Source organism: Desulfovibrio sp., from assembly GCA_016208105.1.
Taxonomy (GTDB): Bacteria; Desulfobacterota; Desulfovibrionia; order Desulfovibrionales; family Desulfovibrionaceae; genus Fundidesulfovibrio.
In genome coordinates, this window is record JACQYS010000008.1 from 1 (window position 1) to 56,540 (window position 56,540).

General features: G+C 61.4%; 52 protein-coding genes and 1 tRNA gene (1 of these 53 running past the window's edge). 26 read left to right on the forward strand and 27 right to left on the reverse strand.

What is annotated here, in order from left to right:
- Positions 1-345: 345 nt before the first annotated feature.
- The 8 genes from HY795_02935 to HY795_02970 form a co-directional block, all read right to left on the reverse strand.
- Positions 346-1,005, reverse strand: coding sequence for a histidinol phosphate phosphatase domain-containing protein (locus HY795_02935; protein MBI4804168.1), 660 nt, complete (start codon positions 1,003-1,005; stop codon positions 346-348).
- Between the two features lie 4 nt (positions 1,006-1,009).
- Positions 1,010-1,492: a bifunctional nuclease family protein gene (locus HY795_02940; protein MBI4804169.1), complete on the reverse strand. Its 483-nt coding sequence runs from the start codon at positions 1,490-1,492 to the stop codon at positions 1,010-1,012.
- The gene (gene miaB, locus HY795_02945; GenBank protein ID MBI4804170.1) at positions 1,489-2,820 is read right to left on the reverse strand and encodes a tRNA (N6-isopentenyl adenosine(37)-C2)-methylthiotransferase MiaB; all 1,332 of its coding nucleotides are present in this window, start codon (positions 2,818-2,820) and stop codon (positions 1,489-1,491) included. Before miaB ends, HY795_02940 begins: the two co-directional genes overlap by 4 nt.
- 105 nt (positions 2,821-2,925) lie before the next feature.
- Positions 2,926-3,537 carry an adenylyl-sulfate kinase gene (locus tag HY795_02950; protein MBI4804171.1) on the reverse strand — a complete coding sequence of 204 codons (612 nt, stop codon included), beginning with the start codon at positions 3,535-3,537 and terminating at the stop codon, positions 2,926-2,928.
- A gap of 150 nt (positions 3,538-3,687) precedes the next feature.
- The gene (locus HY795_02955) at positions 3,688-4,815 is read right to left on the reverse strand and encodes a phosphotransferase (GenBank protein ID MBI4804172.1); all 1,128 of its coding nucleotides are present in this window, start codon (positions 4,813-4,815) and stop codon (positions 3,688-3,690) included.
- Between the two features lie 159 nt (positions 4,816-4,974).
- Positions 4,975-5,910, reverse strand: a complete 936-nt coding sequence (locus HY795_02960) for a carbohydrate kinase family protein (protein MBI4804173.1) — start codon at positions 5,908-5,910, stop codon at positions 4,975-4,977.
- 9 nt (positions 5,911-5,919) lie between these two features.
- The gene (locus tag HY795_02965) at positions 5,920-6,243 is read right to left on the reverse strand and encodes a divalent-cation tolerance protein CutA (protein MBI4804174.1); all 324 of its coding nucleotides are present in this window, start codon (positions 6,241-6,243) and stop codon (positions 5,920-5,922) included.
- Between the two features lies 1 nt (position 6,244).
- Positions 6,245-6,532: a hypothetical protein gene (locus HY795_02970; GenBank protein ID MBI4804175.1), complete on the reverse strand. Its 288-nt coding sequence runs from the start codon at positions 6,530-6,532 to the stop codon at positions 6,245-6,247.
- Positions 6,533-6,641: 109 nt separating this feature from the next.
- Here HY795_02970 and HY795_02975 point away from each other — a divergent pair, with 109 nt between their 5' ends.
- The 9 genes from HY795_02975 to proC all read left to right on the forward strand — a co-directional run bounded on the left by HY795_02975 (position 6,642) and on the right by proC (position 14,986).
- Positions 6,642-7,292: an endonuclease III domain-containing protein gene (locus tag HY795_02975; protein ID MBI4804176.1), complete on the forward strand. Its 651-nt coding sequence runs from the start codon at positions 6,642-6,644 to the stop codon at positions 7,290-7,292.
- A complete protein-coding gene (locus HY795_02980; GenBank protein MBI4804177.1) occupies positions 7,265-8,305 on the forward strand; it encodes a peptidoglycan DD-metalloendopeptidase family protein in 1,041 nt (346 codons plus the stop codon). Before HY795_02975 ends, HY795_02980 begins: the two co-directional genes overlap by 28 nt.
- Before the next feature lie 71 nt (positions 8,306-8,376).
- The gene (locus HY795_02985) at positions 8,377-9,657 is read left to right on the forward strand and encodes a S41 family peptidase (protein ID MBI4804178.1); all 1,281 of its coding nucleotides are present in this window, start codon (positions 8,377-8,379) and stop codon (positions 9,655-9,657) included.
- Position 9,658: 1 nt separating this feature from the next.
- The gene (locus HY795_02990) at positions 9,659-10,633 is read left to right on the forward strand and encodes a divergent polysaccharide deacetylase family protein (GenBank protein ID MBI4804179.1); all 975 of its coding nucleotides are present in this window, start codon (positions 9,659-9,661) and stop codon (positions 10,631-10,633) included.
- Between the two features lie 72 nt (positions 10,634-10,705).
- Positions 10,706-11,653, forward strand: coding sequence for an ABC transporter substrate-binding protein (locus HY795_02995; protein ID MBI4804180.1), 948 nt, complete (start codon positions 10,706-10,708; stop codon positions 11,651-11,653).
- A 275-nt stretch (positions 11,654-11,928) separates the two neighbouring features.
- Positions 11,929-12,825 carry an ABC transporter permease gene (locus HY795_03000; GenBank protein MBI4804181.1) on the forward strand — a complete coding sequence of 299 codons (897 nt, stop codon included), beginning with the start codon at positions 11,929-11,931 and terminating at the stop codon, positions 12,823-12,825.
- A complete protein-coding gene (locus HY795_03005; protein MBI4804182.1) occupies positions 12,825-13,619 on the forward strand; it encodes an ABC transporter ATP-binding protein in 795 nt (264 codons plus the stop codon). The genes HY795_03000 and HY795_03005 overlap by 1 nt, the downstream gene beginning before the upstream one ends.
- A gap of 143 nt (positions 13,620-13,762) precedes the next feature.
- Positions 13,763-14,179: a nucleoside-diphosphate kinase gene (ndk, locus tag HY795_03010; GenBank protein MBI4804183.1), complete on the forward strand. Its 417-nt coding sequence runs from the start codon at positions 13,763-13,765 to the stop codon at positions 14,177-14,179.
- 6 nt (positions 14,180-14,185) lie between these two features.
- Positions 14,186-14,986 carry a pyrroline-5-carboxylate reductase gene (gene proC / locus HY795_03015; GenBank protein ID MBI4804184.1) on the forward strand — a complete coding sequence of 267 codons (801 nt, stop codon included), beginning with the start codon at positions 14,186-14,188 and terminating at the stop codon, positions 14,984-14,986.
- Between the two features lie 183 nt (positions 14,987-15,169).
- Here the strand turns inward: proC and HY795_03020 are convergent, their stop codons facing one another.
- From HY795_03020 to HY795_03045, 6 genes are all read right to left on the reverse strand, one after another.
- Complete coding sequence (locus HY795_03020; protein MBI4804185.1) at positions 15,170-15,376, reverse strand: cold shock domain-containing protein; 207 nt, start codon at positions 15,374-15,376, stop codon at positions 15,170-15,172.
- Between the two features lie 82 nt (positions 15,377-15,458).
- Positions 15,459-16,538 (reverse strand): cobalamin biosynthesis protein, encoded by a 1,080-nt coding sequence (locus HY795_03025; GenBank protein ID MBI4804186.1) that lies wholly within the window; start codon positions 16,536-16,538, stop codon positions 15,459-15,461.
- A gap of 148 nt (positions 16,539-16,686) precedes the next feature.
- Positions 16,687-18,069 (reverse strand): Ni/Fe hydrogenase subunit alpha, encoded by a 1,383-nt coding sequence (locus HY795_03030; protein ID MBI4804187.1) that lies wholly within the window; start codon positions 18,067-18,069, stop codon positions 16,687-16,689.
- A gap of 123 nt (positions 18,070-18,192) precedes the next feature.
- Positions 18,193-18,936, reverse strand: a complete 744-nt coding sequence (locus HY795_03035; GenBank protein MBI4804188.1) for an NADH:ubiquinone oxidoreductase — start codon at positions 18,934-18,936, stop codon at positions 18,193-18,195.
- Between the two features lie 8 nt (positions 18,937-18,944).
- Positions 18,945-19,784, reverse strand: a complete 840-nt coding sequence (locus HY795_03040; GenBank protein ID MBI4804189.1) for an FAD/NAD(P)-binding protein — start codon at positions 19,782-19,784, stop codon at positions 18,945-18,947.
- Positions 19,774-20,820: a 4Fe-4S dicluster domain-containing protein gene (locus HY795_03045; protein MBI4804190.1), complete on the reverse strand. Its 1,047-nt coding sequence runs from the start codon at positions 20,818-20,820 to the stop codon at positions 19,774-19,776. The genes HY795_03040 and HY795_03045 overlap by 11 nt, the downstream gene beginning before the upstream one ends.
- A 213-nt stretch (positions 20,821-21,033) precedes the next feature.
- Here HY795_03045 and HY795_03050 point away from each other — a divergent pair, with 213 nt between their 5' ends.
- Positions 21,034-21,777, forward strand: coding sequence for a TVP38/TMEM64 family protein (locus tag HY795_03050; GenBank protein ID MBI4804191.1), 744 nt, complete (start codon positions 21,034-21,036; stop codon positions 21,775-21,777).
- Positions 21,778-21,839: 62 nt separating this feature from the next.
- On the opposite strand, the gene HY795_03055 is transcribed toward HY795_03050, so the two are convergent.
- The 3 genes from HY795_03055 to HY795_03065 form a co-directional block, all read right to left on the reverse strand.
- A complete protein-coding gene (locus tag HY795_03055; GenBank protein MBI4804192.1) occupies positions 21,840-23,411 on the reverse strand; it encodes a methyl-accepting chemotaxis protein in 1,572 nt (523 codons plus the stop codon).
- Between the two features lie 147 nt (positions 23,412-23,558).
- Positions 23,559-24,035: a tRNA (cytidine(34)-2'-O)-methyltransferase gene (locus HY795_03060; GenBank protein ID MBI4804193.1), complete on the reverse strand. Its 477-nt coding sequence runs from the start codon at positions 24,033-24,035 to the stop codon at positions 23,559-23,561.
- 39 nt (positions 24,036-24,074) lie between these two features.
- A tRNA-Val gene (locus tag HY795_03065) sits at positions 24,075-24,150 on the reverse strand.
- 125 nt (positions 24,151-24,275) lie between these two features.
- Here HY795_03065 and rfbB point away from each other — a divergent pair.
- Together rfbB and rfbD are read left to right on the forward strand one after the other, a co-directional pair.
- On the forward strand, positions 24,276-25,298 hold the full coding sequence (gene rfbB, locus HY795_03070; GenBank protein ID MBI4804194.1) for a dTDP-glucose 4,6-dehydratase: 1,023 nt from the start codon (positions 24,276-24,278) through the stop codon (positions 25,296-25,298).
- Positions 25,277-26,167, forward strand: a complete 891-nt coding sequence (rfbD, locus tag HY795_03075; protein MBI4804195.1) for a dTDP-4-dehydrorhamnose reductase — start codon at positions 25,277-25,279, stop codon at positions 26,165-26,167. The genes rfbB and rfbD overlap by 22 nt, the downstream gene beginning before the upstream one ends.
- Positions 26,168-26,301: 134 nt before the next feature.
- Here rfbD and HY795_03080 read toward each other — a convergent pair whose 3' ends face one another.
- From HY795_03080 to HY795_03090, 3 genes are all read right to left on the reverse strand, one after another.
- Positions 26,302-27,687 carry an esterase-like activity of phytase family protein gene (locus tag HY795_03080; GenBank protein ID MBI4804196.1) on the reverse strand — a complete coding sequence of 462 codons (1,386 nt, stop codon included), beginning with the start codon at positions 27,685-27,687 and terminating at the stop codon, positions 26,302-26,304.
- A 198-nt stretch (positions 27,688-27,885) separates the two neighbouring features.
- A complete protein-coding gene (locus tag HY795_03085; protein ID MBI4804197.1) occupies positions 27,886-29,286 on the reverse strand; it encodes a sigma-54-dependent Fis family transcriptional regulator in 1,401 nt (466 codons plus the stop codon).
- On the reverse strand, positions 29,273-31,711 hold the full coding sequence (locus tag HY795_03090) for a DUF3365 domain-containing protein (GenBank protein MBI4804198.1): 2,439 nt from the start codon (positions 31,709-31,711) through the stop codon (positions 29,273-29,275). Before HY795_03090 ends, HY795_03085 begins: the two co-directional genes overlap by 14 nt.
- Before the next feature lie 194 nt (positions 31,712-31,905).
- Between HY795_03090 and HY795_03095 the strand changes: the two genes are divergently transcribed.
- The 5 genes from HY795_03095 (at position 31,906) to dnaK (ending at position 37,747) form a co-directional block, all read left to right on the forward strand.
- Positions 31,906-32,343: a dual specificity protein phosphatase family protein gene (locus tag HY795_03095; protein ID MBI4804199.1), complete on the forward strand. Its 438-nt coding sequence runs from the start codon at positions 31,906-31,908 to the stop codon at positions 32,341-32,343.
- A gap of 386 nt (positions 32,344-32,729) precedes the next feature.
- Positions 32,730-33,932, forward strand: a complete 1,203-nt coding sequence (locus HY795_03100) for a histidine kinase (protein MBI4804200.1) — start codon at positions 32,730-32,732, stop codon at positions 33,930-33,932.
- A 113-nt stretch (positions 33,933-34,045) separates the two neighbouring features.
- A complete protein-coding gene (gene hrcA, locus HY795_03105; GenBank protein MBI4804201.1) occupies positions 34,046-35,086 on the forward strand; it encodes a heat-inducible transcription repressor HrcA in 1,041 nt (346 codons plus the stop codon).
- 57 nt (positions 35,087-35,143) lie between these two features.
- The gene (locus HY795_03110) at positions 35,144-35,662 is read left to right on the forward strand and encodes a nucleotide exchange factor GrpE (GenBank protein ID MBI4804202.1); all 519 of its coding nucleotides are present in this window, start codon (positions 35,144-35,146) and stop codon (positions 35,660-35,662) included.
- A gap of 165 nt (positions 35,663-35,827) precedes the next feature.
- Positions 35,828-37,747, forward strand: coding sequence for a molecular chaperone DnaK (gene dnaK / locus HY795_03115; GenBank protein MBI4804203.1), 1,920 nt, complete (start codon positions 35,828-35,830; stop codon positions 37,745-37,747).
- A gap of 94 nt (positions 37,748-37,841) precedes the next feature.
- Here the strand turns inward: dnaK and HY795_03120 are convergent, their stop codons facing one another.
- Positions 37,842-38,465 carry a hypothetical protein gene (locus HY795_03120; GenBank protein MBI4804204.1) on the reverse strand — a complete coding sequence of 208 codons (624 nt, stop codon included), beginning with the start codon at positions 38,463-38,465 and terminating at the stop codon, positions 37,842-37,844.
- Between the two features lie 13 nt (positions 38,466-38,478).
- Positions 38,479-39,000: a C_GCAxxG_C_C family protein gene (locus tag HY795_03125; protein MBI4804205.1), complete on the reverse strand. Its 522-nt coding sequence runs from the start codon at positions 38,998-39,000 to the stop codon at positions 38,479-38,481.
- Positions 39,001-39,156: 156 nt separating this feature from the next.
- Between HY795_03125 and HY795_03130 the strand changes: the two genes are divergently transcribed.
- The 9 genes from HY795_03130 to HY795_03170 all read left to right on the forward strand — a co-directional run bounded on the left by HY795_03130 (position 39,157) and on the right by HY795_03170 (position 51,429).
- Positions 39,157-41,178: a penicillin-binding protein activator gene (locus HY795_03130; protein MBI4804206.1), complete on the forward strand. Its 2,022-nt coding sequence runs from the start codon at positions 39,157-39,159 to the stop codon at positions 41,176-41,178.
- On the forward strand, positions 41,175-42,326 hold the full coding sequence (locus HY795_03135) for an acyltransferase (GenBank protein ID MBI4804207.1): 1,152 nt from the start codon (positions 41,175-41,177) through the stop codon (positions 42,324-42,326). Before HY795_03130 ends, HY795_03135 begins: the two co-directional genes overlap by 4 nt.
- A 1-nt stretch (position 42,327) precedes the next feature.
- Positions 42,328-43,158: a hypothetical protein gene (locus tag HY795_03140; protein ID MBI4804208.1), complete on the forward strand. Its 831-nt coding sequence runs from the start codon at positions 42,328-42,330 to the stop codon at positions 43,156-43,158.
- Entirely contained in the window at positions 43,155-43,445 is a 291-nt protein-coding gene (gatC, locus tag HY795_03145) for an Asp-tRNA(Asn)/Glu-tRNA(Gln) amidotransferase subunit GatC (GenBank protein ID MBI4804209.1), read from the forward strand. The genes HY795_03140 and gatC overlap by 4 nt, the downstream gene beginning before the upstream one ends.
- 10 nt (positions 43,446-43,455) lie before the next feature.
- Positions 43,456-44,922, forward strand: a complete 1,467-nt coding sequence (gene gatA / locus HY795_03150; GenBank protein MBI4804210.1) for an Asp-tRNA(Asn)/Glu-tRNA(Gln) amidotransferase subunit GatA — start codon at positions 43,456-43,458, stop codon at positions 44,920-44,922.
- A gap of 184 nt (positions 44,923-45,106) precedes the next feature.
- Positions 45,107-47,011: an HD domain-containing protein gene (locus tag HY795_03155; GenBank protein ID MBI4804211.1), complete on the forward strand. Its 1,905-nt coding sequence runs from the start codon at positions 45,107-45,109 to the stop codon at positions 47,009-47,011.
- A 122-nt stretch (positions 47,012-47,133) separates the two neighbouring features.
- The gene (locus tag HY795_03160) at positions 47,134-48,375 is read left to right on the forward strand and encodes a nucleoside:proton symporter (GenBank protein MBI4804212.1); all 1,242 of its coding nucleotides are present in this window, start codon (positions 47,134-47,136) and stop codon (positions 48,373-48,375) included.
- 61 nt (positions 48,376-48,436) lie between these two features.
- Entirely contained in the window at positions 48,437-50,116 is a 1,680-nt protein-coding gene (locus tag HY795_03165) for a hydantoinase/oxoprolinase family protein (GenBank protein ID MBI4804213.1), read from the forward strand.
- Positions 50,110-51,429 (forward strand): histone deacetylase, encoded by a 1,320-nt coding sequence (locus tag HY795_03170; GenBank protein MBI4804214.1) that lies wholly within the window; start codon positions 50,110-50,112, stop codon positions 51,427-51,429. Before HY795_03165 ends, HY795_03170 begins: the two co-directional genes overlap by 7 nt.
- 185 nt (positions 51,430-51,614) lie before the next feature.
- Here HY795_03170 and HY795_03175 read toward each other — a convergent pair whose 3' ends face one another.
- The 5 genes from HY795_03175 to HY795_03195 all read right to left on the reverse strand — a co-directional run.
- Entirely contained in the window at positions 51,615-52,280 is a 666-nt protein-coding gene (locus HY795_03175; GenBank protein MBI4804215.1) for a tetratricopeptide repeat protein, read from the reverse strand.
- 68 nt (positions 52,281-52,348) lie between these two features.
- Positions 52,349-53,206, reverse strand: coding sequence for a hypothetical protein (locus tag HY795_03180; protein ID MBI4804216.1), 858 nt, complete (start codon positions 53,204-53,206; stop codon positions 52,349-52,351).
- Positions 53,207-53,228: 22 nt separating this feature from the next.
- Positions 53,229-54,095: a DUF459 domain-containing protein gene (locus tag HY795_03185; protein MBI4804217.1), complete on the reverse strand. Its 867-nt coding sequence runs from the start codon at positions 54,093-54,095 to the stop codon at positions 53,229-53,231.
- A 47-nt stretch (positions 54,096-54,142) separates the two neighbouring features.
- On the reverse strand, positions 54,143-55,198 hold the full coding sequence (locus tag HY795_03190) for a DUF459 domain-containing protein (protein MBI4804218.1): 1,056 nt from the start codon (positions 55,196-55,198) through the stop codon (positions 54,143-54,145).
- A 17-nt stretch (positions 55,199-55,215) separates the two neighbouring features.
- Positions 55,216-56,540: the 3' portion of an MBOAT family protein gene (locus HY795_03195; protein ID MBI4804219.1), read on the reverse strand. 64 nt of this gene lie beyond the right edge of the window; 1,325 of the gene's 1,389 nt are visible here — the last part of the coding sequence; its start codon lies off the right edge, out of view; its stop codon occupies positions 55,216-55,218.

Consider the following 56,540-nt stretch of genomic DNA (forward strand, 5'->3'; position numbering starts at 1 on the left):
AGCATCTTCAAAAATACCTCGATGAATTCTGCTACCGATTCAACCGCCGTTTCTGGCCTGGGCAGGGCTTCGACCGCCTCTTGAGGGCCTGCTCCAGTGCCACCCCTGTCACCTATGCGGAGTTAAGGGGATAGCCACGAATAAAAAAGCAAGAGGTGATCGGAGAGCGATTGGAGTTCATCACACTTCAGCTGTGATCGAAGGGGAAGGGAAGCTAATCCTTGAGCAAAAGGCAGGTGACCAGCAGCAGGACCCCAAGGAAGGAGGAGAAGAGCGTTTTCACGGACACGCTTACATGGGCGGCGTCAAACCGATTCGAGATATGGACCGCCCCTTCGGGTCAGCCTATTTTTTCTTCAAAAAAAACTTCTGGAAAATTTCTTCCGCATTCTTCTCGGCTTTCTGGATCTCTTGGGAAGTGAGGCCGGCTCCCAACGCAGCCATACGCCGCATGTCCTGCGACACCAGGTCGCCAGGCGCATGGGCGTCGTTGTCTATCACCAGCTTGGCCTTGAACTTCCGGGCCAGGGCAGCCACATGCCCGTTGGTCAGGCTGTGGCCCTTGCGGGTGGTTATCTCAAGATGCACACCTTTTTCGGCGGCCAGCTTGACCTCCTCCTCGGTAATCAGCCCCGGGTGGGCCAGCACGTCCGCCCCACCCTCGATGGCCGCCAGGTTGGTGCCCCTGGCCACAGGCTCCACGATGGTCTCCCCGTGCACAACAACCACCATGGCCCCGGACCGGCGAGCCTCCACGATGAGCCCCGGGATGAGCGGCGGCGGGCAGTGGGTCAGCTCCACTCCCACGGCCAAATTGCAGTCCAGGTAGGGGCCGGTCTCGTCCGCGAAGCGGCGGAGGTTCTCGATGATGTGGTACATGTTGGAAGGGTCGGCGTGGTCGGTGATGGCCAGCCCCTTGTACCCGGCAATGGCCGCGCGCCGGACCAATTCCGCGGGAATCAGTTCTCCGTCCGAGAACGTGGTGTGGGTGTGCAGGTCTATCATGGCTCTACATCTTGTATTTGGTGTCTTCGGGGTTGTAGCTCTCCAGAATGTCCGCCCACTTGTCCTCGCCCTCGGCGTTACCGGGCTTGGGCTTAGCTTCGGACAGGGCCTCGATCACCTTGGGATCAACCAATATGGACGCCTTGGCGCGCAGGGCCAAGGCCACCGCGTCCGACGGGCGCGAATCGATCGCCAAGTTTTTCCCAACCCCTTCCACCGCTATCTCAGCGAAGAAGGTTCCGTCGCGCAGCTCCGTGATGGACACGGTGCGCACCTCGCCGCCCATCCGCCGGATGGTGGAGAGGAGCAGGTCGTGGGTCATGGGCCGTGGCAGTTTCACGTCGTTTAAGGTGAGCGATATGGCCATGGCCTCCATGGCCCCGATCCATATGGGCAGGGTGGTCTTGTCCTCAAGGTCCTTGAGGATGAGCACCGGGGCCTGGGTGTCCTCGTCCAGGGCAAGGCCGAACACTTTCATCTCGATCATGGTTGCGCCTCCCCCCACAGTGAGTGCTTCTTGGCCTGAGTGATCAACACGGGAACAATTTTTCCGAAAAGGTCGGGCTCGCGCGGAGCCGAAAAGTTCACTGCCCGCCCGGCCTCGTCGCGGCCACGCCAGGCCGAAATCTCCGAATCACGCTTCTTTCCGGGCCCTTCCACCAACACCATGGCCACGGTCCCGGTCAGGTCATTCAGCATGTCCTGCTGCTGGGCATTTTGCAAGGTCTGAAGCTCTCCCAGCCGCCAGGATTTTATGTCGTCCGGCACCTTGGGTTCCATCTTGACCGAGGCCACGCCTGGGCGGTCGCAATAGATAAACGAGAAGGAACCCTCGAACTTTGCCGCACGGATGAGATCCATGGTGGCCCGGAAGTCCTCTTCCGTCTCACCCGGAAATCCGACGATAAAATCCGTGGAAAGGGAAATATCGGGCCTGGCCCGGCGCAGGGCCTCCACCTTGGCCATGTACTGTGCGCTGGTGTATTTTCTTCCCATGCGATTAAGCACAGCGTCCGAGCCGGACTGCACGGGCAGATGCAGGCTCGGGCACAGGTTGGGGAGCTCGCCGAAGGCGGCGATGACCTCCTCTGCCAGGTCCTTCGGGTGCGAGGTTGTGAAGCGCAGACGCTCCACCCCGGGGATGGACGCCACCTGGCGCAGAAGCTGCGGGAAAGTAACGCCGTCCCCGCCGGAATCCAGACCGTAGCTGTTCACGTTCTGGCCCAAAAGAGTGATGTCCTTGACCCCGGACGCGGCCAGCGACGCGCATTCGTCCAGGACGGCCGAGCTGGCCCGGGACTTCTGCCGGCCCCGCACATAGGGCACGATGCAGTAGGTGCAGAAGTTGTCGCACCCCTGCATGATGTTCACAAAGGCCAGCGGGGAGGACGCGGCTCCAGGGAGAGCCGGGTCGCGCTCCACGTAGTCTTCCGTGAAATCCAACAGCGAGAGCCTGAGTTTGGGATGACCAGCCAGCCTGGCAAGAGCCTGGGGGGCCTGGGATATGCCGTCCGTGCCGAAGACCAGGCGCACGAAGGGGAACCGGTTCCAGAGCTTCGTTCCCATCTGCTGGGCCACGCACCCGCCCACGGCGCAGAACATGTCCGGGTCGCGGTCGAGGTGCGCCGAGAGCCTGCCCAGAAGGCTGTAGACCTTCTGCTCGGGTTTTTCGCGCACGGAGCAGGTGTTGACGATGTAGACCTGGGCCTCGTCTTCGGGAGTTTCCTCCCAGCCCATGCGGGTCAGGCTGCGGCCCAGCCAGCCGGAATCGGCGGCGTTCATCTGGCAGCCGAACGTGAGGACATGAAACTTCATTTTGGCATGATAATGCATGGACGGGGCGCGGTCAAAGGGGGCTCGCTGAAGTACCTTGGGAAGGCGTGGGTGAGGCCGTGGGAAAACGTCCGACCCGTTGTTTCCCTATGCGTTCAGAGACGGACCCAGCCAGACAGCGAACCGTTCCAGAACCTTGTCGCGCATGGCGTCCGTACTCAAGGAGGAGGCGTCGAGCACCAGTTCTGCGCCCGGGTCCTCCTCGAAGGGCACGTCCACACCGATCACTAAGCCCAGTCCCTCGAACTTCTGGCCCGTGGCCTTGCGCTTCATGGCCTTGGCGTACAACCCGGCCATGACCGCACCTTCGGGGCGTGCGGTCTCGCGCTTCATGGCCGTGGCCACAGGGCAGCGCAGGTGAACCTCGGCGAAACGGGGAATCAGCTCCCTGGCCGTGCGGCGCATGGCCACCTCCGGGCCGGAGCCGTCCATGAGCACCACCATGCCCTGCTCGACCAACACGGCCGCCTCTTCGGCGAACAGCCGGTAGGCTTCGGCGCGCTCCCTGGCAGTGTAGAGGGGCCTCGGCGTGTAGTGCTTGCGCCTTGAATCCATTTGCAGGAGCGTCACATCCAGGCCACGCGTCTTCAGTTCCTCAAGCACTGCCCTGGCCAGGGTTGATTTGCCCGAGCCTGGAAGCCCCGTGAACCACAGAGCTGCTCCGAGACGCGCTTCCCGCGGGTCATCCTCCTCGGCCATTGCAGCGTTGCCCATGCCCATCATGCCAGAACCGTCCTAACGCTCATGAGAGCGAAGCCATACAGGATTCCAAAGGAACGACGTTCCTTTGGCGGGTGCAGGGCAGCGTCCTGCCGGGTCCGGGCGGAGCCCGGTTCCTTCACCCACCCTCTACTCCAAATACTTATTAATCCCCCGCCAGTCGAAGCGCTCGTCCTCCAGCACCCTTTCCAGAAAGCGCAAAAGCCCGGCCCGCACCGGCTCGGGGTGGTGCGGGTACCACTGGGGAGAGGCGATCACCAGCCCACGGAACACGTAGAAGGGCGCGATGACCTCTAAAATTTCCTCATCGCCAGTGCGCGAGAGATACTCTTCCCAGAAAGCGATGTAGAGCCTCTCGAAATCTCCTGAAAGCCTTGGCTTGTCCGTCTGGCCGTAGAGCGCGAACAGCACGAAATTGAGGCTCATGGTGGACACGTCGTCCGCCGGTTCGCCGAACTCGCCCCGGCTGCGGTCCAGCACGGAGAAATCCCATTTGCCATCATCATCTTTTCGCACCAGGGTGTTCCATGGGTGGAAGTCGCCATGAACCACGCTCAAGCGGTGCGTGTACTTGCGCAGCTTCCAGCGCCAGTCGACAACGCGCTTTTCCAGAGCCTGAAAGCGCTCCGGCAAAAACTTGTCGTAGGGGTAAGGATAGGCGTCCACCAGGCCGAAGATGCACTCCGAGGCACCTATCAGGTTGCGGATTCTGCGCAGGTACAGGTCCGGGTCGTCGGCCTTCTGCGCGTGGATCTCGGCCAGCCAGCCCGCAAAATCCCGGACCAGGGCGATGTCGTCCTGCGTGGCGCCTTCTTTGCCTATGCGCTCGAGATCCTTGTAGTAGTCGTCCCCGTCCACCAGCTCGTTTAAGATGAAGAACTCCTTGGGCTCCAGAACCCCTGTCATCTTGTCGCGCACGTCGAAATAGCCAAGGCCCATGGGCTTGGCATGTTTGGGCATACGCCCTGCGGTCTCGTGCTGGAACATGAGGATGGCGGCCCGGTCCCAGTAGAACTGGTGGCCGTACTTGTCGCCGCGCATGATGGACAGAACGGCGGACCGCAGGCGCCCGTTCACGGAGAACTCGATGCGCAGCGGCTTGCCGTAGCCGAATTCCTTCATGCCCTGCAGGCCGTTCTGGCCGATTTCGCCAAGCCAGGAGAGCTTTGCCGAATCCCCGAACACCTGGCGCAGGTAGGCCTGGATCTTTTCGGAGCTTACCGAAAGCGGGGTTTTCTCTTCCGTGCCTGTGCGCATGGAGTCCTCCCTGGTGGCTGGGGCGATCTTAATAAGCCTGTCTTAGACCGGTTTCCCGGGGCTGCAACCTCGCAAGAAGGCGGCGCACTTCCCTGCTGCGCCTCCCCGCGTCCTGAAGCAGCGGCAACGCGAGAGGGGGCGCTGCCGCCCCCTGCCCGGCTATGAGAGCGGCCCGAAGTTCTCCTCGTAGCGCGCCCGGAACTCTTTCTCGGTGAAGGTGTGTTCCTGGGTCCCGTGCTGCTCCACGCAATAGGCCGCGGCAACGGCTCCCATCCTGGCGGCCACGGGCAGCGGTTTGCCCAGGGCCAGCCCCCGCAACAGACCCGCCCGGAATGAGTCACCCGCGCCGGTGGGGTCTTTCACGCCTGTAATCCTGGCCGCCGGGACAGCGGTCTCGGCGCCCTTCTCATTGATCACGCAGCCTTCCTCGCCCAGGGTGGTGATGAGCGTGCCCACCCGGTGCAGTATGGCCTCTTTGGAGAGCCCGGTGGCATTCATGATCAGCTGGAGCTCGTAGTCGTTGGTGATCAGATAGCTGGCCCCGGTGAGCATCTCGGCCAGTTCCTCGCCGGAAAACGCGGTGATGTTCTGGCCGGGGTCGAAGAAAAAGGGGATGCCCAGCTCCTTGAACTTGGCGCTGTAGTGCTTCATGTCCGCCAGGCAGCCGGGGGCGACGATGCCTAACGTGGTCGCGGGATCGAAGCCATCAACCGGGAACCCGGCCTGGACCTTCATGGCTCCGGGGTTGAAGGCGGTTATCTGATTGTCGGTCTGGTCCGTGGTGATGTAGGCCCCGGCGGTCAATTCCTCGGGAACGTTCCTAATGCCCTGCAGGGTGAGCCCGTGCTTGGTAAGCCAGGCGGCGTAGGGCTCAAAATCCTTGCCCACAGAGGCAACGATGGTGGGGCTGTCGCCTAAAAGGCTCAGGGAATAGGCGATGTTACCGGCAGTGCCGCCGAACTTTTCGGTCAAACCTTCCAGCACGAAGCACACCGAGAGGATGTGCAGTTTGTCGGGCAGGATGTGGTCGGCGAACTTGCCGGGAAAGGTCATGATCCTATCGTAGGCCATGGACCCGAAGACGAGGATGCGCATCGAGGCTCCTTACGCTTGCGGACCGGTCTCGGCGGTTATCCAGTCCAGAAAATCCGGGTTGCCGGCCGCCACCGGCAAGGCCACGACACAGGGCACCTGATAGGAGTGCAACTCCTTCACCCGCGCCACGACCTTCTCCATCAGCTCGGAACGGGTCTTGGCCACGAACAGGGCCTCGTCCTCCTCCTGAACCTTGCCCTCCCACCAGTAGAGGGAACGCACGTTGTCCAGGACGTTCACGCAGGCCACCAGCCTCTCTTCCACCAGGGTCCGGCCGATTGCCAGAGCCTCGGTCCGGTCCTTGGCGGTGACGTAGACGAAAACAGCGGCCATTCTACTCGCACACCGGCTTTGCCCCGGCCTTCTGGGCGGCGAGCCACTCCACAACGGCTGGTTTGTCCTTTTCAGGCAGTTGGGCGCCGTTCTTTATCATCCTGGTCACGGAGACATCCCAGGCGGCCTTGTCCTTCACTCCAAGAGTGGAACAGATGCGCTTGGCGTTGTGGCATTTGGTGCATGTGGACATCACTGTCTGCGAGGCGTCCTGGGCCAGGGCCAGGCCGGCAAGGGAGACAGTAAAGACCAGGGCCAGGGCTGTAACGGCCAGACGGGTACGTGTCATAGGATCGTCTCCTTGAAAAGTGATTTGCTGACTCGTAGATACACGAGGCCCGTTATTTTGCAACGCGCCAAGGCTTGCCCCGGCCAGCGCGCCCGGCTAGTGTGGGCGCATGCGCCGGCGTGAACAGCTCTTGGAGTATTACCAGGCCATGCTCGGGGCCCTGGGTCACAGGCACTGGTGGCCAGCGCGCACGCCCTTCGAGGTGTGTGTGGGCGCGGTTCTTACCCAGAACACCGCCTGGACGGGCGTGGGAAAGGCCATCGCCAACCTGGACGCGGCCGGAGGCCTGGACCCGCAGACGCTCTTCGCCCTGCCCCAGGAGAAAATCGAGGAGCTGATACGCCCGGCCGGGTATTTCAGGCTCAAGGCCAAACGGCTGCGCAGCCTCCTTGAATATCTGCGCGAGAGCTGCGGCTTCGATCTGGGCCTCTTGTCCAAGCGCGACATGGGCGCCGTGCGCGAGGAACTCCTGGGCGTTTCCGGGGTGGGGCCTGAAACGGCGGATTCCATTTTGTGCTACGCCCTTGGCATGCCAAGCTTCGTGGTGGACGCATACACCAGGCGCATCCTCTCCCGGCACGGTCTGGTTCCCGAGGACGCCCATTACGACGAACTGCGAGAGTTTTTCATGGACGTGCTGGACCCCGATCCAGCCCTGTACAACGACTTCCACGCCCAGTTGGTGCGCGTGGGCAACCGCTTCTGCAAAACCCGGAAACCGCTGTGCGAAGAATGCCCTTTGGGACCGTTTCTTTCCTGATTCTTCTCTTCCTGGCTGGTGCGGCCCGGGCCGGAGCGCCCTATGCCCTGGACCCCACGGCTACGGAAATGGCCGCGCGGCCCGAGCTTGGAAGGATTCTGGCCAACATCCGCTTCCTGGAGGTCAAGTTGCGGCCCCAGACCACCCGCCTGGCCGTTCTGACCGGGGAGCGGGGCCGGCTCGTGCGGGAGCGCCAGGGAATCGAGGACGAGCTCTCGGTGCTGACCGGGAGGCTCAAGGCCATGCTCCCAAAGCTCTGGGAGATGGAGGTCCGGCTCTCGGGCGTGCTGGAAGCTTCCGACGTGGCCTGGGACGAATCGGACCGCAACCTCAACTGGCTCGGGGCCGTATACGGCCTGGCCCGCGAGGAAGCCGGCCGCGTGGGGACTAAAAACAGCGCCCTGGCCGCCAACCTGGCCAAAGAGGCCAGGCTAAGGCCTGAGATTGATACCCAGGCCGCGCAGACCGAGGCCATCAAAGACGCCCTGCTGGCTGAGCGTCTGAAACTCCTGCGTGAGTTGACGGCGCTTCGGCGCGAGAAGCCCGCGCCAGCACAGCGACTTGAACATATCCTCGAACAGGCGTCCCTGGCGGACATCTCCCCGGTCTCCACGCTGGACAAGCCTCTGGAAACAGCTCGAGGCGCCCTGCCCTGGCCAGCCACCGGCACCATATCCGCGGTGTTTGCCCCGGACGGTCTACCGCCGGTGAACGGCATCGGGATAACAACGGCCGCCGGTGCCAAGGTGTCGGCCGTGCATTGGGGCCGCGTGGCCTATGCCGGAGAATTGAAAGGGCTTGGCACGGTGGTGGTCTTGTCCCACGGCGGTGGAGCCCTCACCGTGTATTCACACCTCTCGTCCTCGTCGGTGAAGGCCGGGCAGGAACTGGCCCGGGGCGAGATGCTCGGAACCGTTGGAAAACTCCAGCCAGGGACGGTTTCCGGCATGTATTTTGAATTGCGTTTTGGCCTAAAACCAATTAACCCCAGCCGATGGTTCCCGGCCGGTTGAGAAACCGCCTGGGCAAAAGGTTTTCTGACGCATCCGGCCCATGCGGCCGGCTTTTCGCTGGAGGCGAATATATGTCCCGCAAAGTAAAGACCGGGCTGGCTGTGCTCCTGGTCATCCTGCTCCTCACAGCCGGATTGGCCATTGCCCAGGAGGACCGTTTCGGCCCCCTGAAACGTTTCAGCCAGGTGCTCGAACTGGTGGAAACCAACTACGTCAAGAACGTGACCCGCCAAGAGCTCATCGACGGAGCCATCGTGGGCATGCTCCAGCAGCTCGACGCCCACTCCAGCTTCCTCAGCAAAGAAGACTTCAAGGAGATGCAGGTGAGCACCTCCGGCGAATTCTCGGGCATCGGCATCGAGATTTCCGTTGAGGGAGGCCGCATCACAGTTATCTCCCCCATTGACGACACCCCGGCCGACAAGGCCGGACTCAAAGCCGGAGACGCGATCCTGGAAATCGAAGGCCAGTCCACCCAGGACATGTCGCTCATGGACGCGGTGCAGCGCATCCGGGGGCCCAAGGGCAAGCCCGTCAACCTGACCATCGTGCACAAGGGCAGCAACAAGCCCGAGAAGCTGCGCATCGTACGCGACGCCATACCCATCATCTCGGTCAAGAGCTCCGAGGTTGAGCCCGGCTACCTGCTGGTGCGCATCACCCGCTTCAACGAGAACACCACCAACGAATTAAAAGACGCGGTGAACTCCTACACCAAGTCCAGCGCGCTCAAGGGGATAATCCTAGACCTTCGCAACAACCCCGGCGGACTGCTCGACCAGGCCGTGAGCGTCTCCGACTACTTCCTCGCCAAGGGCCGCATCGTCACCATCAAGGGCAAGAAAGACGAGCAGCGCAAGGACTTCGACTCCAAGAAGGACGGCTCCGAGCCCTCGGTACCGGTCACCGTGGTTATAAACGCGGGTTCCGCCTCCGCGTCCGAGATCGTTGCCGGCGCGCTCCAGGACAACAAGCGCGCCCTGCTGGTGGGCGACAAGACCTTCGGCAAGGGTTCCGTGCAGACCGTCATTCCTCTAAACGACGGCTCGGGCATCAAGCTCACCACGGCCCTCTACTACACCCCCAGTGGCCGCTCCATCCAGGCCGAAGGCGTGGAGCCCGACTTCAAGGTGCCCCTGCAGGACACCGACAAGGAAAAGGACCTCTTCGCCCAGGGTCACCAGGTGCGCGAGCGGGATCTGACCCGTCACCTGGACAACGTCAGCCGCAAGAAGAAGCCTGACGGAACCGACCCCAAACAGAAGATCAAGGATCTCATGGAGCGCGACAACCAGCTGAAGCTGGCCCTGGAGTTGCTCAAGTACGCACCTGTGAGCTCCGCAGCGAACTAGCATGGCACAAAAACGCCCCGGCAAACCCCGGCGGCGTCCCGCGAGTAAAAAGCGCGGCCGGACGCCAACCCCGGCCGCGCTCGTTTTCTTCGCGGGCGTGGCCCTTGCCGCCATAATCCTGTTTTTCGGCTACGCCTTCTTCTACCTGCCCCAGAAGCAGGCGGAAAAAGCCCAGCCCCAGACGCAAACCCAAGGCAAGGCGCAAGCCCCAGCCCAGGCTCCTGCCGCTCCCCCTGTTTCGGACCAGGCTCAGGCCCCGGCCCAGACACCAGTGGTCCCTCCCGTTTCGCCGCAAATCTCCGAAGCCAAGCCGGGTGGTCCGCGCCTGACCATCGTCATCGACGACCTGGGCGGCTCCCCGGACCAGGCCAAGGAACTTCTGGACCTGGGCCTCCCCGTAACCTTCTCCATCCTTCCTAATTTGACTTACACAAAAGAGGTGGACGCCATGGCAGCCAAGGCGGGGATGGAGGTTATCCTCCACCAGCCCATGGGTGCTTACGGCAATTCCCCCGAATCCCCAGGCACATTGAAGTCCGGCATGACAGTGCCCGAGGTGGCCCGGATTCTCACCGCGCACCTGGCCCAGCTGCCGCACGCAACCGGAGTGAGCAACCATACCGGGTCCAAGGCCACCGAGGATCCCGTGCTCATGGCCGCTGTCATGGTCGAGCTCAAATCCAGGAACCTCTTGTTTTTGGATTCGCTCACCTCTGCCAAGAGCGTGGGCCTGAAGGAAGCCGCCAAGGCAGGAGTTCCGGCCATTCCCAGGACCGTGTTTTTAGACAACGAGCGAGGCCAGCAGGCGGCGCTTCTCATGCTGGCCCAGGCCGAGAAGGAAGCCAGAACCAAGGGCAAGGCCGTGGCAATCGGCCACCCCTATCCCGAGACCATCGGAGCCTTGGCCGTCTGGAGCATCCGCCGGGACAAGGCCGTCCGGCTGGTTCCCCTCTCCGCACTGTTAAAGACCGATTGATCATCGCTTCCGGGCGTGCTAGGAACGCCTCGTTTTTGACTCTCCGCCGCAACAACCCCATAAGGACTTGATATGAAACGACTTACTGCTCTATTCGCTGTAGTGGCGCTTGCTCTGGCCGCCACATCCGCTCTGGCCCAACAGAAGGTGGTCTCCATCACCCAGATCGTCGAGCACCCGGCCCTAGACAACACCCGCAAGGGCTTCATGGACGGCCTCAAGGAGCTGGGCGTGGACGCCAAGTTCAACGTGCACATCGCCCAGGGCAACGCCGCCACCAACGTTCAGATCGCAGGCCAGATGCTGGACGAAAAGCCCCATCTGGTTCTGGCCATCGCCACTCCGGGCGCACAGGTAAGCGCCCAGAAGATCAAGGACATCCCCGTGCTGTTCACCGCCGTGTCCGACCCTGTGGGCGCCGGCCTGGTCAAGAGCATGGACGCTCCGGGCGGCAACTTGACCGGCATGACCGACATGCCCCCCGTGGCCAAGCAGCTCGAACTGATTAAAACGATCCTGCCCAAGGCTGCCAAGATCGGCATCGTCTACAACGCCGGCGAAGCCAACTCCGTGAGCCAGGTCAATGCCGTGAAAGCCGCGGGGGCCAAGCTCGGCATGAGCGTGGTGGAAGCCACCGTTTCCAACTCCGGAGGCGTGTTCCAGGCAGCCAAGAGCTTGGTGGGGGCCTGTGATGCGGTGTACATCCCCCTGGACAACACCGTGGTTTCGGCCTTCGAATCCCTGGTGAAGATCTGCGAGGAGAACAAGCTGCCCCTGTTCTCCTCGGACAACGAATCCGTGGCCAAGGGCTCCATCGCCGCCTTGGCCCTGGACTACTACGCCATGGGCAAGCAGACCGCGGCCATGGCCAAGAAAATCCTGGACGGGACCAAACCCGGTGCCATGCCCGTCGAGTCCCTCACCAACCTGGACGTGCACTTGAACCTGAAGGCCGCCAAGGCCCAGGGCGTTACCGTGCCTGAGGACGTGGTCAAGAAGGCCGTAAAAAAATTCGAGTAGCATCCTTGACCGCAGTATATCTCGGGGGGTGGGGCGTACGTCTCATCCCCTTTTTTTTCACGGATGGGTTCCAGTGTGCGCAGATCGCTGATGGCAGCGATCAATTCATTTTGCTTTGCGAAATTTCATAAATCCAAGTCGTTTCCGGACTTGGGAATTCTGTTTGCCGTCCTAGCTTCGCCCTCAGGGCCTGAACGCCTTTACAAACCACTCTTTTCGGGGCAAACGTCCGGGGTTTCGCGGCCACTTGGCCAATATCCGGAGCCATCACCAATATGTCCTTTTACGCCTTCATCGGAGCGCTCGAACAGGGCTTCGTCTTCGGTCTCATGGTGCTGGGGGTGTACCTCACCTTCCGCATCCTGGACTTCCCCGATCTCACCGTGGACGGGTCCCTGCCTTTGGGAGCTGCCGTCTCCTCGGTGTGCATTGGCGCGGGGCTGAACCCCTACCTGTCGCTCATACCCGCCACACTGGCCGGATTCCTGGCAGGGGCGGTCACAGGGATTCTGAACACCCGGCTCAAGATCCTTCATCTGCTCTCCTCAATTCTTACCATGATCGCGCTCTACTCCATCAACATCCGCATCATGGGCAAACCCAACTTCACGCTCCTGGGCAAAACCACAGTGCTGGACTCCCTGGCCACGCTCGGCCTACCTTCCTGGATGGCCGCCCCCGCCCTGTTCGCCCTCATCACCATTCTTGCCGCCGCCACCCTCATCTGGTTCACCCGCACCCAGCTTGGCCAGGCCATGCTGGCCACCGGCGACAACCCGCGCATGATCACCGCCCTTGGCGTTAACACCGGAAGCATGATTGTTCTGGGCGTGGGGCTTTCCAACGCCCTGGTGGCCCTGTGCGGCGCCCTGGTGGCCCAGAACCAGGGATCGGCCGATGTGAACATGGGCGTCGGCACCATAGTGGCCGGGCTGGCCTCGGTGATCATCGGCGAGACCCTGCTCGGCAAGGGCAGCATCACCAAGATGATCCTGGCCGCGGTCACCGGTTCCGTGGTCTACCGACTGGCCATCGCCCTGGCCCTGTCGTTCAAGATGGGGAGTTTCTCTTTCGCGCCAAGCGACTTGAACCTCATCACGGCCTTGATCGTCGTGGCCGCCCTTACCGCGCCCAAGCTCAAGGGTTCACGGTTCTGGAAGGCGGCCGCCTGATGCTTACGCTCTCCGGAATCACCAAATGCTTCCATAGAGGCAGCGTCAACGAGGTCATGGCCTTAAACGGCATCGACCTTGACATCCGCCAGGGGGACTTCATAACCGTCATTGGGTCCAACGGCGCGGGCAAGTCCACAACGCTCAACTGCATTGCGGGCTCCTTCCTGCCGGACACGGGGCGCATCACCCTTGGAAGCCAGGACATCACCTCCTGGCCCGAATACAAGCGGGCCAGGTTCATTGGCCGGGTGTTCCAGGACCCGCTCATGGGCTCGGCGGCGTCGCTTTCCATCGAGGAGAACATGGCCCTGGCCGACCGGCGCGGCAAGCGGCGGGGCTTGTCGCCAGGGGTGAGAGCCCGCGACCGGGAACGTTTCCGCGAACTTCTCTCGCATATCGGGCTTGGCCTGGAGGACCGCCTCAAGGATAAAGCCGGGCTTCTCTCCGGCGGACAGCGCCAGTCCATGACCATGGTCATGGCCACCATGGTCCGCCCTGAAATCCTGTTGCTTGACGAGCACACGGCCGCCCTGGACCCGAAGACGGCCGGGCACGTGCTGGAACTGACCACCAGCATGGTGGAGACGCAAAAACTCACCACCCTGATGGTGACCCACAACATGAACCACGCCCTCAAGCTGGGCAACCGCCTGGTCATGATGCACCAGGGACAGGTGATATTGGATATCGAGGGCGAAGAGAAAAGCCGTTTCAGCGTTGAGGATCTGTTAGAGCGCTTCTTCAGTCTTCAGGGGGAAGCGTTTTCCTCGGATAAAATGCTTCTGGCGTAATCCGTGGCTGTTTCGGGACTGGCATTCCCCGAGACGGTACTCCGGATCCGGCGGGGCGCCGGATGAGCAGACCGCGGTGGGCGCGGGACGCTTTTCATTCAGAAGCGATTGGATTACCAACCAGCAACCAAGGAAGGTCTCCGATGGAACTCACTCTCTGCCTCATCAAGCCTGATGCCGTGAAACGCAACCTCGTGGGCGGCGTGCTCTACATGATCGAGAAGGCCGGGCTCAAGGTCGTGGCCATGAAGATGATCAAGCTCGACAAGCGCCTGGCCGAAGGCTTCTACCATGTGCACCAGGAGCGCCCCTTCTTCGGCGAGCTGACCGAGTACATGGCCTCCGGACCCATCGTGGCCGTGGTTCTGGCCGGCGACGACGCCATCAAGCGCTACCGCGACCTCATGGGCGCAACCGACCCCTCCCAGGCCGCCGACGGCACCATCCGCAAGGTGTACGCGGTATCCAAGCAGGAGAATTCCGTGCACGGCTCCGATGCCCCCGAAACCGCGGCCTTCGAGATTTCATACTTCTTCAACGCCATGGAACTTGTGGGATAACAACCAATGACAGCCACCGTCTCTTTCATCGGCACGGGCAACATGGGTGCGGCCCTCATAAAGGGCCTTGCGGGCGAGGGTTCCATTCGTCTGGTGGGCTTCGACCTGGACAGGGAGAAGCTGAACGTCCTGTGCGCACAGTGCTCGCTTTCAGCGGTGTCCACCATCAAGGAAGCCGTTTCCCAGGCCGACTATGTGGTCATGTGCGTGAAGCCCCAGCAGATGAAGACGGTGCTGGCCGAGGTTCAAGCCGCGCTTGATCCAAACAAGTGCATCATCTCCATCGCGGCCGGAGTCACACAGGCCCAGCTTGCCCAGTGGAGCGGCGGCGTATGCCCGGTAGTGCGGGTCATGCCCAACACCCCGGCCCTGGTTGGCAGCGGCGTCTCGGCCGTGTGTCTGGACGACCCCCAGTTGAACCAGGGACAGAAGGACATGATCCCCAGGATTCTCTCCTCGGTGGGGAGCGTGCATGTTCTTGAGGAAAAAGCCTTCGACGCCTTCACGGCCGTGGCCGGCAGCGGCCCGGCTTATGTCTTCTACTTCATGGAAGCTGTGATCGAGGCGGCTGTCCACGCCGGACTTGCCCGGCCTCAGGCCACGGACATCGTGGCCGAGCTGTTTCAGGGGTCGGTCAAGCTGGCCAAGGAGAGCCTGACCCATGTGAGCCTCTTGCGGGAGATGGTCACCTCGCCGGCCGGAACCACCATCGCGGCGCTCACGCATATGGACCGCCAGGCAGTGCGCGCGGCCATCGTGGATGCTGTGTTGGCCGCCAAGAAGCGCAGCGAGGAGCTGGCCGGCTAAACCCCATAGCACATCCGCCCTTCCCGGGGCCGGTCCTCTCGGATCGGCCCCTTTTTCGTATCCGGAGATTTATATGTTGAAGACACAATAGAAATCGCATTCCCACCCTCTCGGAGCCGAAACAAAAAAAAGAACCCCGCCGGACCTGATCCGGCGGGGTTCTTCTGACTGTTTGTAAGACAGTTAGGCAGTTTTGATCACGTTGGTGGCTTTCATGCCGCGTTCGCCCGTCACGGCATCGAAAACGACTTTCTCTCCTTCGCGCAAGGTGCGGAAGCCCTCGCCCTGGATGGAGGAATAGTGGACGAAGATATCATCCTCGCCATCGCGGGTGATGAAACCGTACCCCTTCTTGTCGCTGAACCACTTTACGGTGCCTTCCAGTGCCATAAGTCTCGCCCTCCTTGAAAATACTTCACGGCTTTTATTTCGGGCTTCGTGTGAAAAACGTCAAGCGCCCATAGGTAGGATTTCACGAAAAGGCGCACGCGAGAGTCGATAACAGTGCTTGAAATGATAAAACCATACCAATTCCGGCGACAAAGATCATCCTGAGCAGCGTTTTAAAGCGAAATATATCCCATTGTGAACCCGCAGGGCCCAACAACGGTTTTTCAACAGAGGTTCCAAAGTAGACAGCAGGACCACCCATGGATGCCCCGCACAGCCAGGCTGCGGCGGCCATGGGCCAGCCCGCGTTGGGGCTCGACATGGTCCGCGCATCCTGTTTGAACTTCAGTAACGCCTTGCCAGCGGGCAGCCTTAAAACGAAGCCGGACACTATCAGCGCATAAGCGGACAGCCTTGCCGGAATAAAGGCCAGCACATCGTCCGTGCGTGCCCCCGCCCAACCCAAATCGACAAAGCGTTCGGTTTTATATCCCCACATGGAGTCCATGGTGCTTACGCTTTTATAGAACCACAACAGTTGGGGACCGCCAAGAAAGAGATACGTAAGCGGCGCCACGAAGGCGTCGCAGAAGTTCTCGCTCACGGTTTCGGCCAGGGTGCGCCACAGGCCGGGTTCGTCCAGAACGGACGTGTCCCGGCTGACCAAAAAGGAGAGCTGACGGCGGGCCTCGTCCAGCTGCCCTGATTCAATGAGGTGCGATACGTTCCTGGCCTCGCGCAGGAGTTGGCCCAAGGCCAGGCCAGCGTAGGCGAAATAGAGGGAGAATAGCCAGCCGATGATCGGAAGTCTGGTCAGGAGCAACACCGCAAAGTAGGCGCCAAAACTGAGAAGTATGACCGCAAAAAGCCCGAAGAGGCGCTTTTGCATCGAAATCCGCCGGACCTGGAGGCTGGTTCGGGTCTCGGCTGACTTGTTGAGCTGGGAGGCGAGGGCGTCCTTTGCAGGGCTCCGCCCTGCACCCGCCGGGGGAAATGATTTCCCCCGGTCCCCCTCGCTGGGGGGAAAAAGAGAGTGGGAATACTTTTCCAGACGGTCCAGGGCGCGACCGATCAGCCGGACCGGATGCGGCCAGCCCTGAGGATCGCCCAGGGCCATGTCCAGGGCGAAGGCGATGAAAGGAAGTAGGAAGATGAAATCCATACGGCGAGGGGAGGATGCCCTCCCCTCGCCGGATCAGTCAAGTGAGCTTGCCCGCGTTCACACTGGAACAATGTGATGGTTCCGCGTGTATCGAACTCACCTCGGCACGGATGAACCGCTTGAACCGTAAACGTTCCGGTATCGGCTCTTACACACGCACAAACGTGACGAACGGCCCAGGCCGCTCGCCAGCCACGTCGATAAGATGCGTGGAGCACGAGATGCACGGGTCGTACGCACGCACCAGCATGGACAGCTTGAGCTCGATGTCCGCCTCTGAGAGCTTGGCCAGCCCCGGAGTCAGGGCCTCCATGTCGCGCTGGATGTTGGCGTGGTTCTGGTTGGTGGGGATAACGCAGTCCGCGTGCACCACGCGCCCCCGGTCGTCGTATTCGTAGGCGTGGAACAAGATGCCGCGCGGCACTTCCACGGCCCCCACCCCCTTGCCCGCCACTGGTTTGATCTGCGGCCTGGGTTCGTCGCGCACGCCCCGGGTGAGCAGCTTGTCGATAAGGCTTATGGAATCGTCCACGGAGTGCACGCATTCCACCATCTGGGCGATGGTGATCATGTAGGGGTTGTGGCAGGGAGCCTTCAATTTCAGCTTGCGTGCGGCTTCCTTGGCTCTGGGGGAAAGCATCTGGGAATTGACGTTGAAGCGGGCCAGGGCACCCACCATGTAGGTGTCCTCCGCTCCCCGGCACCATTTGGCCGTGGAGGTCGGGATCAGGTACTCCTTTGTCACGTTCAGGTAGAGCTGGGCCGGGCGCGGCTGGGCCTTGCTGGAGCCCACTTGCCCCCAATACAGGGCGTATTCGGTGGGGGAAATCAGGGCCACATATTCCGTGGGCCTGGCAAAAGCCGGCACCTTGTCAAGCACGGCGGCCAAGAGATCCACCACCGCATCCAGCTTGGGCCGAGTTTCTTCAAGGGATTGGCGCAGCTTTGCCAGCTCCGGGGCGGTGGGGACCTTGGCCATCCCCCCGGGGACGAACCGCTGCGGATGCGTGGTGCGTCCGCAGATCTGGGCGGAGAAGTCGTTGGCCACGCGTCTGGCGCCTATGAGCGTCAGCAGTTCCTTCCTATGGGTTGCGGCCAAAGGGATGACCGACGGCGCGCCAACGAAATCGGGCAATGCCAGATAGCCTATGTGCAGAAGGTGGCTCTGCAGATTTTCGGCGTGCAGGGCCAGCTTGCGAAGAATAAGCGTCTGTTCCGAGACCTGGACGCCCAGGGCGTCCTCCGTGGCCTGAAGGCTGGCCAACTGATGGCCTATGGAGCAGATGCCGCAGATTCGCGAGGTGATGTGGTGGATGTCCTCGAAGCTCTTGCCCAGGACCATGGCCTCAAAAAACCGTGGCGCCTCAGGGACTTCCCAGCGGCAAGACGTCACTTTACCCGACTCGTCTATCTCCGCGACAATGTTTCCGTGACCTTCCACCCTGGTGAGATGATGGACATTCACCCGCTTCGGCCCGCCCGGAACAGGAGCGGCCTTGCTCTCCTGCTTTACTTTCTGAGTCTTCGCCATGTCGTATACCTCGTGGCGGCCTGGCCGCCTGACTTCCGTTCACGCCCCCCCATTGAAGTTTTTTGGACGGGGGGCCTGGGGGGAGACCTTTTGTTCACAAAAGGTCTCCCCCCAGAATTATTCCTACAGCGGCGCGCTGGTGTCGCCCAGGAAGAAGCGCATCAGGTCCTGCACGTGCTTGCGGTCGAACCCGTGCTGGTCCATGACCTCGCGGGCGGCGTCCAGGTTGGCTGACGGGGCCAGCCCCCGGCATCCCCAGCACTGGGCTCCTTCGGTGACGCAGCAGGCGTTACATCCGGCCCGGGTGATGATGCCCAGGCACATGCGCCCCAGATGGTAGCGGCAGACGTTGCCGGCCTTCTTGCACTCGACGCACACCGGGTAGTCGGGCAGCCAGGGCACGCGGCCTAAGAGCATCTCCTTGACGATGCGTGCGAACTCACCCCTGTCTATGGGGCAGCCGTGGATCTCCACGTCCACCTTGACCACGGCCTTCAAGGGCCTGGCTTCGTAGGTGGGATACCAGCGGGCCCGGGTGCCGTAGACGTTCTCGGAATACACGTCGCGCCCCAGGAAGTTCTTGATGCAGTTGACCCCGCCGATGGTGGCGCAGGCCCCAAGGGCCACGAGCACCTTGGCATTGGCGCGTATCTCCTTGAGCCTGGCCTCGTCCTGGGGCCTGGTGATGGACCCTTCGACGAAGGCGATGTCGTAATTGTCCGAATGACCGGTGTGGACCTCGCGGAAGCTGACCACCTCGACATGTTCGAGGATGTCCAGGAGCTTTTCTTCCAGGTTGGCCACCTGGAGCTGGTCTCCCTCGCAACCCGCGAAATCGAAAAAGGCGATTTTGGGCTTGGCTGCCATGGGACCTCCTAGATGGCCTCTTCAAGGGTCTCGATGTCGGTGTAGGCGAACACTGGGCCGTCCACGCAGGTGGACAGGCCGTTTATCTGGCAGTGACCGCACTTGCCCAGGCCGCACTTCATCTTGCGTTCCAGCGACACGTAGATGCGCTCGCCCCTGATGCCCATGTCGCGGCATTCGGAAATGACGAAGCGGTACATGATGGGCGGGCCCACCATGGCCACGTACGTCTGGGACGGGTCCATCTCCACCTTGGGCAGAAGTGTGGTGATGACGCCCACGTTCCCGGTCCAGGCCGGGTCCGGCTGATCCACGGTTTCAAGCACTTCCACGTCCCCACGGGCCGAAATCTCGGCCAGTTGGTCCACGAAGATGCGTTCCTTGGGGTTCCTGGTGCCGATAAGAACCACGATCCGCCCGAACTCGTCGCGGTGGCGCAGCTGGTAGTGCAAAAGGCTGCGAAGCGGGATGTAGCCGAGCCCGCCCGCGATAAACAGGGTGTCCTGGCCAACGAACTTCTGAATGGGAAAGAACGAGCCGTATGGCCCGCGCACGCCCACCTTGGCTCCAACCTCCAGACGGTGCAGGGCCTCGGTGAGGGTTCCGGTGCGGCGAACGGCCAGCTCGAAGTTGCCGGACTGTTTAGTGGGGGGGGAACTGACCGAGAAGGGGGCCTCGCCCACGCCGAAGATGGAGAGCATGATGAACTGGCCCGGCCTGTGGGCCAGGATGCGCCCGTCGTCGAAGGCGAAGGTGAAGAGGGTGACGAAGTCCGAGAGTTTGGACTTCCCAACCAGTGTGGCGGGCTTTGGCACATAGGGGGAAAAGGATTTGGGCTTAGTCAGCATTGGCCTGGTCCTCCCAGAGTGCGTTGAAAACTTCGCGGGGGTTGGCGATACGGGCCGTGCAGGCTCTCACGCAGCGGCCGCAGCCTACGCAACCCAATTCACCGATCTTGTCGCTTATGTATTTGCCTTTTCGCATGTAGCGGTGGCGGTACCGCTCCAAAGCCTTTGTCCTGAAGTTATGGCCTCCGGCCACGGTGGCGAAGTTCACCAGCATGCAGCCGTCCCATTCGCGGAAACGCCTGCCCGTCTTGAGGGTTTCGTCCGCTTCCTCGGAGACGTTGAAGCAGTAGCAGGTGGGGCAGACCACGTTGCAGGAACCGCAGGCCAGGCACAGTTCCGCTTTTTCCCGCCAAACGCCTGCGTTCCACCCCTTTTCCATAAGCTTCGGGGTGTGACGCCAATCGAAGTTCAAACGGTTGGACCGGGAGAGATCCATGACCTTCTGGTGGGCCTTGCGGGCCGCCTCCCTGTCACCGGCCGTGGCGGCAGGGAGAGGGCCGCGGGCCAGCAGGAGTTCCTCGCCTTTGACCGACCCCACTTCCACCATGAAGTTGGCCGGGCTTATGCGGGTGAAGTGAAGGTCGTAGCCGTGGCTGACCACATCCGCGCCGATGGTGGACCAGAAGGCGGTGTCCGCAACCCGTTGGGGCTCCATGGCCATGACCACGGTAGCCTCGCGCCGGGCCATGTAGTTGCGGTCCGGGGCACCGGCCTCCATGAGCTGGTCGAGCTGGTTCACGGCGCGAACATCGTAGGGGTGGACCCCGAAGAGGATCTGCTTGGGGTCTTCAAAGACCGCCTGGGCCTCGTAACTGGCCAGATCGAAGGTGAGGAGATCTTCGCTTGGAGGGAGAAAATAGCGTTTGAGAGTGTTGTAGGCCAGGTCGTAATCGAAGGCGATCTCCGTGCCTTCGCGCCACGGAGCGAAGTCGTAATGGCCTCCTTCGGCGGCCACCGGGACGTACACGTCATATTCCTTCCGCCACCAGGCCATGAGCGGCGGAAGTTGTTCCATGTGGAGGCAATAGGCTGTCATCATTCCTCCGGTTGGGGCGGTCCCTTACAGGGCCGCCGGGCTGGGTATGGCAGGATGGACCTGTGTAGCGGTCTTCGCCAGAAGCGGCAAGCGGAGTGAAAAAAATAACGAATGAATTCGAGCGGGAAGATGGGCTCTGGCGCTTGCCAACCCTGGTATGACGCATGATACAGGTTTAGTAACCGTCATGAACGCAGGGTCCGCATCAATACCATGCTCACCAGGATTCAGATAAAGCTCAAACGTCTGGCCGCCGTAGTACCCGTTCTGGCGGGCGCTTTGGCCATTACCGCGCTCTTGAGCCTGATCGCCTGGGCGCTCTTGCCCTACGCCCCCCCCGGACTGAACGACTTTGTCGCCAACTTCGCCAACGAAGGTTTCGAGGCCCACAAGAACGAACTGAAAAACTGGTTCGACGGCTTTGGCGATAGCGCTTTCTGGATGTTCCTGGGCTTGCAGTTCCTGCAGGTCATGGTGGCGCCCATTCCAGGGCAGCTGATCGGCATCACCGGAGGATTCGTCTTCGGTTTTTGGAAAGGGTTGTGCCTAAACGTTGCCGGAAACATGCTCGGTTCTTTCACAGCGATGCTCATGACACGCTTTCTGGGCGAAAAAGTGATGCGACCCTTTGTCCCGGCCTCGATACAGGAAAGATTCGATGGCGCAGTCTCGCGCGGGGGCCTCGAGAATTTTTTCATGCTCTTTCTGCTCCCGGGAACGCCCAAGGACTCGATTTGTTTTATGGCCGGGCTGACCAGACTCAATCTCTGGGCCCTTCTCGGGGTGAACACCCTGGGCAGGTTGCCGGGCCTGGCAGTGCTCACTTTCACCGGGGCCGGACTCGACTACGACTTGGCCACGGTGCAATGGGTCTTTTCGGCTGGCCTGGCCCTGGCCTTCGTCGTGTGGCTCTTCGACGAGGAGTTGAAGGAGCGCCTGAGGCGCTTGGGAGCATAGGGCAAGAAAAAGGCCGGGACGCAGCAGCAACCCGGCCTTGGCTTGTTCAAGCTTCGAGCAATTCAGGAGCTGAGTGAGCGGATAGCCCCCTGGAGTTCACTGGCCAGGCGCGACAGGGCTTCGACTCCGCCCGCGGCCCCGGTCATTTCCTGGGCGGTCTCCATGGAGACCCTGCGCACGTCTTCCACGGCGCGTGCGATCTCGTCGCTGGCGGCGGATTGTTCCTCGGCCGCGGCCGCAATGGAGCGCACCTGATCGGAGGTGGCCACCACCAAGGCAACGATCTGTTCCAGAGACTTTCCCGACTCTCCGGCGAGGGAAGTGGCCCTCTCCACGGCCTGGGCCGCCTGGCCCGTGCCGTTTATGCTTTCACGCACCCCGCTCTGGATGGCGCCTATGGATTCGCCCACTTCCTTGGTGGCGGTCATGGTTTTCTCAGCGAGCTTTCGCACCTCGTCCGCCACCACGGCAAAGCCGCGTCCGGCTTCGCCGGCACGGGCGGCCTCGATGGCAGCGTTCAGGGCCAAAAGGTTGGTCTGGTCAGCGATGTCGGAGATGACACCCATGATGCGCCCGATTGCCTCGGCCTGGCCAGAGAGCCCATCCATGCTGTTCTTGAGGGTGGCGGTGAGTTTCTCCACTTGGCGGATGGCCTCCACGGACCTCTCCACCACCTTCTCGCCCTCCAGGGCCTGGGCCTGGGCTTCACCCGCACGCTCCGCGGCGCTGCCGGCGTTTCGGGCCACTTCCAGTACGGTGGAATTCATCTGCTCCATGGCGGTGGCGGTTTCCTCGGTGCGTTTGCTTTGAAGCTCCGCTCCCCTGTTGGCTGCCTCCACCTGCGAGGCCAGGGCATTGCTGGTCTGGGCCAGGCTGGCCGATATTTCCTCGACCATTCTCACGGCGTTCAAGATGCTCTCACCTTGGCAGGTGATCTGCTCCTCCTTGCGCCGGATTTCGGTGTAATCCAGATACATGCACAGGCCGCCGCTGACCTTGCCGTCCAGGTCGTGCAGCGGGGAAAGCGCCGCCTGTATGAAGCGGGTGTTGTTCTTTAGGTTCTTGAACTCCACATCCCGCACCACTCCTTCGTTCTTTTCCATAATGTCCACGATGAGGGCCTTACGGTTGCGGTCGCCGTAAAAGAACTCGGAGAAGAACATGCCGACGTAGTCCGAGGGCTTGCCATCGCGCTCCAGCATGTCGAGCGCCATCTGGTTGCAGAAGGTGAGATGGCCCTTGATGTCCACCAGGGCGTAAGGGATGAGCACTGCCTCGGTGAAGCCGCGCCAGTTGCCGATGGTGAGTTTGAGCTGGCTCAGTATGGCTTGGAGCGAATCCTCCAGGGCACCGATCTCCGCCACTTGGCACGATGGCAGTTCCACCTTGAAGTTGCCCTTGGCCACTTCAAGGAGGCATGAATTCACCGCGGAGAGGGTTTGGGAGACCCCTGCAAACAAGAACAGACCCAGTCCCAATCCCAGGGCCAACCCCGCTCCCCCGGCGGCAAGAGAGGCCGACATCCCGCTCAAACCCAAAATCTTTTCCGCCAGGACAAGACAGGCCAGGGTCAACAAGGGCAGAGCGCAGCCCAAAAGCAACGCCCTGGCGCGAATGGAAAGAGCTGAAGTCATAGCAACACCTCGTGGAGCTTTCTTATGGCCGGGAGGTACACCCCGGCGGGGATGTCATACGAAGCAATAGAGTACACTTTCAGCTTAAAAAAAAGAAAAAAAATGCTGAAAAGCCCAATTTGGGGGTCCAATGGTTCCGCCCAAGGATCAAATGGATTGGCCGGGCAGCCCATTCGTGGTTCGCAGAGCTTCGTAAAGCAGGACGGAAGCAGCATTGGCAATGTTGAGCGAGCGAACGCATCCCCAAATGGGAATACGTACCATGTTTGTCTGCCCTATGATGAGCTCTTCGGGAAGCCCCGTGCTCTCGGAGCCGAAAACTATGGCGTCGTCCGGGGTATAACGAAACTGGTGGTACTGCGTGCCCAGCATGCCCCTGTTGCCCGACGAGGTGAACACCAGCCGCGCAGGCGAAGCGCCTTCCAGATAGTCGCTCCAACCGGGCCAGACCGAAAGTTTCACATGTGGCCAGTAGTCCAGGCCGGCGCGTTTGAGATAGCGGTCCGTGAGCTTGAAGCCCAGTGGCTCAATCAGGTGCAGGGGAGTGTCCGTAGCCGCGCAGAGCCTGGCGATGGACCCGGTGTTCTGGGGAATCTCTGGGGAATGAAGTACTATGTTTATCATAACGAAAGCCCCGCTGGCGCGGGGCTTAGGGGCTTTCGGTGGTGGGCGGTCGGGGATTTGAACCCCGGACTTCCACCGTGTGAAGATGGCACTCTAACCGCTGAGTTAACCGCCCGTCGGCGTGAATAGGTAAATCCCACCTCCTTGGCAAGCACTTTTTTACACATTGATTCCATTCCCGGTTTGAGGCAGGAAGACCCCGGGGCTTTCCCCCACATCACGCTCCAAGAAGGTCTATCCATGCGACTTCTCGTAACCGGCGGGTGCGGATTCATCGGCACCAACTTCGTGTACATGATGCTTAAGAAGCATCCGGACATGGTCATCGTCAACTTAGACAAGCTGACCTACGCCGGAAACCGCTTCAACCTGCTGCCCATTGAACAAAGCCTTGGCGGAAAGCGCTATCATTTCGTGCATGGCGATATCGCCAACGCCGAACTGGTGGCCCATATCATCACCGACCACAAGATCGACGCGGTAGTAAACTTTGCGGCCGAATCCCACGTGGACCGCTCCATCGCGGACTGCAACCCCTTCATACTGACCAACGTCCTTGGCACCCAGGTGCTTTTGGACACCGCCCGCCGCCTGGGCATACCCAAATTCGTGCACGTATCCACGGATGAGGTTTACGGAACCCTAGGCCCCGAAGGCAAATTCACCGAACAGACCCCGCTGGCGCCAAACAGCCCCTACTCCGCCTCCAAGGCCTCGGCGGACATGCTGTGCCGCGCCTTTTTCGAAACATACGACTTCCCGGTGACCATCACCCGCTGTTCCAACAACTACGGGCCCTTCCAGTTCCCGGAAAAGCTTATTCCACTGATGATCATGAAGGCATCGCGGGGTGAATCCCTGCCCGTGTACGGCGACGGCATGAACGTTCGCGACTGGATATTCGTCACCGACCACTGCCGCGGCGTGGAGCTGACCCTTCTTTCCGGCAAGCCTGGCCAGGCCTACAACTTCGGAGGCAATGCGGAAAAACCCAACATTGAAGTGGTCAAAACCATCCTCAAAGCCCTGGGGCAGCCCGAAGACCTGATCTCCTACGTCAAGGACCGCCCCGGACACGACCGCCGCTACGCCATGGACTACTCCCTGGCTGCGCGCGAGCTTGGCTTCGAACCCGAGTACACCTTCGAACGCGGCATCGCCGAGACCCTGGAGTGGTACAAGGCCAATACCTCCTGGATGGAACAGGTCCAGAGCGGAGCCTACCTCACCTTCATGGACAAATGGTACGAGGAACGCCAGTGAGCAGCCGCGTCACCGTGCTGGGCGGGCGGACCGGGCTTCTGGGAGTTCCCCTGGCCCGGGCCTTCGATGCCGAGGGTTTTGAGACCGAACCTCTGGGCCGTGCCGACTTGGACATCTGCGACCCGGTGGCAATGAGCAAATACCTGGACGAATTTCGTCCGGACTGGCTGGTCAACGCCGTGGCCTACACCGCCGTGGATCTGGCCGAGGACGAACCACAGGAGGCAGCGCGCTTAAACAAAACCCTTCCCGCCATGCTTGGCAGGCTCTGCGCCGACAGGGGAATAGGGCTTTTGCACTTCAGCACGGATTTCGTATTCAACGGGAAAAAGAGCACTCCCTATACCGAGGACGACCCTGTGGGGCCTGAGAGCGTTTACGGGCAGTCCAAACTCGATGGCGAAAAAGCCCTTATGGCCCTTGCCCTGCCGCGCCTGATCATCGCCCGGGTGGCCTGGCTTTTCGGACCGGGCAAGAAGAATTTCGTGCGCACCATCCTGAACCTCGCCAAGGACCGCAGCGAGCTCAAGGTGGTGCACGACCAGATCGGCTCTCCATCCTACACCCTGGACCTGGCCGACTATTCCGTGGCCCTGGTGAAGGCCGGAACACCCGGACTCTTCCATCTGGCCAACGCGGGCCGGGCCAGCTGGTGCCAACTGGCCAGCGAAGCAGTGGCCGCGGCCGGGTACGAGTGCCAGGTGCTGCCCATCACCAGCGCCGACTATCCCCTAAAAGCCACGCGCCCTGCCTACTCCGTACTGGACACCACCAAGTTCTCCGAGGCCACCGGGGTCGCGCCCAGACCCTGGCTGCAGGCCCTGCGCGAATACGTGTACGCCGAGCTGGAACCCGGCGAAGCCGAATAATTCGTCCCCATATTGTTCAATACAAAGGCCGTGGAAAACGTTTTCCACGGCCTTTCTTGTTAACGAATGCGGGCCTGTCCTCCTGAAAGCACCACCTAAGCGTCAGGCCTGCTTAACCCCCAACATCTTGTTCATTAGTAATCTGCGGCTTTCTTGGGCAACGTCGCCACCCACAGCCTGGGGATTTCCCGGGTCGGGCGTATGCCCAGTACCGCCTTGCTGGGCTGCCCCTCGAAGAGGAGCCTCCCGTCCGCCCCAAGCTGATACTTCGTCGGATCAAGCACCGGTTTGCCGTCCGGTCTCACGGAACTATCAGCTATGGGGACTTCCAATCCGAAACCATGGCCACTCATCACCGCCAGAGTGCGTCCGTCCGACAAGAGGGTCATGCTCTCGGCGAATGCCCCGGTGAACCCCGCCGCGTGGAGATCCAGAACCATGGTTTTGCGGGCGAGCTTCAAATCCTGCTTCCTCCATTGGGCCTTTTCTCTGAGGACTTCAGGCGGCTGGCGAGCGTCGTTGTAAACCTTGTTGATGTTGTGGGTCTGGGTCAGGTCCACGGAGAAAACCAGGCTGCGGGACTTGCCGCTCTTGTCCACTCCCTGCTCCAGCACAAGCAGACGTTTGTCCGCGAAGGCCACCACCTCGCCCGTGGACACCGCGGCAGGATCCGGGAAGGTTTCGTCGTCAATGGGGTAGGGCAGTTGCCGCACGCGCTCGGTGTCAGGATCGAATTCGATGATTCGGCTAAATATCGCGGGTTTTTCCTCCACAAAAAGAACTCCCCGCATGATGGTGTAGACCTTGCCAGTGGGGCTTATGCTCGTGCCCGAGAAACCCCAGCCAGCCCGGCGGGTGGCCAGGTAGTCCTCCAGGCCGCTGCCCGGGGCAAGTGCGATGAGAGTGCGGCCATCCCTGGGTGAAACGCGAAGCAGAGCCGGACGGTACCCGTCCGCCACCCAGAAGACCCCGCGTTTGGCATCGTAGGCCACACCCTGGGGATCCACTCCGTGTTTGTCGAATTCCAGGCGCTTGAGCGCAAGATCAAGCGGCAACTCGACCTGGCCGCCATGCACGGTTGGCGCGGGCGGAATCCCGCGCAGCGGGTTGCCGTCTTCATCCTTGAGCGCCAGCATGCCAAGCACTTCGGCCTTGTTTCCCGTAAGCTTCATGGTGGCGATGGAGGGTGTGAAACCAGGCAAAATAAATACGGACGAGGGCGCCAGAGCACCCTGCCCGGGAACCATGGGCCCTTTGACGGTTGGTCCGCGCCCGGTGAGCGTATTAAGGACCATGGACCCGTCGGCCTGGGCCTGGGCGCAGTTCAGGCCGAATCCGAGGCCCGGCAGAAAACCATTGGGAAATTGCCCGCGAAGATATTCCGGCACCGGAACCATCATGGCTTGCGGGACGATGACTTCCGGGGAGCGCACCTCTGGCGCCTGCGCACTCGCCGGGAGGCAAAACACCGGAAGAACCCAAGCAGCCAGGATCAGGCACAATAAGAAATGCGACGCCATCCTGGTCTCCTTAACCTGCCCTGAAGCGGCGGGAAGAATTACTCGGTGACAACCGGTGAGCAAACCCGGCCATCGCTCACGGCAACTGCCAACAAGGCGTATTTGAGACAGCCTGATGCGGCCCCATAACGCACAGTTACATTCAGAAATCATCCGCAACACGAATGCCGGCCAGTCAAAACGCCCTGGCCGGGCCTGTCAGGACTTGAATTCCTGGGCTTCAATTCCTAACCTTTTCAATATCTTCTGTAAACTCGCCCGTTCGAGCCCGCTCACCCTGGCCGCCTCGGAGACGTTCCCACGGGTACGACCCAGCAGTTGGTCAACATAGGCCCTGGTGAAAGCTTCCACGGCCTGATTTTTGGCATCCTGGTAGCTGCCCAGGATGCACGCGGGCGGGGCAACCGTTATGCCCGCTCCCGCGTCAACGGTCCTGGCCGTGGGAGCGTCGATGACGTCGCCCGGGGAAAACACCACCAGACGACGCATGAAGTTCAAAAGCTCCCGCACGTTTCCGGGCCACTCTCTGCCGGCCAGATACCCAAGGGCGTCCGGGGTGAGCTCTTTCTCCGCGAGGTTCATCTCCTTGCAGGTTCGCTTGAGGAAATGGATAGCCAAAAGGGGCACATCTTCCCGGCGTTCGCGAAGGGTTGGAGTTTGGATGGTCAGCACGTTCAGGCGGTAGAAAAGATCCTCACGAAAGGACCTGTCCCTGATCTTCTCCTCCAGGTGCTGGTTGGTGGACGCGATGATGCGCACGTCCACCTTCACGGTCTCGCTGCCGCCTACCGCACGCACCTCCCGCTCCTGCAGCACCCGCAGGAGCTTGGTCTGGATGTTCATGGGGATATCGCCGATCTCGTCCAAGAGAATGGTCCCGCCTTCCGCAGCCAAGAAAAGGCCCTTGCTGGACCGCTCCGCTCCGGTGAAGGCCCCTTTCACATGGCCGAAAAGCTCCGATTCCAGAAGCTGCTCCGGGATGGCCGGGCAGTTTACCGACAACATGGGACCGTCGTTTCGCCCGCTCAGGCGGTGGATGGCCCTGGCCACCACCTCCTTGCCCGTTCCCGATTCCCCTTGGATGAGAACCGTGTAGTCCGACCCGGCCACCGCTGATATGGTCTGCTTGAGCCGTATGACGCTTGACGATTCGCCGATGAGCTCGCGCCAGGTTTCCGCTTCGGCCACGGATTCGCGCAGCCTTCGGTTCTCGGTGATGAGCCGCATGCGCTCCAAGGCCTTGTCCAGGGTCAGAAACAGGTTGTCCGGTTCCACCGGCTTGGTGATGAAGTCGTAGGCACCGGCCTTGAGGGCCGCCACGGCCGAGCTCACGTCGCCATGCGCGGTGAGCATCACCACTGTGAGCATGGGGTTGCGGGCGTGGGCCCGTTCCAAAAGCTCCTGCCCGCTCATGCCGGGCATGCGCAGATCCGTGAACATGAGGTTCGGAATCTTCTCGTCCAGAAGGGCCAGGGCCTGAGCGCCGTCGTGGGCCTGTATGATGTCCAGCAGCGGATGGCGCGAGCTGATAAGCCGCGCCAGGCCCTTGGTGAAGTCCGGTTGGTCGTCCACTAGCAGAATCGATTCAGGCCGCTTCACGTTTCGTCTCCTGGGTTCCGGCCAGCGGGAGCCGGACGATGAATTCGGCCCCGCCGTCGCTTACGGCTTCCACGCTGCCCCCCATGTCGTTCACTAGCCCGAAGACCACGGCAAGCCCAAGCCCGGTGCCCTTGCCCACTTCCTTGGTGGTGAAGAACGGATCGAAGATACGCCCCAGATTTTCAGGGGGGATGCCCGGTCCGTTGTCCGCCACGCGAAGGACAGCCAAGCCGTCTTCCACGCCGGTGCTCACCTTGATGCTCCCACCTGTGGGGCTCACCGCGTCCAGGGCATTGATGAGCAGGTTGGACAATATCTGCTCAAGCGAAGTGATGTCCGCCCGGACTTCCGGCATGCCTTCCGGCGCGTCCACTTCCAGGCTCACCCCTTCGGCCGAGGCCTGGGCCTGGAAGACGCCCGCCGTTCTGCGGGCCACAACAACCAGGTCACAGGTGCCGTCCGCGCCCTTCTTGGGCCTTACGAAGTCCAAAAGGTCCCGCAGCACCTTCTGGGCCTGGCGGGTGTGGCGCAGAATGACTTCAACGTCTTCACGGCTCTCCTCCTGGCCGGCGGATGCCTTGAGCAGTTCCCCATAGAAAAGGATCACCCCCAGGGGATTGTTGATTTCGTGGGCCAGACCCGCAGCCAACCGGCCCACTGCAACGAGTTTCTCGTTCTGCTGGGCCAGCTCCTGCATGCGCCTTTCTCCCGTTACCTCGCGGGCATAGGCCACCAGACGCCCTCCCCTGCCCCGGTATTCCGGCAAGGGATAGAGCGATACCAAAAACGTCCTGTCGCCGGGCAGCTTCACTTCCCGAACCAGAGGGCCGGCCAGCACGAAGTCCGGCAGCGGCTGTCCGGGAACTATTCCCAGAGACTGCCGCAAGCTCGTGGTCGCGTCCCCCGCGCTTCGTGCACCGGAGGCCGACAGCTGCCTGGCCGATTCGTTGGCCAGCACCACCTGACCTTGGCCATCGAGCAGGGCCACCGGATCGCTTATCCCCTCGAATACGGCGTGCAGCAGGTCGTTCTGGCGGATAAGGTTGTCCAAGGCGTCCATGTTCTCCATGACCACGCCAAGTTGTTGCCCTACCGCCAGGAGCACTTCCCTGGGCATTGGGTCGGGCAGGTTCTCTTTGGTCCAGCACAGGGTAAGCATGCCGTGGGCAGCGCCTGAAGTCTGCACCGGAATATAGGCGCAACCGTCCGTGAACACCGTTTCCCCACGGGCGGCCATCCTCTCCCAGGACTGCGGCATGGGAGCCTGGCCGTCCTGATCCGGCCAGGAATAGGAGGCACCGGCGGACATGGTGCAGCAATAGGTCACCCTGTGCGCGCCGAATCTCTTGCCTATTAACCCCAGGCAACCGTCCAGAATCTCCTTGCGATCCCTAGTGTGATTCAAGCCATTGAGCAAATTGACGAAGAGCCCCACATCCGCCCTTCGGGCTTCCGCTTCCCGGCTCAAATCTCTGGTGCGTCCTTCCACCATGCCTTCAAGGTTGGATGCGTAGGACTGCAACTGCCACCTGGCCTGCCTCAGGCTTTCCGCGAACTGCTCCATGGACGCCAGCATGAGCTCGATCTCGTCCTTGGATTTATCCAGGGGGTGAGGTTTGGGTGCGATGGCCGCCTCGCTGGCAGCCTCCGGGAAGTGGCGGCCCATGAGCGACAGAGCGCGGTGAAGGTTGTGCACCACCAGACGGTTGAAGAAAACGTAGATGGAAGCGAACAAGCACAGGGTGCCAACGCTGAACATCAGCACGAAACCAAGCGTGGCTCCCTGAATGCGCATGGCAGTGGCCTGCATGGGCAGCACCACCACATGAGCCCCGGCAAGTTCGCCTTCCTTGCGGTTGAAGCCGCGCTCCGTGCCGAATGTCTCGATGAGGTCCTTGGGAGCCTGGGCCGGGTCTCCGTGGCAGCGCAGGCAGAATCCCTGGTAGCGGACCGGCTGGGCCATGACCAGGTATTCATGACCCTGCTCCTTGATGAAGGCTTCCCCCCATTGCTGGTAAGGGTCTGCGTTGAAGCGTTCGATGAAATCGCGTTCCAGGCCCACGGCCTCCAGGTCCGGGCTGCGCGCTCCGATGGCCACTCGTCTGAAGCGGTAGTCTCCATGTGCTTCCTGGCCGGAGGGTCCCATGGCGGCCCGGGCCAGAGCCGTGCAGGACATCGCCTCGAGAAGCCCCTGGTCCTCAAGGAGCGTCCCGGTGATCACGGGGCGGAGATTGTCCTGCACGTAGGCGTGCAGGGACTCCACACCCCGCAGGATGACCTGAGCCTTGCCCCTGGCTTCCTGCTCCAGGGTCTCACGCAGATACTGCTGCAAGAGGTACACGAAGAATATCCCGATGACCGCCATAATCGCCGCCAAGCCCAGGATGAACTTGGTCTGGAGGTTGCGGGGCTTGAATATGTTCATCGTTTTGCTGTCCTGAGTCGCCGCTTGAAGCGGCAACACGATTTGGTTCGCGCGTCACAGTGAAGCCGGTCTTGACGGACTGCCTCCGTCGGGACACTGTCGTCAGCATGGACGCCAGCAGCGAAACTCCACGCACCTGCTTGGACGACGGCTACGAAATCTTCTGGGCCACCCCTGAGGTGGCTGTGGGAGCTATGCCCTGCAAGCCCGGCCACCTGAAACTGCTTCATGCCCACGGCATCAGCGCCGTGCTCAACTTGTGCGCCGAGTTTTGCGATCTGCCTGACATCGAGCGCGATCACGGCCTGCACGTTCGCTACCTGCCCATCGACGACATGGGCGTGCCCGATCCAGGCCTGCTGGACGACGCATTGGCCTGGCTGGACGAGCAACTGGCGCACGGCGGCAAGGTCTTCATCCACTGCCGCTTCGGCATGGGCCGCACGGGCACGGTGCTGGCCTGCTGGCTGGCCCGCCGGGGGATATGCCTGAGCCAGACGGCTGGCTGGCGGGCAACCCCAGTTTCACATGAGCAGCACCGTTTCGTCAGAAGTTACCTGAACCGCCTGGGAATAAGCCCCCAAACAAACGGTCTGTGGAAGCATCTCAAAGCCTGCCTCTTTGGAAACTGAGTTTCCCAGAATGCATCCTTAAGAACGCACCCTGCAAACTCAGGTACGCAAAAGAACGATTCTCTGTCCATCTCTATTTTTAGTAGAACAATGATTTCAAAGTGTTAACCAAAACGACCCACATTGGCATCCACTTTGCTTAATGAGAATCGGGTTGGTTGTGGTGGGGGATGCCGCGAGAATTAGAGCGCTCGCGGAAGTCCTTCACTCGAGTCGAGCGCATCCGGCCTCCCGCCGGGCCTCTTCCCTCAGGGCAGGGCCGCGAAGGTGACGACCTTCGCGGCCCTATATTTTCACTTGCCTTTCTGAAACCCTGCTTTATCCTTCTCTAATACATGTCGCCGCTAGCCAAAGATATCAGCCAGGCCTGCCGTTTCGAAAACCGTGTGGACATCCGTTGCGAACTGATGCGCCTTCTTGAAGACGCACCGGACGCCGTGCGAGTGGCTGTCCTGCACCTTATGGTTTCCTTGAAAACGAGCCTGGACGTCCTGGTCAAACGTCCGGACTTCCAGGACGTTGCAAAACCCGTCCGCAACTGGGCGGAACTGCTCACCGGGCTTACGGAACTTCGCCTGGACTTAGACAGGATAAAATCTTCCCGCCTGGCCAGGCTGCGCCATTGCCACCCCCATTTCATACAGCTCGAACACCGCTTTGAACTCCTTAAGCGCGCCTACGAGTCTTCCACGCTCATGATCGAAATCATCTACGCCCTCATCGCGGCCGGACAGGAGTTCACCACTGCCGAGGAAGTTCTGGAGCAGTCCGGTGAGATCCTGCTCCGAGAGCTGGGGGCGGACCTGTACGTCTGCCGCCTGCGGGACGACGAAGGCAGCTGGATCAACGTGGCGGCCAACGACTCCGAAGACAAGCAGACCCCCATCTTCGTCTGGGCCATGGAGGATTCGCTCCCCAACCACCCGGTCATGCAGGCTGTGCACGAACGGGGCATCTTTCACGTTCTTTCCAACGACCTGCGCGGGCTGGAACGCGGAGGAGAATCCGTGGACTGCATGGCCTACCACGAGGGCTACCGCTCCCGCCTGGCCTTTTTGCTCCGTACCGACTGCGAGGCGTTCGGCGCCATAAACCTCTATTCGCACCAGCCCGGTTTTTTTGACCGCTTCGATTCGCAGTTCCTGGCGGACGCCTCCAAGATCGTTTCCCTCACCGTGGGCCGCCAGCTTGAGGTCGGCAAGGACGCCCTGGCCAAGGCGGCGGGCGGCATGGCCCACGTGGGCAACAATGTGCTGGGCATCATGATGAATTACAACTCCCTGGTCATGGAGGAGCTGGAATACCTCTCCGGCGAAGTGAAGTCCGCCCTGGGGAGGACCCTTCCGGACAGAGACGTGGAAGGCCTGGCCCGCGAGATCGCTTCCCTGCGCAAGCTGCTCATCGAGCTGGACCTGGACCGCAAGGTCAATTCCCTCCAGGGAGTTGCCGAGGCCATCCTGCGCTTGAAGGCCGCCATCGAGAACCTGCTTTCCCAGGTGAACAAGCCCGTGCTCATGCCCTATGTGCGCGGCCAGGAAGTGCTCGACCTGGAGCCTTCCCACTCCCTGCCTGCCGGCCACCCGACTTAAGCGGCGGCGCCCCAAGGGCGCGTCAACCCGGCCCTGGTTCACGACCGCCGTCTTGACAGCACCGCCCACCGTTGTTAGCTGTTTGGCACTCTCAAAAGACGAGTGCCAAAACCATGCGGGACACCCCACTCTTCCAGCGCGAACTCGAAGTCCTCACGGCCATCGTGGAGGACTACGTAGCCAAGGCTCAGCCCGTGGGGTCTCGAACCGTGTCCAAAACCGGGCAGGTGCAACTCTCCCCTGCCTCAATCCGCAACACCATGTCCGATCTCACGGAGAAGGGCTACCTTGAGCAGCCGCACACCTCCGCCGGCCGGGTGCCCACGGCCAAGGCATTCAGGCTCTACCTGGACCAGGTGATGCAGCTTCGCCCCCTGCCCCGCCCGGTCAAGGAAATGATGGCAGCTTCCCTGGGCCAGGCCGGACTTGAGATCGACGACATCCTCCGGCACGCTTCCCGGGTTCTGTCCACCGTATCCAAGCAGGTGTGCATGGTTTTGGCCCCCAGGCACTCCATGGCCCGCTGGCGCCAGATAGATTTCGTGCTGCTTCGCCCGGGCCTGGTCATGGCCATACTGGTGCTCCAGGGCGGGTTGGTACAGAAACGCCTGGTTGCGGTTGACGACGGCATCACTGCGGACGATCTGGTCCACTTCGGCAATTACCTGAACCACCACTTCCAGGACCTCACCGTGGCCGAGGTGCGCACCCGTATCATCGCCGAAATGGCCGCAGCCGAGAGGGAGCTCTCCAACCTTACAGGCCGGGCCTTGACCCTGGCCATGGACACCTTTTCTTTTTCCGAATCCCCGGAGATGTATGTGGAAGGCACCCTCAACATGCTCTCCCAGCCAGACTTCTCCGACGTGGGAACCATGCGCGAGGTGCTCAAGGCCCTGGAAGACCGCACGCGCCTTCTGGAAGTTCTGGACAAGACCATGGCTCAATACCGGACCGTGATCGTGCTGGGCGAGGAAGCCCAGGTGACGGATCTGGCCGGATGCGGACTGGTTACTTCCCCTTACGGCGGCCAGGGAACCCCCATGGGAGCCGTGAGCGTTTTGGGTCCCCTGCGCATGGACTACGCCGAGGTGGTGCCGCTGGTGCACTACACGGCCCAGCTCATCACCAGCATGCTGGGCAAACATTTCTAATACCTGGTTTTCCTACTATCAGCTGACGATACGGATGCCTATTTTAAGGAGCGAATAATGACGCCTGATAAAGATATCCCCGATGCCTCCGACACCCCTGCGGAAGCCAAGCCGCTCACGCCCGAGGAGGAGATCGACCGCCTCAAGCTGGAAGTTGCGGCCGAAGCGGACAAGCGTTTGCGCGCCCTGGCCGAGGCGGACAACCTCAAGAAACGGTTGATCAAGGAGAAGGAGGAGTTCGTGAAGTACGCTGCCGAAGGCGTTCTCTCCGACCTCCTGCCTGTGCTTGACAACCTGGACCTGGCCCTGGCCCACGGCCGCAGCATCGCTGCCTGCAAGGACGTGGTGATGGGGGTGGACATGACCCGAAAGGTCTTTCTGGATATTCTGGCCCGCCACGGTCTGGAGGCCTGCGGCCAGCAGGGCGAGGAATTCAACCCCGAGGTGCACGAGGCCGTCGGCATGCAGCCGGGGGGCGAGACTCCCCCGAATCATGTGCTTCAGGTGATGCAGGCGGGCTATCGTCTGCGCGGCAGGCTGCTCAGGCCCGCCAAAGTGCTGGTAAGCCAGGGTTAAGGCTCTCCAAAGGACGAAAAATACCGCAAGCCCCCTTTACACTTCGGAAATGCGCCTTATAGTCGGGACCTGAACGCGCCCGCTAGCCGGGCGCTTCGCACGTCGACACAATCCGGTTCCATACGCGACACCGGCTGACATCTACCCCAAGGAGGAACGGATTTCATGGGCAAAATAATCGGGATCGACCTCGGCACGACCAACTCGTGCGTCTATGTCATGGAGGGCAAGGACCCGAAATGCATAACCAACCCTGAAGGCGGGCGCACCACGCCCTCCATCGTCGCCTTCACCAAGGAACGTCTGGTGGGCGAAATCGCCAAGCGCCAGGCAGTCACCAACCCGGAGCGCACCATTTTCGCGGTGAAGCGCCTCATGGGCCGCAGCTTCGACACCCCCGAGGTGGCCGAATGGCTGAAGCACTGCCCCTATAAGATCGTTTCCGGCGCCAACGGCGACGCTGCCGTCGAAGTGGACGGAAAGCGCTACTCGGCGCCCGAGATATCGGCAATGATCCTGGGGAAACTGAAGTCCGACGCGGAAGCCTATCTGGGCGAAACCGTCACCGAAGCGGTCATCACCGTTCCGGCCTACTTCAACGACTCCCAGCGTCAGGCCACCAAGGACGCCGGCCGCATCGCTGGCCTTGACGTCAAGCGCATCATAAACGAGCCCACCGCCGCGTCCCTGGCCTACGGGTTCGACAAGAAGGCCAACGAAAAGATCGCCGTGTTTGACTTGGGCGGCGGCACCTTCGACATCTCCATCCTGGAAGTGGGCGACAACGTCGTGGAAGTGCGCGCCACCAACGGCGACACCTTCCTTGGCGGCGAGGACTTCGACCATCGCGTCATCCAGTACTTGGTGGACGAATTCAAGCGCGAGAACGGCATCGACCTGTCCCAGGACCGCATGGCCCTGCAGCGCCTCAAGGAAGCTGCTGAAAAGGCCAAGAAGGAACTCTCCACCTCCATGGAGACCGAGGTCAACCTGCCCTTCATCACCGCTGACGCCAATGGCCCCAAGCACATGATGGTCAAGCTCTCGCGCGGCAAGCTCGAGAAGCTGGTGGAAGACCTGATCGAACGCACCGCTGGTCCCTGCAAGAAGGCCATGGCTGATGCCGGGCTTACCGCTTCCGAAATCGACGAAGTCATCCTGGTTGGCGGCATGACCCGCATGCCCATGGTGGCCCAGAAGGTGAAGGAACTCTTCGGCAGGGAGCCCAACCGTTCCATGAACCCCGACGAGGTTGTGGCTATGGGCGCGGCCATCCAGGGCGGCATCCTGGCCGGCGACGTCAAGGACGTGCTGCTTCTGGACGTGACTCCGCTGTCGCTTGGCATCGAGACCCTGGGCGGCGTGTTCACCAAGCTGATAGAGCGCAACACCACCATCCCCACCCGTAAATCGCAGGTGTTCACCACCGCGGCCGACAACCAGCCCTCGGTGTCCATCCACGCCATGCAGGGCGAGCGTCCCATGGCCGCGGACAACATGACCCTGGGCCGCTTCGAGCTCACCGGCATCCCCGCCGCCCCTCGCGGCGTGCCGCAGATCGAAGTCAGCTTCGACATCGACGCCAACGGCATCGTGAACGTATCCGCCAAGGACACCGCCACGGGCAAGCAGCAGTCCATTCAGATCACCGCCTCCTCCGGCCTTTCCGAAGCCGAGATCCAGCGCCTGATCAAGGACGCCGAATCCCACGCGGACGACGACAAGAAGAAGCAGGAAACCATTGAGGCCAGAAACCACGCCGACACTTTGGTCTACACCACGGAGAAGAGCCTGCGCGATCTTGGCGACAAGGTGGACGCGGTGACCAAGGGCGAGATCGAGGCCAAGTGCGAGAAGCTGAAGGAACTCATGAAGGGCGAGGATGCCGAGGCCATCAAGAAGGCCACGGAGGAACTCTCCCAGGTGGCCCACAAGCTGGCCGAAAAACTCTACCAGCAGCAGGGCGCTCAGCCCGGCGGCCCGGAAGCGGGCGGCCCCGGCGCAGGTCCCGAGGGCGGGCATCCTGGTGGCCACGCCAAGGACGAGGATGTGGTCGACGCGGACTACACCGAAGTGAAGAAATAAACGCAGCCGCGAAGAAGAATACAAAAGCCCGGTCGGAGATCCTCCGGCCGGGCTTTACTCTTTTGCCCACACAGAAAGAGACCTGCCGGCCACGTCACTTCCTGCTTATGCTCACCACGGCCCAGGTTTCCTTGTCCGACAACCCTTGAGCGTGGTACTTCACGCTCCCCAGGCCGCTTATCTCCTTGAACAGCGCCTGATGGTTGCTCACTATCCCCATGGGGCAGCTGAACAGGCAGATCAGGCAGCCGCTGGATCCGGGCCGGGTTGCCGTGTTCAGGTTGCCACCGAAGCGCATATCAATGTCGCGCCCCCCTGGATCTTTAATCAACTCGTTGATATCCATGGTTTTTGTCACTCCCTCCACGGTCACCATGATCCGGAGGGAATCGCCTTCCACCTGGGTGGTGTGCCAGTTTTGCATGGTCATGTTGTCACCGGCCTTGAAGCCGAGCAGGACCATGGCGTCGTAAAACTGCCTGGGGGTGATGTAGCCTTTAAACAGAGCCTTTTCCGCGTATTCCCCATCTTTGAACACCGCGAAATGCTGGAGAATGTCTCCCGTTTTCCTGGGATTAAGCTCGGCCAGAAAGGAAAGGGTTCCCGTCGCCACGTCCACTGTGAGAGGCATTTGCGGAGAGAGGCCCCTGGGCAGTTCCCCGGCCCAAGCTGGAAGGGCCAGCAGACAAATGCCCAGGGCAAGGACAATGCGTTTCATAATCGTCTCCGGATTATCCGAGCTTGTCCGCCAAGCGGCGCAGAAGAGACGCCAGCCGGGAACGGCGGCGAAGGCGAGGATGGTGCGCGCCGCCGGCCAATTCGGGCAGGCGTTCAAGTATGAGCCTGGCTGCCAATTCCGTGCCGTAGCGGGTAAGCCCCGAACATTTCGCGAAATGCTTGGCCGGCACGGCCTTGACCGGCTTGGTCAGGACCCGGCAGCAGGAAGAACCGTGATCGGCTTTGAACTTATCGTGCAATATTTTAGATGCTTCCCGGACCGTTGTTGGCGGCAAACTCCGTGATAAAAACCACGACGTGGCCATAACCGCCCCGGCCAATGCCCCGCAGATGCATCCCGCCTTTCCCAGACCCTCGCCGAACCCCATGGCCAGACCACGCGCCTGCTCGCGGTCCAAGCCGCCACCCAGGCCATCGTTCAACACCGTCATGATGGATTCGGCACAGTACATTTCACGGCTCAAGAACAGGGCCTCGGCCCTTTCGGCCAAGGCGTGTATCAGTACGTCACTCATGGAAAACCTGTTTGGCAGGGGAGAGGCAAAAAGGCAAATCCGCAATGCCGATGCCTGGCATGCCATTCCATACACCACGCCAATCCTTGATTTGACGCGAGATGGGAGCTAGAGTAGCGCACACTGATTCGAATACTCCACAAGGGTTTACCCGCCATGATCACCTCACGCCTGCTCAACGCCTCTCTCATCATATTGCTTTTTACCCTCTCGGGCTGTGCCGGGATGGACTTCTTCGGCAAGGATGCCCCGCCAACCTCTCCCCAGGAGCAGGCGGCGCTCCAGGCCAAAGCCGACGAAGCATGGCGGGCCGCGAAATACGACCGGGCGCTCACCCTCTACGGTTTGATCCTGCAAGGCCAGTCCCTCACACGCGAGGCAAAGCTCACCGCCCACGAGCGCTCCGCCAGGGCCGCTCTCTATACCGGCCGGGCCGCAGAGGCCCTGACTTCCCTGGACAACTGGGCCCAGACCGATTCCAAAGTGAAAGCAACCTGGGAATGGACCAGCCTGTACATCCAAGCTCTTTCAGCCACAGGACGCGAACGCCAGGCTGAAGAACATCTGGCCAAGATACTCCAGGGCAGGGGGAATCCGTTCGAGCTGACCGGCCCGGCGGGCATCGAACTTGCCAAGCGCTATGCTTCCCGCGACCAGGCCAGCCAGGCTGCCCAGGCCCTTCGTACCCAGCACGCCAAAGCGCCCAACCGCAAGGACCGCGCCCAGTTCGAGTCGGACACTGCCCGCATGCTGGGTTCGCTTGAGCCCAAGCCCATGTCCGCTTTTCTTTCAACGGTGAACGAAGCCAACAAGAACGTCTTTCCCTACAACCTGATCGCTTTTGAGAACCTTCGCAGGGCTGTCTCAGCCAATCCCGCGGAACGCGGGCGCATGCAGGACATGGCCGACCGGCTGGCCCGTTCCTCGGACCTGGCCGATCGCGACCTTCCCGGACGCATTCTCGCCAGGGGTTTGAGCGAGGCCACTTCAGGGGTGAAGGCCGCTCCGCCGATTCCCGAGAAGGACACGGCCCTCGTCAAGCCCGGCACCGTGGCCGTGGCCCTGCTGCTGCCCCAGACCGGACAGCTGCGCGGTCTGGCCTCCAAAGTGCAGGCCGGAGCCAACGCGGCCAAGGCCATGCTCACCGCCCAGGGATCGCAGGTGGACATCCGGGTGATCAACACCGATGATCCCAATTTCGTGGACCACCTGACGGCCCTGCCCCATGAGGTCACCCTGGTGGGCGGGCCCATGCACGCCTCCTACTTCAAGAGCCTCCCGCCCAGCGGCGAATTGTCCCGCAGAGTGTTTCTCACCTTCATGCCCGAAATCTCCGACGCCGAGGAAGGCAAGCACGTCTGGCGGTTCTTCTGGAGCCCGCAGGACGAGGTCAGCGCTGTGTTGAACATTCCAATTGAAGAGGGCGTGAAGCGCTACGGGGTTCTCTACCCCGAGGACCGCATGGGCAAACGTCTGGCCGACGCCTTTTCCGCAGCCGTCACCGCTCGCGGGGGCGAAGTCGCCACCATCCAGCCCTATCCCCCCCAGGACGTGCCCAAATGGGGCGACATAGTGAAAAGCATGGTCAGAGCCGTTCCCAAGGGAACCGACGGCAAAAACTTCGCGGCCCGCCCTGACTTCGATGCCATCTACATCCCAGACGAACTGCAGCGTGCCGAGCACATGATCGGCCAGCTCCAGTTCTACCAGGCGGACTCGCTCATCGTGCTCGGTCCGCAGCTGTGGTCCACCGCGCTCTCCGGACAGGGGGCCAAGCCGAACATCAACCCCGCCAACTACCGTTTCGCATTCTGCCCGGGAGCCTGGTGGCCGCAGTCCACCTCCAAGGTCGTGACCGACTTGAGGTCCCATCTTCCCAAGGACCAGCAGGCCGACGCCGACTTCTGGACCTCCCTGGGTTTCGACTTCGTGCGTCTGGCAGCCACGGCCGGTACGGTTTCGCCAGATACCGCTCCCTCGGAAATCACCAGACGGCTTAACGAGGCGTCCAAAAAGATGGAATGGGCCATGGCTCCCATCAGCTGGGACAGCTCCGGGCACGCCAAGATGTCCATGTACTTTTTCAGGCCCTCGGTTGAGGGGCTGGCCCCGGTGGACAAGGACGGCTTCAAGGAGCGCCTGGACGCCCTGAGGGCCAAGCAGCAGCCCCAGCAGTGAATTCCGTGCGGGCTTTGCCCGAACGGGCGGCCTGGGACCCGTTCGCCCTGGCCGCCCGCGCTGTTCCCGGGCTGGACGGGCTTCGCGGTCTGGCCTGCCTGATGATCTTCAACGTCCATTTCTTCGCCCAGTTCGCCGACGCCTCCTACTTCGTCGCCCCTGGTGGCCTCCTCCACGAGATTCTGCACACCCTTCATTCCGGCTCCCACGGGGTGGACGTGTTTTTCGTGGTCTCGGGCTTTCTCATCTACGGTTCACTTACCCGCAAGCGCCCGAATCTCTCCCGGTTCCTGGTGGAACGCTACAAACGCCTGCTTCCGGTGGTGCTGGTGATAAACATCCCCGCGCTTTACTGGGTAAACGCCAACTGGAAGGAGATCGTGGACAACGTCTTCTTTCTCGACCTGTTCGGGTCCAAGCTGGTCACCTTCGTCTCCTGGGCATTGGTCTACGAGATGTACTTTTACCTGTTGTGCGGGGTGTGGCTCATCGTGCTGGGGCGCGGCAAGAACGGTCCGCCCTGGCTCTCATGGTCGGCGCTGTGCGTACTCTTCGTGGCCAACAGCCTCTCTTTCAAGCTGACTCCGGTTCTCTCCGACTGGCGCTTCGTGGGGTTCTTCGTAGGCATAGGATTGGCCATGCTCCGGGCCGACACTCGCGGCAGGCGGGTATTCGAGATGGTTCCGCGTGGGGTCTGGCCGGTCTGCCTTGGGGTGCTGGCCCTGGCCTGTTGGTTGTGGTCGCAAGATGTCGTGGGCATGCTTTCTGCGAAGTCGCCCGCGCTGGCCTTGGGCTATTTCACCCTGTTCGATCTTGTTGTGGCCCTGTTGGTGGCCTCTTTGGTGAACGCCGCAAGCGCAAAAACCTCACCTGGCAGCCAACATACACCAAGAGGAGTTCACTCTGCCGCCCTGCCCGCTGGAGGCGGAATCTTCACCTGGATGCCGCTTCGCTGCGTGGGAGCCGTGAGCTACTCGCTGTTTCTCCTCCACACCCAGTGGGGTCTGCCTCTGGCCACCACCCTCTTCGGCAAGCCAGCCAGCCTGGCAGGACTCGCGCTGCACTACGGCCTGAGCCTGGGCGTTTCGTTCATCCTGGCCACCTTCTTGTACATGCACCTGGAAAAGTTCTACTTCACAAGGCGCTGACATGGGCTGGCTCAAAAAAACCTTTCTCTACCGGGATGACTACATTCCGGCCCTGCAAGGCCTGCGGGGGATGGCCGTGCTGTGGTTCTTCCACTGGAGCTTCTACAGCCAGTTCGACCCGGCCAAGCTGTCGCGCATCGCCCGGGGAAAACCGTGGATGGATACTGCCCTCAATGCCTTGCGGCTGGCTGTGGCTCCGGGTGAAGCTGCATGGATTGTCATGCTGATCATCTGCGGGTTCCTGCTGGTGCGCAAGGGTTACGGCGGTGCCGATCCAGGCCGGTATTTTCTGAATACGTTCAGTCGCATCTATGGTTTGTACCTGCTCGTTGTCCTGCCCTCTTTAAGCTATATGCAGCCTGACCTCGCCACGATCGCCAGGACTCTGGTATTTCTTGAGGCTCCAGCTGGATTTCCTCCATTTATCACTCTTCTTGGCATCATTCTGGCCGCCAAGCTCCTCGTATTCGGCCTGACAGCCTGTAACGTGATCTCCCGGAAAGCCCGGCGTGGTAGTGGAGCGGCCCCTTTATCCCAAACCGTTCCTCCTTTCTTGCTGCCGCTGGCACACCCCGTTCTGCGTTATTTCGGGGCCGTGGCCCTGCCATTTTATCTCATCCACACCACCTGGGGGTTCAGGCTCTCGCGCTCCATTCTCCAGGGAGAATTGCACTCCATTCAGGCCATCGCTGCTCACTACGCTATGAGCCTGGCCTTTTCCGCTGTGTTCGCCGGGTTTCTCCACGTGTTCTTCGAGAAGCCCTCCTTCTTGCGAAACGCCCCGTCTGCGGATACTAAGCCTTCGTCCGCCACCCAAGGAGTCTCCCCATGAAATTCACACCTGAACAGGCAGCCAAGGTGGCCGCCCTGGCGCGGCTTACGCTGCCTGAAGACAAGCTTGAGCATCTGGCCGCCCAGATGGGCGACATCCTCTCCTATATGGACACCCTGGCCTCCTGCCCCACCGACGGAGTCGAGCCCCTATACAGCCCTGTGGAGCACGACACCCCCATGCGCGAGGACAAGGCCCGAAAGACCTGCCAGCGAGCCGACGTGCTGGCCCAGGCCCCCGAGTCCGACGGCAGGTTCTTCATCGTCCCCAAGATCGTCGCCGGGTAAAGGACGCGCCATGCCAGACATTACAACGCTTACTCTCACGGACCTGCGCGCCAAGCTGGCCGCCAAGGATATCTCCGCCACCCAGGCCACCCAGGCCTGCCTGGACCGCATACAGGCCACCGAGCCCAAGGTGGACGCCCTGCTTTGTGTCCAGGCAGAAGCGGTGCTCGAACAAGCCAAGGCTCTGGACCAAGCCGGACCAGACAAGGACAAGCCGCTCTGGGGCGTGCCCATCGTGGTGAAGGACGCCATCTGCACCAAGGGCGTTCCCACCACCTGCGGCTCGAAAATCCTCGAGAACTTCGTGCCCTTTTACGACGCCACCTGTGTGGAGCGCCTGAAGAATGCGGGGGCCATCCTCCTGGGCAAGGCCAACATGGACGAATTCGCCATGGGGTCCTCCACCGAAAACTCGGCCTTCAAACCCACCCGCAACCCCTGGGCCCTGGACAAGGTTCCCGGCGGTTCAAGCGGCGGCTCTGGTGCCACCGTTGCGGCCGGACAATGCTTCTCCTCCTTGGGCACGGATACGGGCGGCTCCATCCGCTTGCCAGCCGCCTTCTGCGGCGTGACTGGCATCAAGCCCACTTACGGGCGCATCTCCCGCTATGGAGTGGTGGCCTACGGATCAAGCCTGGACCAGGTCGGCCCCATGGCCCGCACCCCGACCGATTGCGCGGCAATGCTTGCAGTCATGTCCGGCCACGACCCCAAGGATTCCACCTCCGCACCCCGCCCGGTCCCGGACTTTGAGGCTGAAACCGCCGCGCGCAGGGACCTCAAGGGACTTCGCCTGGGCATGCCCGGGGAATACTGGGGCGAGGGACTCACTCCGGAGGTCAGGGACCGCTGCCAGGCTGCCATGGACACCGCCAAGTCCCTCGGAGCCGAAATCGTTCCGGTGAAGCTGCCCCACACCCAGTACGCCATCGCCACCTACTACATCGTGGCCATGGCCGAAGCCAGCTCCAACCTGGCCCGCTTCGACGGCGTGCGCTACGGCTACCGCTCGCCCGAGGCTCGCGACTTAAAGGAGCTTTACGAGCTTTCCCGCTCCAAGGGTTTCGGGGAGGAAGTGCAGCGCCGCATTGTGCTCGGCACATACGTGCTTTCAGCCGGCTACTACGATGCCTACTACCGCAAGGCGGCCCAGGTGCGCCGTCTTATCCGTCAGGACTTTTTGAACGCCTTTGAAAAGTGCGACGTGATCGTGGGGCCAACCTCGCCGTTCACCGCCTTCGGCCTGGGCGAGAAAACCGGTGACCCCCTCCAGATGTATTTGGCCGACATTTTTACCATCTCGCTCAACCTGTCCGGCCTTCCCGGGCTTTCGGTCCCTGTTGGGCTTGGCAAGGACACCGGCCTGCCCGTTGGATTGCAGATGTTCGGCAAGGCCTGGGACGAAGCGACGATCCTGGGTGCGGCGCATGCTCTGTCCGGCGCATTGCCCGGCCTTGGCGAGCCCAAGGGTCTGTAGAACTCCAAGCCGCATGTCTTCTCAGGCCGCCCCGGGATTCCGGGGCGGCTTTTTTTGTGTTTTCGGGCTGGTGAAAACTCCGCGAGATGAATCACTTCCTCCCTGTTCACTTTTCGGATACCTTTTTTACAAAAGGTGTACCCCACGAACCATAATGGCCGACGGCCCCTGTGGAGACAACCTGATGGGGAAATCCCGTCTTTCCCTTTCTTCCGCCATGGTCATCGCGCTCCTCACGCTCCTGTGGGGTGCGTCCATCACTCTCTCCATCATCATCTACTATTCGTCTGAAAGCTTCCTTCTTCCTCATGCCATTGCGCTCATGGAGAACGCCGTCACCTCGAGCACCATGCAGAGCCGCAGCTACTTAAACTTCGCCAGCGCCTCGGCCAACCTCACCAGCCGCCTCGTTCGCGAGGAGATCATCCTAAGCGGCGACATCGACAAAATGACCCAGTACTTCCTCGAAACCCTAAGGATTAACAGGTACTCTGGGATATACTTCGGTTTCGCCAACGGCGATTTCGCTTACGCCTACCAGGACGACGAATGCCAGCTTCCCTGTGCGGAGACCCTCACCATCGTCAACAAGGACGGCAAGCGTACGGCCACCGAGAGGCGCTACGACGCCAACGGAGAAATTGTAAGCGATCTGGAGGTGGACGACCCGTACGATCCGAGGCTCAGGCCGTGGTTTATAAAAGCCCGTGACAAAGGACAATTGACCTGGGTGGACCCGTACATCTTCTTCCACCAGAGCGTGCCGGGCATCACCACGGCCTGCCCTGCCTACGACCATAAGGGGCATTTCATCGGGGTGGCTGCCGTGGACATCGAACTTGGGAGCATGTCATCCTTTCTCAAGGCCATACAGATCGGTCAGGGCGGCACTTCCTTCATCGTGGACCGGGAAGGAGCGCTCATCGCCCACCACGACATGACCGCCCTTCTCGCCGCGGTCACCGCCAGGAAGGACCGCAGCCGGCTGCTCAACATCTCCGAAATAGACCAGCCACTTACCCAGCAGGCCTTCAAGGCCTTGAGACTCAGCGAAGGCCCCATCGACCTGACCAAACCCGAGGGACTCATTGCCACCTTCACCCATGACGGAGCCGACTACCTGGCTCTGTTCAAATCCCTCTCGTATCTCGACTCGCAATGGTACATAGGCGCCGTCTACCCCAAGAACGAGTACGTAGGCCCGCTGAAAAGAGGGCTGTCCATCTTCTACCTGATCACCCTGATCGTGACTGTGGGGGCCACATTGGCGGCCCTGTTCGTCTCCAGAAGGATAACCCAGCCCCTGACCGAACTTGAGCAGGAGGCCCACTCGATAAAAAACCGGATCATCTCCCCCCAATCTGAGCAGCGCAGCTCCTTCAGGGAGATACAATCCCTCTTCGAAGCCTTCGGAGAGCTCAAGGCATGGCTCAGGGAGTACGAGGAATCGAACATCAAGCTGCAAAACGACATCAAGCACGCCCACAAGGAAACGGTCCTGCACCTGGCGAGCTGCGCGGAATTGCGGGACAAGGAAACCGGCGACCACCTCCTGCGCATCAGCTATTATGCGGAATTCCTCGCCGCGAGACTGAACCTGGACCAGAAGGACGTGGACACCATATCCATCGCCGCGCCCCTGCACGACGTGGGCAAGCTGGGCATACCCGACAGCATCCTGAAAAAACCCGGCAAGCTCACGGATGAAGAGTGGACCGTCATGCAGACCCACGTGGACATAGGCAAGGACATCCTGAGTCCGCCTCAGTCCGAATTCATGAGGGTGGCCAACGACATCGCCCGTTATCACCACGAGAAATGGGACGGTTCGGGATATCAGCAAGGCCTCAAGGAGACCGGCATCCCCTTGTCAGCCCGTATCGTGGCCGTGGTGGACGCGTTCGACGCCATAACCACCGCGAGGCGCTACAAAGATGCCACGAGTTTCGACGGAGCCATAGAGATACTCGTAAAGGAGAGCGGCACGCACTTCGACCCGGCCTGCGTGAAGGCCTTCATAGGCGACCGGGAAGCGCTCCGCGCCCTCTTCGACACCCTCCGCAACGGACTGAGTCCACCCGCCGCGTGAGGGCCCTTGACTGCTGCGGACAACCCCTGCAAATAGTTGCCGATCGTTGGCTCGGCCGGGGTGTCCGGTTCAGGCGCCCATCATCCCGTAACCTTTCTTTTTGAACACCCCTTCGAGGCTTCATGATCAAAAGCGCCCTGGGTCTGGTTGTCCTGGTCTGCATCGCCTGGCTTTTAAGCACCAACCGCGGGCGTGTACCCTGGCGCATGCTGCTTGGCGGCATTGCGTTGCAGTTCGCCATCGCGGGTCTCATGCTCAAGGTTCCTCTGTTCTCCGGGGTTTTCATGACCCTGAACAAGGTGGTCCTGGCCATGGAGGAGGCCACCCGCGCCGGCACAACCTTCGTGTTCGGCTACCTGGGAGGCGGCCCCGTCCCCTTTCCCGATCCCAAGCCCGGACAAAGCTTTATCCTGGCCTTCCAGGCGTTGCCCCTGGTGATCGTCATCGCGGCGCTGACTTCGCTCCTCTATTATTGGCGCATCCTGCCCCGGGTGGTGCATGCCTTTTCCTGGGTACTCAAGAAGTCCATGGGCATCGGCGGAGCCCTGGGCGTGGGCGCGGCCGGAACCATCTTCCTGGGCATGATCGAGGCTCCGCTTCTGATCCGGCCATACCTACTCCAGATGACCAGGAGCGAATTATTCGCCCTCATGGCCACGGGGCTCTCCTGCATCGCCGGAACCATGCTCATGCTCTACGCCGCGGTGCTGGGCAACGTGATCCCGGACGCGCTCGGGCATATCCTTACCGCATCGGTCATCCATGCCCCGGCCGCCCTGGCAATTGCCGCTGTTATCATCCCGGAAACCGAGGCACCCACCCTGGGCGAGGACATCCCCCCCTCCCCGGCCACCGGTTCCATGGACGCCGTGGCCAGGGGCACCTGGGAGGGATTCCAGCTTTTTTTGAACATCATCGCCATGCTCATCGCCTTCATCGCCCTGGTGAAGATCGTGAACCTGGGGCTTGACCTGGCACCCGACTTCGGAGGCGAACAGCTTACTCTGCAGCGCATGCTGGGCTGGCTGCTCTCTCCCCTGGCCTGGCTTCTGGGCGTGCCCTGGCAGGAGGCCCACACGGCGGGAAGCCTTCTTGGCACCAAGGTGGTGCTCAACGAGTTCATCGCGTTCATCGACATGGCCAACCTTCCTGCCAACGCCTTGTCCGAACGCACCAAGCTTATTCTGGCCTACGCCATGTGCAGCTTCGCCAATTTCGGCAGCGTCGGGATCATCATAGGGGGGATGGGAGCGCTCTGCCCGGAACGGCGCACCGAGATCGCCTCCTTGTCCATGCGCGCCCTGGCCGCCGGGGCCCTCGCCTCGCTCATGACGGGTGCCGTGGTGGGTATTCTTTTCCCGTAAGCGTGAGGTTGTGAGCCTTAAGGCAATGGTGTTTGGAAACAATCCGTGCTAGCTTGACTCCATGCTGCTTGGCATAGACGTGGGGGGCACGCACACGGACGCCGTCCTGGTGGGGACGGACGGTCTTAAGGCCTGGGCCAAGGCCAAGACGAACCATACGGATCTGATGGCCTCAATCCGCGATGTTCTGGGACAGATTGTGCCCCAGGCCGGCCATGAGCCCATAACCCGCCTGAATCTCTCCACCACCTTGTCCACCAACGCCATCGTGGAGGGCTTGACTGAGCCCGTTGGCGTTTTCGTGGCCGCGGGTCCCGGGGTCAACCCGAACGCATACGCCGTGGGCCAGCATTTCCGGACCATTTCCGGCGCCACCGACCACCGGGGGCGCATAACCTCCCCCCTGGATGAAATTTCCGCCCTTGAGCACGCGGCCCACTGCAAAACAGCCGGTGTGAGCGTTTACGCATGCGTGGGCAAGTTCTCCCCCCGAAACCCCGATTTCGAGGAAACCCTGCGGGGGGTGGTCCATCCCCAGGCCGACTTCGTCAGCTGCGGCCACGAGTTTTCCGGGCAGTTGGGCTTTGGACGCCGCATCCACACCGCTGTTTTCAACGCCTCGGTCTGGCGGGTGTTCAACCGCTTCGCCGACGCGGTGCAGCGATCGGCCATCGGCTTCGGCTTGAATGCCCAGGTGAACATCCTGAAGGCGGACGGGGGCACCATGCCCCTGTCCATGTCCCGCACGTTTCCCGTGGAATCCATCCTCTCCGGCCCGGCCGCATCGGTCATGGGCATCATCGCGGTGTGCGACATCGACCAGGATTCGGTCATTCTTGATATCGGCGGAACCACCACGGACATCGCGCTTTTCGCTGACGGAGCGCCGCTTATCGAACCGGAAGGGGCAGTGATTTCCGGCAGACCGACTCTGGTCCGGGCGCTCAAGAGCCGGTCCATCGGCATTGGCGGAGACTCGGCCATCACCTTTGTAGCCGGCCATGTTCGTGTCGGCCCGCGCAGGCTCGGACCGGCCATGGCTGAAGGCGGCAACCACCCCACATTGACCGACGCCCTCAATGTATTGGGCTCGGCAGAGCTTGGCGACGTGTCCGCCTCCCGCCGGGGTTTGAATGAACTGGCCGCCCAGCACGGTTCCGATGGACGAACCATGGCCCAAGACGCGGCCTTGGCAGCTGTCACTTCCATCCGGGCGGCCGTGATCGAGCTCACCCGGGCGGTGAACGACCGCCCCGTCTACACCATCTACGAACTGCTCGAAGGCAAGCGTTTGGTTCCAAAGACCGTCTACGTCATGGGAGGACCGGCCAAGGCCATGGCGGGACTTCTGTCCGAAGTGTTTCCCGAGGACGTGCTGGTTCCCGGCAACTACGCCGTGGCCAATGCCATCGGCGCGGCCCTCTCACGGCCCACTCTTTCCGCCGAGCTCTTCGCGGACACGCAGCGGGGGCGCATGCTCATCCCAGGCCTTGATGTCGAGGAAAGTGTTCCCCGTTCCTACGACTTGGACGCGGCCCAGGAAGACGCCGCCAGGTACCTGCGCCAGTATCTGGAGCATCTGCGCATCGAAGATCCCGAGGGAATGATGGAGACCATTGAAGCGCAATCGTTCAACATGGTCGAGGACGACGCCATGGTTGGCAGAACCATCCGCGTCAAATGCCAGATCAAGCCTGGCGTGCTGCCCGGATACCGCAAGGCGGTGAGCCGCCAATGCTGAAAGCCCCAAGCTCGCTGGGCGTGGTGTTCTTTCCGGCCTACGATTGGGCCATCAGCCCAACGCACCCCGAACGCCAGGAGCGCCTGCTCTACACGCAGGACCAGCTGCGCGAGGAAGGCCTCTTCGACTTCGAGGGCATCCGCGAATACAAGCCCGACGTGGCCAAGACCGGCGACGTGGACCTGGCTCATTTCACCTTCCCGGACGTGGAGCAGGTGGTCACATCCTCGCACCTCATCTCCGCGGGCGGGGCCATGCGTGCGGCCAGGCTGGTGATGGAACGCGAAGCCAAACGGGCCTTCGCCCTGGTCCGCCCGCCAGGACACCACGCCATGAAGGTGGTGCACGGCACGCGCGGCTTCTGCACCATCAACATCGAAGCGGTGATGGTGGAATACCTGCGCGAGCGCTACGGAGTGCGCCGTATCGCCATAGTGGACACCGACTGCCACCACGGCGACGGCACCCAGGACATCTACTGGAACGATCCGGACGTGATGTTCATCTCCATCCACCAGGACGGACGCACCATCTACCCCGGCAGCGGCTTCCCCTATGAGCTTGGCGGCCCGACTGCCATCGGCTCCACCTGCAACATCCCTCTACTCCCCGGGACAGGAGACCAAGGCATCCTGCACATGCTCGACAACGTGGTGTTGCCAGTACTGGAACGATTCAAACCGGAAATCATCATCAACTCGGCCGGGCAGGACAACCACTTCTCCGACCCCATCACCAACATGGCCTTTTCAGCCCAGGGGTATGCCGAGCTGACCCGCAGGCTCGGGGCTCACATCGCTGTGCTTGAAGGCGGATACTCCATCCAGGGGGCCCTGCCCTACGTTAACCTGGGCATCTGCCTTGCCATGGCGGACATGGACACCTCCCAGGTGAGCGAGCCCACCTACGACCCGGAAATGATCAAGCAGGAGCAGCGCGTCACCGACTATACCCTTTCCCTGGCCGACCAGTTGCGGAATTATTTCATGGATCCGCCTCCCATGCCCAAGCACGGCCGTGTTGAAGGCGAATGGTTCGTCCGCGAGAAGGAAATTCACTACGACACGGACGGAATCTTCGAACGCCAGACCGAGAAGGTCTTCATGTGCGGGCAGTGCCCTGGCACCGTGGTCATCGAGAGCCGGGCGGACAGCGGCCCGCTGTGCCTTGCGGTTCAGATACCGCTACACGCCTGCCCGGCCTGCGTCGAAAAAGGGCACGAGGTCTTCGAGACTGGCCAGAGATCAAAGAACTACCGCCGGGCCATGCTGGTTGACCGGCCGGGGAAGGACGTGAAGCGGGTGTTGATATAAACGTCGAGGCTGCCCCGACGTTGTCTTCAGCGCAACCCAGGGGAGTATCTTCGGTGCCAGCCTGAAAGAATTCGCCCGCCACCGGAATCGATGGCGAGCGCAATAGTTAGAAAGGCGAGTTCCAAGACGGTTTGACAGCCCTGGATACACCTTGTGTACACTGGTCAGCGAGATTCTTTGCGGCGTTACTTACCAGCCGTTATTTCCTTCACCGCATCCGCCACCCGCTTGCCGTCCGGCATCTTGGCCTCGGGATGAATGGCCAGGAGCTCCTGCCAGGCCTTGAGCGCTGCCTGTTTGTCCTTAAGATCGAACAGGTAGACCACTCCCGTGTTCAAGCGGGCCTGTTGGTGTTTGGGGTCGATGGATATGGCCTGCTCAAAGGCCTTGAGCGCCTCCTGCGTTTTCCCCATGACCCGGAGCATGATCCCCATGTCGGTCCAAACGTTTGGCTGGTTGGGGCTTAGCGCCAGAGATTTCTGATAAGCCACTACGGACCTATCCGGCAGTTCGGCATCGAAATAGGTGTCCCCAAGCTTGGCCCAGACCACAGGATCGTTGGGGCTCTTGGCCGCCTGTTCTTCCATGGCCTTGGCCTGGGCCATCAGGGGGGAAGTCATGGGGTTCTGGCTTTGTCCAGGCGCAGCTTGCTGGGTCTGCTGCTGATGCATTCCAGGTTTGCCACCCTGGGCGGCATCCTGGTTGAAAACAACCACCGCCCCCTGCCAACCGAGAAACACTCCCGCAAGCAGCATGACCACGCACAGGGCCACGGCGGATTGCCTGCGGACCATGGGACGCGGCTCCGGAGAGTCCTGTCTGGCCGGGGTGGGATGCTTGGATTTCTTCATTGATTCTCCTCGATCTTTCCATGAAAGGCTTTCACAGCCGAGCACCAAACTAAGCCGGGCCGGGATGTCTACTGCCCTGACGCGCCCAGTCCCTTGCCGTATTTTGGATTCAGAGCGGCCTTGGACAAAAAGTAGTCGAACTTGATCTTGCGGTTCAGATAGATACGTTCCCAATAGTAGGTGGACGGGTCTTTCCAAACCAGCCGGTCCTTTGTTCCGTCCTGAAAAACGGCCTCGACGGCCGGGTCCGGACAATCGGCGTAGCCGCCCGAACGCAGGGTAATGGTGGCCACGAAGGTAAGGGACTTGAAGGTCTCGCGCAAATCCTTGGAACGCAGCCTCTCTATGTAACGGCTGTCCAGCTCAGTAATGCTCAAGAGGTCCACTTCGCCCCTGAACTCCGCCTTGCCCGGTTCCAAGACCTTCCAAGAGCGGGAGGTGAAGAAACCGTAATTGTCAAGCGCTTGTCCAAGGGTAACCGCCGGGTTGAATCTGAGCTTGGCCGCCCTGAAAGGTTCCACATCTCCTGAACTCTGGCCAGCTCCAGACACCTGTTCCGTTGCCGGAGACGGGGCAGGGGATTGGGAATGAGTGTCCAGACCCTTCACGTCCACCTTTGACACCGGCAAAGTGAATACTGGGGCTTGATCGTTGAAAATGAGCAGATGCCCTGCGACTTCCACAGTGAGTTTGCGTTCCACAGCCTGGTCCAAGGCGGCCCGTGTGGCCGGGGGGAAGAACTCCCTGTCGCCAAGCACGATCAGCTTGTTGTTCTCAAGAAGCAGCCGGTACACGGTGGCCTGGCCCTCAGCGGCAACGCCGACCTTGCCCGTTCGCGTGACCTGCATCTCCTTGATCAGCCTGGCTTGGGCTGGGCCTGCGGACAGCGCGGCGGCCAGGACCGCCAGGATAACTATACGAATCATGACAACACGTCCTTCGTCGCGATCACACACCGCGATCTGCCAGGGGCGCGCTCCCCTGCAAGGGGCCGTCCCAGGTTATCCTCGTTTCCAGGGCGGCCAGGCAGCGCCCGGCCAGGGCCTGAGCACCGGCTGTGGTCAGGTGGATGCCGTCTCTGGCTCGCAGGGCGGCTCCCCCTTCCACATCAGGCTTGGAAAAGGCGAAACCGCCCCCGGCTGTGGCGAACACCGGCCAGGTGTCCACATAGTGGCAGTCGCTCAAGGAAGCCATGGTCTTGCGCAAAAGGTTGTTGATGTGCCGAAGGTCTCGGTTCAAGTCCTCGTCGGCCATGACCGGCGCGCCCAGCCAGAATACTGTGGCCGTGGCATTGTGGGAGCGGATGATCTCCACGATGCGCTTGACCTTGGCGCTGTACGCCCGGTCCCACTCGGCGGTGCCGTAGGTGATCTGCGAACCGTCCGCCTGGCGCAGGTGTTTGTTGTCGTTGGTGCCGAGCATCACCACCACCGCGTCGGGCCGGTAGCGACGGGCCAGGTTTTCCATGTTGCGGTCCCAATCGAAGAAATCGGGCCGAGCCAAACCGGAGGACACCTTCCCCAGGCTTGTGAATCCTAGCCCGGGTTTGCTGGCCAAGCATTTTTCCAATTCGGAGGCGAGGCTTATGGAGAGCGAGTCTCCCGTTACTGCCAAGGTCTTGATCTGGCGCTTGGGAAGGCGGCTTGCGAAGAGGTCCTTAGGGGTGAGGTTGGGACGTTCCAGAGCGGCCAGGGCCTGGGACTTGCTGGACTTGGCGAAGGCGGAGTTCTCGCCTCCATCAAGCCCGGCGCATCCGGTGACGGTAAGCACCGCAAGTACGGTGACGAGCTTGTTCGTAAATGATGAAATACGCATGGCACCTCCGTTTGGCCCCATTCGGGGCCGCCGTCAAGGCCGGAGGCTCATTGGGCGTTCATCCTGTTCTGCGTTGGCGCCTCGGCCACATCCGTGCTGCCCTTGGGCCGCAACTCGATGACCTCTCCAGCGTCCTTGAGCAAGGCCTTGACGATTATGTCCCCGCCGGCCGTGGAAAAGTGAATCTTGTCGCCCTCCCGGACGCGCACCCTGTGGCCGGCGGTGTCCAGGATGTGCTGGGCGTAGTTCCCCTGCTGGTCGCAGAGCAGGGGCCACGTATCCAGAAAGCGGCCATGGGCCGAGCCCTGGCAGGCTGTGCGCACGAGGGAGTTCAGCGCGCGGCTCTTCCCCGAGAGCTCCGGGTCGCCCATGACGGGCAATCCTATCCAATAACTCCTCACCCCGCGTTCGTCCATGACCGCAAGAAATTTTTCCAACCTGGCCTCGTAGACCGCCCGGCGTTTGTCGGCCAGGGCCGCCGGTTCGGGCTGTTCAGGGTCGAGGCTCAGATACTTGGCGTCGTTGGCGCCCATCATGACGATCACCAGTTTGGGGTCATACTCCTTGATGAACTGTCTGAGGGCCTGCTCCCAGTTGAAGTATTGAGGATTCTGAAGCCCGCTGGCGATCTTTCCTTTGGGGATCATGGTCAGGCCTTCGAACCCCCTGAAAGCCTTGTCGAGGCTCACGGCCAGGGTGATGGCCAGGGAATCCCCCACGACCAGGACGTTTGCCGGAGGGGCCAGCTTTTCGGGAGTGATTTTGGCTTCGCTCCCAGAAACAGGAGAGCTCTGGGCCTCCTGCACCGATTCCTCCCTGGGCAGTGGGGGGGTGCTGTCGACCAGGGTGCTGTCCTGACACCGATAGGTCTTTTTATAGGTACCATCGAACATTGGGGCCGTGGAACAATCCATGGCCAAGGCCAAACCGGCCAAACCGGAGGCGGAATGAACTACCTCGACGGCGTTCATCGCCACTGCAAGGCTTTGGGGCGGACCATCGGGGAATCTGGCCGAAAGCCACGTCTCTAATTTGTCGAACTGCAGAAGCACCGCTACTGCCAGAGCCAGAGCGTATATCAGAGTGGTCCGTCGGCCCGTCATGATCCAGATGCCTTTTGCTAAAACGAGAAGTAGATGAACGGCAACATGCCGTCAGGCCCCAAACGAACAATAAGCGCCCCCAAGACCCCAAGCGCTGCGGCCATGGCAGGCGCGGGCAGCCTGGTCAATAGCCCCGGGCACGACCTCAACCAGTTAAGACGAAACGCCTGGAAACCTATCACGCCGAAGGTGATGACCATGAGGGTCACACCAGGCCCGGCCCCCTCTCTGTCGAAGCTCACGATTCGCCGGAGCACCTGAGCGGCCGTTTCGAAATCCGGGGCGGCGAAAAACACCCAGGCCAGGGTGACGAAGCTAAACGTGCCGGCCCAAAAGGCCGCGTCGCGCGCCTGGGCTTTCCAACCCGTCAATCCCGGCCCCACACGCCCGGAGAGGGCGTGGGTGACGATAAGTCCTACGCCGTGAAGCAGGCCCCAGACCAAAAAGGTCAGATTGGCCCCATGCCAGAGCCCGCCAAGCCCCATGGTGACGAGCAGATTGAAGCCCCGCCGCACAGACCCGCAACGGCCGCCGCCCAGGGGGATGTACAGGTAGTCGCGCAGCCAGGTGGACAGGCTCACGTGCCAGCCCTGCCAGAATTCCCGCAGGTTCATGGCCTTGTAGGGCTGATTGAAGTTGTCCGGAACGCGAAGCCCCATAAGCCCGGCCAGACCTTGGGCCAGATCGGAGTAGCCGGAGAAATCGCAGTAGATCTGGGCGCTATAGGCCATTGCCCCCACCAGGGCGCCAAAACTGGAAAAATCGTCCGGATTGCTGAAGAGCTGGCGGGTGGCGTGCTCGGACAGGTAGCTTGAGAGCGCAACCTTCTTGAACAAACCGATCACGATGAGCCAGAAGGCCTGATTCGCGTCCGTCCAGGATGGAGCGGCCATATGGAGCTGGGGGACGAAATCTTTGGCGCGCAGGATGGGGCCGGAGAGAACCGTTGGGAAAAAAGCCATGAACAACAGGACGTCCAAGGGGGAGCGGACCAGCTCACCGGGCCTTCGGGAGACGTCCATCACGTAGCCGATTCCCTGGAAGCTGAAAAACGAAATGCCCACGGGCAGCACCAGGGAGAGTTCGGGCAGAATCCCGGTCAGCTCCGAGGCCAGCCCGTAGTATTTGAAAAAACACAATTCGCCCAGAACAGCCGTTAAATAACCCGCAAGCACTGCTTTGCGCGCCTTGGGGCGTTCCAGGCGAACCAAGGCCAGCCCGGCTCCCCAGGTTGTCAGGCTCACCCCCAAGAGCAAGACCGCGAACCCGACGTGAAAGGATGCGTAGAAGATATAGGATGCGGCGAGAAGAAGCAGTCTGAAGGCTGTGGGGCGGCTCCTGA

What these genes read in the sequence shown, in the direction of transcription:
- hrcA (MBI4804201.1), top strand. Translation starts at nt 34,046, where the DNA reads ATGCGGGACACCCCACTCTTCCAGCGCGAACTCGAAGTCCTCACGGCC.
- HY795_02960 (MBI4804173.1), bottom strand. Translation starts at nt 5,910, where the DNA reads ATGCGCATCCTCGTCTTCGGGTCCATGGCCTACGATAGGATCATGACC.
- HY795_03030 (MBI4804187.1), bottom strand. Translation starts at nt 18,069, where the DNA reads ATGGCGAAGACTCAGAAAGTAAAGCAGGAGAGCAAGGCCGCTCCTGTT.
- HY795_03055 (MBI4804192.1), bottom strand. Translation starts at nt 23,411, where the DNA reads ATGACTTCAGCTCTTTCCATTCGCGCCAGGGCGTTGCTTTTGGGCTGC.
- HY795_03095 (MBI4804199.1), top strand. Translation starts at nt 31,906, where the DNA reads ATGCCCTGCAAGCCCGGCCACCTGAAACTGCTTCATGCCCACGGCATC.
- HY795_03175 (MBI4804215.1), bottom strand. Translation starts at nt 52,280, where the DNA reads ATGAAGAAATCCAAGCATCCCACCCCGGCCAGACAGGACTCTCCGGAG.
- HY795_03090 (MBI4804198.1), bottom strand. Translation starts at nt 31,711, where the DNA reads ATGAACATATTCAAGCCCCGCAACCTCCAGACCAAGTTCATCCTGGGC.
- HY795_02965 (MBI4804174.1), bottom strand. Translation starts at nt 6,243, where the DNA reads ATGGCCGCTGTTTTCGTCTACGTCACCGCCAAGGACCGGACCGAGGCT.
- HY795_03140 (MBI4804208.1), top strand. Translation starts at nt 42,328, where the DNA reads ATGGGCTGGCTCAAAAAAACCTTTCTCTACCGGGATGACTACATTCCG.
- HY795_03190 (MBI4804218.1), bottom strand. Translation starts at nt 55,198, where the DNA reads ATGACGGGCCGACGGACCACTCTGATATACGCTCTGGCTCTGGCAGTA.
- HY795_02940 (MBI4804169.1), bottom strand. Translation starts at nt 1,492, where the DNA reads ATGATCGAGATGAAAGTGTTCGGCCTTGCCCTGGACGAGGACACCCAG.
- HY795_02995 (MBI4804180.1), top strand. Translation starts at nt 10,706, where the DNA reads ATGAAACGACTTACTGCTCTATTCGCTGTAGTGGCGCTTGCTCTGGCC.
- HY795_03165 (MBI4804213.1), top strand. Translation starts at nt 48,437, where the DNA reads ATGCTGCTTGGCATAGACGTGGGGGGCACGCACACGGACGCCGTCCTG.
- HY795_03035 (MBI4804188.1), bottom strand. Translation starts at nt 18,936, where the DNA reads ATGGCAGCCAAGCCCAAAATCGCCTTTTTCGATTTCGCGGGTTGCGAG.
- gatC (MBI4804209.1), top strand. Translation starts at nt 43,155, where the DNA reads ATGAAATTCACACCTGAACAGGCAGCCAAGGTGGCCGCCCTGGCGCGG.
- HY795_03045 (MBI4804190.1), bottom strand. Translation starts at nt 20,820, where the DNA reads ATGACAGCCTATTGCCTCCACATGGAACAACTTCCGCCGCTCATGGCC.
- rfbB (MBI4804194.1), top strand. Translation starts at nt 24,276, where the DNA reads ATGCGACTTCTCGTAACCGGCGGGTGCGGATTCATCGGCACCAACTTC.
- HY795_03060 (MBI4804193.1), bottom strand. Translation starts at nt 24,035, where the DNA reads ATGATAAACATAGTACTTCATTCCCCAGAGATTCCCCAGAACACCGGG.
- HY795_03180 (MBI4804216.1), bottom strand. Translation starts at nt 53,206, where the DNA reads ATGATTCGTATAGTTATCCTGGCGGTCCTGGCCGCCGCGCTGTCCGCA.
- HY795_03170 (MBI4804214.1), top strand. Translation starts at nt 50,110, where the DNA reads ATGCTGAAAGCCCCAAGCTCGCTGGGCGTGGTGTTCTTTCCGGCCTAC.
- HY795_02955 (MBI4804172.1), bottom strand. Translation starts at nt 4,815, where the DNA reads ATGCGCACAGGCACGGAAGAGAAAACCCCGCTTTCGGTAAGCTCCGAA.
- HY795_03110 (MBI4804202.1), top strand. Translation starts at nt 35,144, where the DNA reads ATGACGCCTGATAAAGATATCCCCGATGCCTCCGACACCCCTGCGGAA.
- HY795_03160 (MBI4804212.1), top strand. Translation starts at nt 47,134, where the DNA reads ATGATCAAAAGCGCCCTGGGTCTGGTTGTCCTGGTCTGCATCGCCTGG.
- HY795_03185 (MBI4804217.1), bottom strand. Translation starts at nt 54,095, where the DNA reads ATGCGTATTTCATCATTTACGAACAAGCTCGTCACCGTACTTGCGGTG.
- HY795_03130 (MBI4804206.1), top strand. Translation starts at nt 39,157, where the DNA reads ATGATCACCTCACGCCTGCTCAACGCCTCTCTCATCATATTGCTTTTT.
- HY795_03025 (MBI4804186.1), bottom strand. Translation starts at nt 16,538, where the DNA reads ATGGATTTCATCTTCCTACTTCCTTTCATCGCCTTCGCCCTGGACATG.
- HY795_03080 (MBI4804196.1), bottom strand. Translation starts at nt 27,687, where the DNA reads ATGGCGTCGCATTTCTTATTGTGCCTGATCCTGGCTGCTTGGGTTCTT.
- HY795_03155 (MBI4804211.1), top strand. Translation starts at nt 45,107, where the DNA reads ATGGGGAAATCCCGTCTTTCCCTTTCTTCCGCCATGGTCATCGCGCTC.
- HY795_03020 (MBI4804185.1), bottom strand. Translation starts at nt 15,376, where the DNA reads ATGGCACTGGAAGGCACCGTAAAGTGGTTCAGCGACAAGAAGGGGTAC.
- HY795_02970 (MBI4804175.1), bottom strand. Translation starts at nt 6,532, where the DNA reads ATGACACGTACCCGTCTGGCCGTTACAGCCCTGGCCCTGGTCTTTACT.
- proC (MBI4804184.1), top strand. Translation starts at nt 14,186, where the DNA reads ATGACAGCCACCGTCTCTTTCATCGGCACGGGCAACATGGGTGCGGCC.
- HY795_02950 (MBI4804171.1), bottom strand. Translation starts at nt 3,537, where the DNA reads ATGGCCGAGGAGGATGACCCGCGGGAAGCGCGTCTCGGAGCAGCTCTG.
- HY795_02975 (MBI4804176.1), top strand. Translation starts at nt 6,642, where the DNA reads ATGCGCCGGCGTGAACAGCTCTTGGAGTATTACCAGGCCATGCTCGGG.
- HY795_03000 (MBI4804181.1), top strand. Translation starts at nt 11,929, where the DNA reads ATGTCCTTTTACGCCTTCATCGGAGCGCTCGAACAGGGCTTCGTCTTC.
- HY795_02985 (MBI4804178.1), top strand. Translation starts at nt 8,377, where the DNA reads ATGTCCCGCAAAGTAAAGACCGGGCTGGCTGTGCTCCTGGTCATCCTG.
- gatA (MBI4804210.1), top strand. Translation starts at nt 43,456, where the DNA reads ATGCCAGACATTACAACGCTTACTCTCACGGACCTGCGCGCCAAGCTG.
- rfbD (MBI4804195.1), top strand. Translation starts at nt 25,277, where the DNA reads ATGGTACGAGGAACGCCAGTGAGCAGCCGCGTCACCGTGCTGGGCGGG.
- HY795_03050 (MBI4804191.1), top strand. Translation starts at nt 21,034, where the DNA reads ATGCTCACCAGGATTCAGATAAAGCTCAAACGTCTGGCCGCCGTAGTA.
- HY795_02935 (MBI4804168.1), bottom strand. Translation starts at nt 1,005, where the DNA reads ATGATAGACCTGCACACCCACACCACGTTCTCGGACGGAGAACTGATT.
- HY795_03120 (MBI4804204.1), bottom strand. Translation starts at nt 38,465, where the DNA reads ATGAAACGCATTGTCCTTGCCCTGGGCATTTGTCTGCTGGCCCTTCCA.
- HY795_03125 (MBI4804205.1), bottom strand. Translation starts at nt 39,000, where the DNA reads ATGAGTGACGTACTGATACACGCCTTGGCCGAAAGGGCCGAGGCCCTG.
- HY795_03005 (MBI4804182.1), top strand. Translation starts at nt 12,825, where the DNA reads ATGCTTACGCTCTCCGGAATCACCAAATGCTTCCATAGAGGCAGCGTC.
- HY795_02990 (MBI4804179.1), top strand. Translation starts at nt 9,659, where the DNA reads ATGGCACAAAAACGCCCCGGCAAACCCCGGCGGCGTCCCGCGAGTAAA.
- HY795_02980 (MBI4804177.1), top strand. Translation starts at nt 7,265, where the DNA reads ATGCCCTTTGGGACCGTTTCTTTCCTGATTCTTCTCTTCCTGGCTGGT.
- miaB (MBI4804170.1), bottom strand. Translation starts at nt 2,820, where the DNA reads ATGAAGTTTCATGTCCTCACGTTCGGCTGCCAGATGAACGCCGCCGAT.
- ndk (MBI4804183.1), top strand. Translation starts at nt 13,763, where the DNA reads ATGGAACTCACTCTCTGCCTCATCAAGCCTGATGCCGTGAAACGCAAC.
- HY795_03040 (MBI4804189.1), bottom strand. Translation starts at nt 19,784, where the DNA reads ATGCTGACTAAGCCCAAATCCTTTTCCCCCTATGTGCCAAAGCCCGCC.
- dnaK (MBI4804203.1), top strand. Translation starts at nt 35,828, where the DNA reads ATGGGCAAAATAATCGGGATCGACCTCGGCACGACCAACTCGTGCGTC.